We start from the raw sequence: 54,616 nt of genomic DNA on the forward strand, positions 1-54,616 counted from the left end.
GGGCGTGGTAGGTCGGCTTGCGTTTGTCGAGGAAGGCCGCGATGCCTTCACCGGCCTCGGGGCCGTACAGGCTCGCGACGAAGGCGTCGCGCTCGGCGTCGAGCTGGGCGCGGTGGCCCCGGCCTCTGGCGGCATGCACGAGCTGCTTGATGCGCTGCTGCGCCACGCGCGGGCCGGCAGCCAGGCGCTCGGCCCAGGCCAGCGCGGTGGCCACGGCCTGGCCTGGTGGCGCGATGCGGTTGACCAGGCCCAGCGCGTGCAGGCGCTGGGCTGTGGTCACGTCGCCATCGAGCAAGAGCTCCAGCGCCGCCTGTGGCGGCAGCGCGCGGGCGAGTGCGTCGGAGCCGCCGCCATCCGGCGACAGGCCGATGCGCACATACGACATCACGAAGCGCGCATCCTGCGCCGCGACGATCAGGTCGCAGCCCAGCGCCACCGAGAAGCCGCCGCCAGCGGCTGCGCCTTCGACCGCAGCGATGACCGGCACCGGGCAGGCGCGCATGGCCTCCACCCAGTCGTGCAGCGCGTCGAGGATCTGCAACTGACCGGCCTCGGCTTGCGTGCGCTGCTGCTGCAGCCGGCGCAGGTCGCCGCCACCGCAGAAGTGGGCGCCGTCGCCGCACAGCACGATGGCGCCCAGGCTGTCGTCCTCTACCGCAGCGCGGAAATGCTGCGTGGCCTCGGGGTACAGGCTGGGGTGCAGCGCATTGCGCAGCGCGGGCTGGCTGATGGTCAGCAGCAGCACGCGGCCACGGCGCTCGGACAGTAGTTGCGCCGCCATCAGTCCATCTTGATGTTGGCGGTCTTCACGACCTTGCCCCACTTCTCGATCTCGCTGCGCAGCATCTGCGCGAACTTCTCGGGCGTGGTGGGCATGGCCTCGGCGCCGGCGTCGAACAGGCGCTGCTTGACGTCGGGCTGGGTCATGACCTTCTGCAGGTCGGCGCTGATCTTGGCCACGATGTCGGGCGGCGTGCCCTTGGGCGCCACGAGGCCGGCCCAGGAATAGGCCTCGTAGCCCGGCACGCCCGATGCAGCGATGGTCGGCAGCTCGGGCAGCAGGGCCGAGCGCTGGGCGCTGGCCACGCCCAGCGCGCGCACCTTGCCGGCACGGATCTGCGGCAGCGCGGTCGGCGCGTCGGCGAACATCAGCTGCACCTGGCCGCCCAGCAGGTCGGTCATGGCCGGCGCGCTGCCCTTGTAGGGGATGTGCTGCAGCTGCACGCCGGCCTGCATGTTGAACAGCTCGCCGGCCAGGTGCGTGCCGCCGCCGTTGCCCGAGGAGCTGAAGGCGATCTTGCTGGGCTCCTTCTTGGCCAGCGCCACGAGCTCGGCCACGTTCTTGGCCGGCAGCGAGGGATGCGCGACCAGGATGATGGGAAACATCGCGCCGAAGCTCACGGGCACGAAGTCCTTCTCGATGTCGTACGTGAGGCCGGGCCTGAGGGCGGGCAGCACCGAGTGGTGGATCGCGCAGACGAACAGGTTGTAGCCGTCGGCCGGCTGCTTGGCTGCGATCTCCGCGCCCACGATGCCGCCGGCACCGGCGCGGTTGTCGACGATGCCGGGCTGGCCCCAGAGTTCGCCGAGCTTTTGCGCCATGGCGCGGGCCGTCACGTCGACCGGGCCGCCCGCCGGGAACGGCACGGTGAACTTGACGGGCCGGTTGGGGTAGCCGGCGCCTTGGGCGAACGCCGGCAGTGCGGCCAGCGCGCTGGTCGCCAGCACGATGCGGCGGCGGGTGGGGTGGGCCATGGGAGTCTCCTTCGTTGACTGGGATTCAGGCGGCCAGCAGGGCGCGGCCGGCGTCGAGCACGGTCACGCCGCGCTCCACGGCGATGGCACGGAACGCGACCTCGCCCGGCGCGGCGCCGCGGTACATCTCGAAGCGCAGCGTCTCGCCGGGATACACCGGCGAGGAGAACCGCGCGAACAGGCTCTCGAGGGCCTCGGGCCTGCCGCCGCCCCAGGCCATCAGCAGCGCGCGGCCGGCGATGCCGTAGGTGCACAGGCCGTGCAGGATGGGGCGCGCGAAGCCCGCGGCCTGGGCCGTGCTCGGGTCCGAGTGCAGCGGGTTGCGGTCGGCACAGAGCCGGTACAGCAGGGCCTGCTGCGCCAGCGTGCAGATCTCCAGCACCTGGTCCGGCGTGCCGGTGGGCGGCTTCGGCGGGGCGGGCGGCGCGCTGTCGGTCTTGCCGTTCCCGGCCGAGAAGCCGCCGTTGCCGCGCGCGAAGGTGGTGTGGCGCACGGTGGCGAGCAGCTGGCCGGAGGCGGCGTCGTACAGGGCCTTGTCGTAGGTCACGGTGGCGCCGCGGCCTTCGCCCTTGTCGACCACGGACACCACGCGGTGCTCTGCGCGCACGGTGCCCGCGGCCGGCAGCGGCGCGTGCAGCGTGACCTCTTCCTCGCCGTGGACGATCTTCGTGAAGTCGATGCCGGTGGCCGGGTCCTGCATCCACGAGCCGGGAAAGCCCAGCACCACGGCCATGGTGGGCAGGGCCAGCGGCTGGCCGGGGTTGGTGTCGTTGACGAACTGCAGCTGCAGCGGGTCGAGCGGATCGTCGCCCAGGCCCAGCGCGAGCGCGTAGCGCATGCTGTCGTCCGCGGTGTAGCGGTGTTCGATGGACGGGAAGGTCCAGTTCTTGAGGGTGTCGTAGTTGATCATGTTGGTAATGGAAGCGAGCGAAGCGGTGAGGCCGAGCACAGCGATGGCCCGAATTTGCCCCCGCTTCCACCCCTGTGCCTACGCCGAGGAGCGCAGTGGACTGGGCGGCGCGGGGAACCTCGCGCTTTGTGAACTGACTCATTGCACTTGTTCGAGCTGAGTGAACGCAGTGAACGGTGCGAGTTGTGCAATGCGCCCAGGCCGCGAGCACCGCAGGTTGCCCGGAGCGCCNTGCACTTGTTCGAGCTGAGTGAACGCAGTGAACGGTGCGAGTTGTGCAATGCGCCCAGGCCGCGAGCACCGCAGGTTGCCCGGAGCGCCAGCGGAGGGTCGTGGGCACCGGGGTCGCCTTCTCTTTGGTTACTTTCTCTTGGCGAAACAAGAGAAAGTGACTGCGCTGCCGGGCGCATATCCCGGCCTCTGGTGCTCGTAAAAACCACTACGGTTGATCGACGTGAGGAGGCGGGGATTTCGCCCCCGCACGACGACTGACTTTTCTTGTTTCGCCAAGAAAAGTAAGCAAAAGAAGGCGACCCCGGTGCCCCTGTCCCTGCGCTGGCGCTCCGGGCAACCTGCGGTGCTCGCACCATGGGCTGCATTGCGCAACTCGCACCGTTCGCTTCGCTCACTACGCTCGAACAAGCGCAATGAGTCAGTTCACGAAGCGCGAGGTTCCCCGCGCAGCCCATGGCACTGCGCTCCTCGGCAGGGGCACAGGGGGAAGTCCCAAGCGGGCCATCGCTCCGCTCGGCCTGGGATTCGGGCCTTTGCTTCGCTCGGCCGCGGGGTGTGGGGTTCATTCGATCGTGGCGCCCGACACCTGGACCACCTTGGCCCACTTGTCGATCTCGGCATGGATGAAGCCCGCGAAGGCTTCGGGCGTGGTCCAGGCAGCGGCGAAGCCCTGGGCCTCGAAGCGCTCGCGCACCTCGGGCTGTTCCATGGCGGTGCGCAGTTCGGCGCCGAGCCTGGCGACGATTTCGCGCGGGGTGCCGGCCGGGGCCAGCAGGCCGTTCCAGGCGATGGCCTCGAAGCCCGGCAGGGTCTCGGCCACGGTGGGCAGGTCGGGCGCGGCCGGCGAGCGCTGGGCGCCCGTGACGGCGATGGCGCGCAGCTTGCCGCCCTTCACATGCGGCATGGCCGACAGCATGGTGTCGAACATCAGCTGGGTCTGCCCGGCCATGGTGTCGGTGAGCGCGGGCGCGCTGCCCTTGTACGGCACGTGGCGGATCCGGGTGCCGGCGGTGGCGTTGAACAGTTCGCCGGCCAGGTGGGTGGATTGGCCGTTGCCGGACGATGCGAAGTTGAGGTCGCCCGGCCTGGCCTTGGCCAGCGCGATGAGTTCGGGGACGGTGCGCGCCGGCAACGCGGGGTTGACGACCACGACCAGCGGTCCGCTGGTGAGCTGCGTGATCGGCGCGAAGTCGCGGCCGAACTGGTAGCTCAGGTTTTTGAACAGCGAGGGGTTGATCGCATGCGCCGTGGTCGCCACCAGCAGCGTGTAGCCATCGGGGGCGGCCCGCGCCACGGCGGCCGCGCCGGTGTTGCCGCCGGCGCCCGCCAGGTTCTCGATGTCGAAGGGCTGGCCGGTCTGCGTCTGCAGGCGTTGCGCGATCACGCGCGCCACGATGTCGGTGGGTCCGCCGGGCGGGTAGGGCACGACGAGCTTGACGGGCTTGCTCGGGTAGGCCTGCGCCAGTGCGCCGCCGGCCACCAGTCCGGTGGCCAGTGCGCACAGGGCCGCGGCGAGGCGGCGTCGGGTCTTCTGCATGCTTCTTGTCTCCTCGTTCTCGCGCTGCTCAGGCCAGCGGCGCGAAGCGCAGCAGGCTGCGGCTTTCGTGCGGGAAGGTGCCGGCCCGCACGCGGTCGCCGATGCCGGTGCCGGGCAGTGCATGGCCGACCACGCGCGGGCCCTCGGCCAGCTCGACCAGCACCAGCGTGTAGGGCACGAGCGGGCGGAAGGTATCCGAAGGCGCGCGGTTGACCACGCTGGCGGCCAGCACGGTGCCGCGCCCGCTGGCTTCGCGCCAGGCCAGGCGCTGGCTGCCGCAGGCCGTGCAGGCCAGGCGCGAGAGCGTCTGCGGCGCACCGCAGTCCTCGCAGCATTGGTAGCGCAACTGGCCCTGGGCCAGGCCGTCGGTGAAGGGGTGCAGGGACTCGGTCATGGCGGTTCAGGTGGCAAGGATCAGGCTCACATGGGACGAGAGCACGCCGCCGTCGGCGTGCACGAAGGCGCGTTGCGGCACGCGGGCCAGTTGGCGCGCGCCGGCCTGGCCGCGCATCTGGCGCACGGCCTCGACCGCATGGCCCATGCCGCCGGCCACGCCGCAGTGGCCGAACGACAGCAGCCCGCCGTGGGTGTTGAGCGGCAACGCGCCGCCGGGCGCGAAGCTGCCGTCGCGCACGCGCGCGGCGGCCTGGCCGCGCGGCGCGAAGCCGGTCTCCTCCAGCAGCATGGCCAGCGTGATCGTGAAGGAGTCGTAGATGCCCAGGTAGTCGATGTCGGCGTTGGACAGGCCGGCCTCGGCGAAGGCACGGCCTGCCGCGGCCGAGGCGCCGGTGGCCAGCACATCGTCGATGGCCGACAGGTGCTGGTGCTGGTGCGCCTGGCCTGCGCCGACGATGGCGACCGGCGTGCCCGGGCCGGGCTCGGCGGACACCACGAGTGCCATGGCGCCGTCGGAAATCGGGCAGCAGTCCAGCAGGCGCAGCGGCGTAGCGATGGGCTTGGACGCGGCCACGTCGGCGGCCGTGATGGGCACGCGCAGGTGGGCGTCGGGGTGGCGCGCGGCGTTGTCGCGCATGAGCACGGCGAACTCCGCGAGGTCGTCCTGCGTCGTGCCGGTGGCATGCATGTAGCGCGAGGCCAGCAGCGCGTAGTAGGTCGGCACCGAGGCGCCGTTGGGCACCTCCATCTCGGCGTCGCCGACCTGGGCGAGCGTTTGGATCGCGCTGTCGCGCGCCTGGCCCGAGAGCCGGTTCTCGCCCGCGACCACCAGCACGCGCTTGCAGCGGCCCACGCGCACGAGGTCGCGGGCCAGCATCAGCATGGCCGCCCCCGTGGCGCCGCCCAGCGCCATGCCGTGGCCGTACTGCACCGACAGGCCGAAGCGTTCGGCGAACAACGTGGACAGCATCAGGTGCGGCAGCGTGGTGGCGTAGCCGCAGAGCAGGCCGTCGATGTCGCCGCGCTGCAGCCGGGCATCGGCCAGGGCCTGCGTGGCAGCCTGGCCCATCAGTTCGAGCGGCCCCTGGCCTTCCAGGCGGCCGAAGGCGGTGTTGCCGACGCCGGCGATGTGGGCGAGAGGGGAGGTGTTCATGTGTCGGTGTGGAGAAGGGCCTGGCACAGCGCGGCCTCGCGCTGCAGGCCGGCTGCGAGTTCGGCTTCGCGTTCGACGATGCGTTCGTTGAGCGCGGCGATGCTGAGCGCGGCCACGGGACGGCCGTCGGCGCCCAGGATGGGTGCGGCCATGCCGCCCATGCGCTCGACCACCACGTCCAGCAGCACGGCGTAGCCGCATGCGCGTGCCTGGGCGCAGCGTTCTGCCAGCAGTGCGCGGTCGATGCGTGGGTAGCGGCGCTCGCGTGCCAGCTGGGCGGCCACCACGTCGAGCGCGGCCTCCTGCTCGCGCGGCGGCAGCCAGGCCAGCAACGCGAGGCTGCCGGCGCCCACGCCGAGCAGGCGGCGGCTGCCGATTTCCAGGTAGTTGGCGCGGATCGGGTAGCGGCCCAGCTCGAGGTCCAGGCACAGCGACTCGGTGCCGCTGGGCACCGACAGGATGGCCGTGTCCTCGAACTGGCCGGCCAGGCGCAGCAGGCTGGGCCGGGCGATGGCGCGCGGGTCGCGCTGCGCGAGCGCGGCGGCGCCGGCCCGTTGCAGCTCGGGCCCGCCGCGGTAGAGCTTGCTGGCCTCGTCGCGGCGCACGAAGCCTTCGCGCGCCAGCATTTCCGCCAGGCGCAGCACGGTGGCCTTGTCCAGGCCCGTGGCCTGGGCGATGTCGGTCAGGCGCAGCGCGTCGCCGGCCGCCAGCGCGCGCAGGATGCGGCAGGCCTTGGCGACCGAGGAGGGCGCCTCGAGGGTGTCGGCGTGGGCCAGGACGGCCGAATCAGATTTCATTGAACGAAAGCCTAGGAGCGGCATGCATCCTAGGCTTTCGTTTGCTCAGGCGGGTCTAGGGTTTTCTCCAGTTTTGCCTGATGAACCCTAGCGTCGTGCGTGCGTCTTCAGAACGTCACGTTGGCCGAGATCCAGAAGGTGCGGCCCGGCATGGTGGTGCCCGACACCGACGAGCCGCCCTGGAAGTACTCGCTGACCCAGGTCGGCGTGCCGTTCAGCGGCACCTGTTGGTACTTGCGGAAGTCCTTGTCGAACAGGTTGAAGATGTTGGCGTTGAAGCTCACGCTCTTGTTCAGCTGGTAGGTGCCGCCCAGGTGGAACAGCTCGTAGGCCTTGAGGTCGCCCACGGCCTGGTAGATGGCCGCGTTGTTGCCGGTCAGGCGGGCCGGGTCGCCCGAGAAGCGCGGGCTCTTGCCACGGTACTCGCCGCGCAGCCACACGCGCAGCTGGTCGCTGGCGGTCCAGTCGAGCTGGGCGTGCGCGATGTGCCTGGCAGTATTGGCGAGCTGGCCGTTCTTGACGCCGCCTTCGATCACTTCGCTCTTGGTCCAGGTGTAGCCGGCCTTCAGGCCCCAGCGCGCGGCGAACTGCACGCGGCTGCTCAGTTCCAGGCCCCAGGTCTTGGCCTCGTCCACGTTGATCGAGTACTCGGCCACGGGGTTGGCTGCGCAGCTGGAGATGAACAGGCTGGCGCAATCGCCGCCGCTGCTGATCTTGTCCTTGACCTTGTTGTGGAACAGCGTGGCCGAGGCCGTGAGGCCCTGCTGGCTGTCGAACAGCGCGCCGAGTTCGGTGCTGGTGCTGGTCTCGGGCTTCAGATTCGGGTTGCCGATGTTGATGACCGTGCCCTGGCCGCTGACGCCGCTGACGCCGTCGATGAGCTGGTTCAGCCGCGGCGCGCGGAAGCCCTTGCTGACGCCGCCCTTGACGGTCCAGTGCTGCGTGGCGTCCCAGACCAGGTAGCCGCGCGGGCTGACCTGGCCACCGAAGGCGCTATGGTGGTCGTAGCGCGCGCCCACGGTGGCGGTGAGGCTTCGGGCCAGCCGCCATTCGTCCTCCGCGAACAGCGACCACATGGTCTGGTCGTGCTTGCGGGGCAGCAGGCCGTCGGTCAGCTTGGCGTCCCACCACTGGCCGCCCACGGTCAGCACATGGGCCTCGCCGAGCGGGGCGACGAGCTTGCTGTCCAGCACCGTGTTGGTGGTGCTGAGCTCGCGGTCGGTGCCGCGGCGCGGGTCGCCCACCGGCACAGCGGCGCCCGGGATGGTGCGGCCCAGCGTCTCGGTCACCGTGCGCATGAGGCTGGTGTCCACGGTGCCGAAGCCCAGGCGGCCGGTATGGCCGACGGCCACCTGGTCGCGGTTGAAGCGCATCGCGTCGCGGTAGCCGGGCGGGTTGTTCGGCGTGGCCGCATCGCGGTTGCCCAGGCGCCCGTCCTCGTTGTTGTACCAGGTGTGGCCCGTCTCGGCGTCCAGCCACAGGTCGTGCTGGCGGTTGGGCGTGAGCGACAGGCGCGCGCCCAGGTTGTGCTGGCGGCTCTCGGCCGGTGCCGGGTTGCGTGCGCCGGCGGGCTGCGTGGCGCCGGGCGCCAGCACCCAGTCGGAGGCATCGCGCTTGTAGAAGTCGCCGCGCACGGCCAGGCCCAGCAAATCCTCCTTGATCGGGCCGCTGGCGTAGACGTTGGTGCGGTATTGGTTGCCCCATTCGCTGTCCTGCGGCACGCCTGCCTGCAGCGAGACGCTGCCGCCCCACTGCCTGGCCACCTTGCGCGTGATGATGTTGACCACGCCGCCCATGGCGTCCGAGCCATACAGCGTGGACATGGGGCCGCGGATGACCTCGATGCGCTCGATCGCCGCGATCGGCGGCATGAAGCTGGTGTGGGCCGCGCCGAAGCCGTTGGGCGTCACGTCGCCGGCCACGTTCTGGCGGCGGCCGTCGACCAGGATCAGCGTGTACTCGCTGGGCATGCCGCGGATGCTGATGTCCAGGCCGCCGGTCTTGCCGGTGCTGCCGGCCACGTCGATGCCCTCGACGCCCTGCAGCGCCTCGGCCAGGTCGCGGAACTGGCGCGTCTGCAGTTCATCGCGCGTGATGACCGAGATCGAGGCCGGGGCCTGCTTGAGGTCCTGCTCGAAACCCGAGGCCGAGACCACGACCTCGTTCAGCGTGGCCTGCTGGGCATGCGCGCTGCCGAGTGCGCAGAGCGCGGCGACGACGAGGGACAAGGGAGAGGGGCGCAACGGGCAGGCGCCGCTGCGGGACGGAAACAGCATGGAAAACACTCCAGAAACGAAAGGACGGGTGGACCCGTGCGATGCGCTCTGTTGTGTGTTGTGATGCGGCAGCCGAGGGAGAAAACGGCGCGCAGTGTATCGCAAATGAAAACAGTTGTTATTCGCGTGAGCGCCGGCATCTGCCCCACTGGCGGGCGCTGGCTAAAATCCCGCGCCGATTCCAGCAAAGTTTCCGAAGGCCTGCGTGCGCGCAGCCTCCTGACCGCGCACCGGGACGCCGGGTGCCGCGTGGTGCGGACCGACCTTCGAGACCTCCTTTCGTAACCGATCGCCCCCATGAGCCCCAACGCCAAGCCGCCCGCCACCGTCGCCGAGATCCGCAAGTCCTTCCTGGATTTCTTCGCGTCCAAGGGCCACACCGTCGTCGCGTCCAGCCCGCTGGTGCCGGGCAACGACCCCACGCTGATGTTCACGAACTCCGGCATGGTGCAGTTCAAGGACGTGTTTCTGGGCAGCGACAAGCGCAACTACGTGCGCGCGGCTTCGGTGCAGGCCTGCCTGCGCGCGGGCGGCAAGCACAACGACCTGGAGAACGTGGGCTACACGGCGCGCCACCACACCTTCTTCGAGATGCTGGGCAACTGGAGCTTCGGCGACTACTTCAAGCGCGAGTCGCTCAAGTGGGGCTGGGAGCTGCTGACGCAGGTCTACAAGCTGCCGGCCGAGAAGCTGCTGGCCACCGTCTACATCGACGACGACGAGGCCTACGACATCTGGCACAAGGAGATCGGCCTGCCGGCCGAGCGCATCGTGCGCATCGGCGACAACAAGGGCGGCAAGTACAAGAGCGACAACTTCTGGATGATGGCCGACACCGGCCCCTGCGGCCCCTGCTCGGAGATCTTCTACGACCACGGCGCGCACATCCCCGGCGGCCCCCCGGGCAGCCCGGACGAGGACGGCGACCGCTTCATCGAGATCTGGAACCACGTGTTCATGCAGTTCGACATGCAGGAAGACGGCAGCCTGGTGAAGCTGCCCGCGCCCTGCGTGGACACCGGCATGGGCCTGGAGCGGCTGGCCGCGATCCTGCAGCACGTGCACAGCAACTACGAGATCGACATCTTCGACCGGCTGATCCAGGCCGCCGCGCAGGCCACCGGCACGACCGACCTGGCGAACCCCTCGCTCAAGGTCATCGCCGACCACGTGCGCGCCACGTCCTTCCTGGTCAGCGACGGCGTGATCCCGAGCAACGAGGGCCGCGGCTACGTGCAGCGCCGCATCATCCGCCGCGCCATCCGCCACGGCTACAAGCTGGGCAAGAAGACGCCGTTCTTCCACAAGCTCGTGCCCGAACTGGTGGTGCTGATGGGCGATGCCTATCCCAATCTCAAGGCTTCGGAGCAGCGCATCGTCGACGTGCTCAAGGCCGAGGAGGAGCGCTTCTTCGAGACGCTGGAGAACGGCATGGAGATCCTCGATGCCGCCCTGGCGGGCGATGCCAAGGTGCTGCCCGGCGAGGTGGCGTTCAAGCTGCACGACACCTTCGGCTTTCCGCTGGACCTGTCGAACGACGTGGCGCGCGAGCGCGGCGTGACGGTGGACGAGGCCGGCTTCAAGGCCGCGATGGAGCGGCAGAAGGCCGCCGGCCGCGCAGCCGGCAAGTTCAAGATGGACCGTGCGCTGGAGTACGGCGGCGCCGGCAACCTGTTCACGGGCTACGACAAGCTGGCCGAGCCGGCCAGGGTCGTGGCGCTGTACCACGAAGGCACGGCGGTGCAGCAGCTCGGCGAGGGCCACAGCGGCATCGTGGTGCTGGACACCACGCCCTTCTATTCGGAAAGCGGTGGCCAGGTGGGCGACAGTGGCATCCTGGCCGCCGAGGGTGTGCAGTTCGGCGTGGAGGACACGCAGAAGATCAAGTCCGATGTCTACGGCCACCACGGCGTGCTGACGCAGGGCGTGCTCAAGGTCGGCGACGCCGTCACGGCCCAGGTCGACGTGGCGCGCCGCCAGGCCACCATGCGCAACCACAGCGTGACCCACCTGATGCACAAGGCGCTGCGCGAGGTGCTGGGCGACCACGTGCAGCAAAAGGGCTCGCTGGTCGATGCCGACAAGACGCGCTTCGACTTCACGCACAACGCACCCATCACCGACGCCCAGGTCACCGAGATCGAGAAGCGCGTGAACGCCGAGATCCTGGCCAATGCGGAGACGCTGGCCCGCGTGATGGACATCGAGGCCGCCAAGGCCACGGGCGCCATGATGCTGTTCGGCGAGAAGTACGGCGACAGCGTGCGCGTGCTGGACATCGGCACCAGCCGCGAACTGTGCGGCGGCACGCACGTGGGCCGCACGGGCGACATCGGCCTGTTCAAGATCGTGTCCGAGAGCGGCGTCGCGGCCGGCATCCGCCGCGTCGAGGCGATCACGGGCGAGAACGCGCTGGCCTACCTGCAGCAGCTGGAAGCCAGCGTGCACCAGGCCGCCGCCAGCCTGAAGGTGCCCGTGGCGGAGTTGCAGACCCGCATCGCACAGACGCTGGAGCAGATCCGCGCGCTCGACAAGGAAGTCACCGCGCTCAAGGGCAAGCTGGCTTCCAGCCAGGGCGACGAACTGGTCGCCCAGGCCATCGACGTCAAGGGCCTGAAGGTGCTGGCCGCGCGGCTGGACGGTGCCGACGTCAAGACGTTGCGCGAGACCATGGACAAGCTCAAGGACAAGCTCAAGACCGGCGCCATCGTGCTGGCCGTGGTCGACGGTGCCAAGGTACAGCTGGCGGCCGGTGTCACGGCCGACAGCGTGGGCCGGCTCAAGGCGGGCGAGCTCGTGAACTTCGTGGCCCAGCAGGTCGGTGGCAAGGGCGGCGGCAAGCCGGACCTGGCCATGGCCGGCGGCACCGACGCGAGCGGCCTGGCCAAGGCGCTGGCATCGGTGCACGGCTGGGTGGCCGAGCGGGCCTGACCACGGCCGGGGCAGGCCGCCCGCTGCGCCGAAAAGGCGTCAGAGGGCGGACGCCGCCACCGCCTCGATGGCGCGCACCACGGCGTGGGGCGCGTCGTGCTGGATCTGGTGGCCGCTGTCCGGCACGCGCGCCAACGTGGCGCCGCTGCGGCGTAGCCAGTCCTGGCGCAGCCCCTCCAGCATGTCGCGCAGTCCCTCGCCCATGTAGACGGGCGTGAGGGTCGAGGCCAGCAGCACCGTGGGCGCCTTCAGCGCGGGCTGCTGCTCCACCTGTTGCAGGCAGTCGGCCTGGGCGTCGAATTCCTGCGCCATGGCCGGCGTGAACACGGTCTGGCGGGCCAGTTGCAGCAGCGCCGCGGCAACGGGCTGCGCCTGCTCCAGCGTGGCCTGCAGGCGCGGATGGGTGGGGTCCAGCAGCACCAGGCCGGCCACGTCCTGCGGGTACATGCGCGCATAGACGTACTGGTACAGGCCGCCGAGCGAGTGGCCGACCAGCACATAGGGCGGGCGCAGGCCCGCCTGGTGCAGCAGGGCGTGCTGTTCCTCGGCGATGCGGCAGGCGCTGCGGCTGCCGTCCCGGCCGGGGCTGTCGCCGTAGCCCGGCCGGTCCGCCACGATGGCCGCGTGCTGCGCCGGCAGCGCGTGCAGCACAGCGGACCAGCTCGCGTGGCCATCTCCCAGGCCGCTCTGGAACACCACCACCGGCCCGCGCGCCTGGGGCGCGGCCTGGTGCACGAAGCTGATCGGCGCGCCGGCGACCATGGCCACCGAGGGCGCAGGTGCCTGCACGTCCGCGCGCGGCGCGGTGCCGGAGCAGGCGGCCAGCGCCAGGCCGAGCAGGGCCAGGGTGGCGCGGCGCCACGGGGCAGCGGGGCGGTGGGCAATCGGGAGGCTGGAGTCGTGCGGCACCGCAGCATTCTCGAGCGCAGGGCGGCCGCAAACCGGACAAATCCTCCCCAGTTGCCGCCAGCGATCCGCGCGGCTGCCTGTCGGCCGCCGTCCGGTGGTGCGCCTCGGTCTGGCCGGGAACGGGGATGCAGGCTTTCAGTTCCGACAAGCTGTAAGCGCTGCAACACGCCGTCACGGCGGCATCCTCAATTGAGCGGAAAAAGCGCTGGCGCCGGTTGAAAACCAGCGCCCAGCGCGTGCCGGCGGACGGCTGTCGCTCCTAAACTGGTAGCGCTTCGGACCCGATCCACGCCATGCGGGACCAACCCCGATCAGGGCCAGGTGGAACCGGAGCGCACGACGGGCCGCGGCAGGCAGGTGTGCATCCGCGGCCCACTTCACCAGACGACACGGCCAGCGACGGACTCGCGTCCGGCGCGGCAGCGCCTTGTCCACTGATCTCGAAAGGTTCCAATGCGCTATTCCAAGACACACATCAGGGCATGGGGAGTGGGGCTGATGGTCTCGCTGTGCCTGGCGGCCTGCGGCGGCAGCGACGATGACGCCGCGACGCCGAACGAGCCGACCCAGCCGACGGGCCCGACCGCCACCATCGCCGGCAAGGCCGTCGACGGCCGGACCGGCCTGCCCATCGCAGGCGTGAGCGTGCGCGTGGGCACGGCGTCCACCAGCACCGCCGCCGATGGCAGCTTCACGCTGCCGGGCCTGGCGCCGGGGTCGCGGGTCCCGGTGGTGTTCGCGTCCTCCGGCTATGCCGAGAATGGCCGCATCGCCGACCTCGTGGGCAATGCCAGCACCGATGTGCAGGCGCGGCTGCTGCCCGTCGCCACGACCGCCGCCGTGCCCGTGGCGACGGGCGGCACCGTGGATTCCGGCACCGCCAGGGTCGTGCTGCCGGCCAACGGCGTGCAGCGTGCCGACGGCACCGCGCCCACCGGCGACATCACGGTGCAGCTCACGCCGATCGACTCGGCGCTGGACCCGCAGCTGATGCCCGGCGACTTCCGGACCGGGACCGCGGGCGGCACCACCTCGCCGATCGAGAGCTTCGGCGCGCTGAACGTCACGCTGACCGACAGCACCGGCGCGGCACTGAACCTGCGCAGCGGCCAGACCGCCACCATCCGCATCCCGGCGGTGTCGCGCGGCGCCACCCCGCCCGATTCGATCCCGCTGTACTACTACGACACCGCCACCGGCCTGTGGAAGCAGGAGGGCACGGCCACGCGCGTGGGTTCGGGCACCAGCGCGTACTACGAAGGCACGGTCACCCATTTCTCGACCTGGAATGCCGACCAGGTCTATACCACCGTGTTCGTGCGCGGCTGCGTGAAGGACGGCAGCGGCGCCGTGGTCGCCAACGCCTACGTGGGCAGCGATGGCATCGACTACGTCGGCACCAGCTACGCCTACACCGACGCCAGCGGCAACTTCAGCCTGCCGGTCCGCAAGGAAAGCCAGGCCGCCATCACGGCCGTGGCAGGCGGGCGCCTGACGAACACCGTGCGCAACCAGTCCAGCGCGGTCGACATCAACTGGACCGAATGCCTGACGCTGAGCCAGGCCGGCGCGGGCATCACCATGAAGCTGACCTGGGGCGCGCTGCCGACCGACCTGGACTCGCACCTCATGACGCCCAGCGGCGAAGAGGTGGACTTCAGCAACGACGGCTCGTTGACCGCCAAGCCGTTCGCCAACCTGGACGTGGACGACACCAGCAGCTACGGCCCCGAGGTCATCACCATCACCAAGCTGATGGTGGGCACCTACAAGTATTCGGTGCACCGCTATTCGAGCGGCGGGACGATCGCGCAGTCCGGTGCGCGCGTCGAAGTCAACATCCCCGGCCGTGCCGTGCAGCTGATCACCCCGCCGACCACCGGCGAGACCGGCAGCACGGACTACTGGAACCTGTTCGAGTTCGACGTCAGCGCCAACTGCACGATCACCGTGCGCCCGGTGCAGACCTACACCAGCACGGGCCTGACCGCGCCGACCACGTCGGAGCCGCAGTACTGCACGCCCTGAGCGGGCGCCGCCGGCCTCAGGCCGGCGCCGGCTCCAGCCGGCCCAGCGTGCGCTGGCTCTCGAAGCGGCGCCGCTGCCCCGTCACCGGATCGGTGAACGCGATGGCCTGCGCCAGCAGCTGCAGCGGCTGCGTGTGGTCGTCGGCCTCGTCGGGCCCGCGCAGCACCTCGGGGTAGAAGGCATCGCCGCGGATCGGGATGCCCAACGCCGCCATGTGCACGCGCAGCTGGTGGCGCTGGCCCGTGCGCGGCGCGAGCCTGTAGCGGCCCCAGCCGCCGGCCGACTCCACCAGCGCCAGCTGCGTGCTGGCGTTGGGCTCGCCATCCACCTCGCACTGCCGGAAGAAGGGCGTGCCCTGCACGATGCGGCTCTCGCGCGTGAGCGGCAAGGCCAGGGCCGCTCGCAGCGGCGCGATGGCCTCGTACACCTTGTCGACCGCACGCGCGCGGAACAGCGCGTGGTAGGCGTCGCGGTCCGCGCGCCGCAGGCTGAACAGCACCAGGCCCGCCGTCTCGCGGTCGATGCGGTGCAACGGCTGCAGCTCGGGCAGGCCGGTGGCGTGCCGCAGCCGCGCCAGCAGGGTCTCGTGCAGGTGGCGCCCGCCCGGCGTCACGGCCAGGAAGTGGGGCTTGTCGGCCACAAGCAGCTGCGCGTCGCGGTAGAGGATGGTGGCCTCGAACGGCACGCGCGGCTCGTCGTGCAGGCTGCGGTAGTACCAGGCCTTGCCGTGCGCGCGGTAGGCCGCGTCCGGCTGCAGCGGCAGGCCTTGCACATCGCACACCTGGCCGGCCTGCAGGCGGGCCAGCCATTCGGCGCGCGGAACGTGCGCGAAGCGCTCGGCGAAGAAGTCCAGCCAGGTGGCCCAGGGCCCGGCCGGCAGGCCGACGGCGCTGGCCGTCACGCCATCGCGCATGGGCAGGGCGGGAGGGCAGGCGGCGGGCATGCGCCAAATTGTCGCTGAGCTGTCATGTCCCTTGGTGGAAACCCTGGGCCGCTATCATCTGCCCGCCTTTTCACAGCCTGTACAACGCCCATGCCTTTGCTCCGTCCCGTATCGCCACCGGCCCCCGCAACCTTCCAGGGAGCCATGCGATGAGCTCGGTGGGCTGGGGCGAGGCCGCCGTCCTCGGCGTGATCCAGGGCCTCACCGAATTCCTGCCGGTGTCCTCCAGCGCGCACCTGCGCATCTTCGGCCCGCTGCTGCCTTCGGGCGGCGACCCGGGCGCGGCGTTCACGGCGATCAGCCAGATCGGCACCGAGGCCGCCGTGCTGCTGTTCTTCCGCCACGACATCGTGCGCATCTTCCTGGCCTGGTGGGCCTCGCTGGCGCAGCGCGGCCGCCCGCTGAGCCCGGATGCCCGCATGGGCTGGCTCGTGATCCTGGGCACGGCCCCCATCGCCGTGCTGGGCCTGCTGTTCAAGAACGCCATCGAAGGCTCGCTGCGCAACCTCTACATCACGGCCACCATGCTGATCGTGTTCGCGCTGGTGCTGGCCGCGGCCGACCGCATGGGCCGCAAGCAGCGCACGCTGGACCGCCTGACCTGGGGCCACGGCATCCTGTTCGGCTTCGCCCAGGCCATGGCGCTGATCCCGGGCGTCTCGCGCTCGGGCGGCACCATCACCATGGGCCTGATCCTGGGCTACACACGCGAGGCAGCGGCGCGCTACTCGTTCCTGCTGGCCATCCCGGCGGTGCTGCTGTCGGGCTTCTACCAGCTCTACAAGACCTGGGGCATGGAGAACACCGTGGGCGGCGGCCAGACCCTGCTGGCCACGGTCATTGCCTTCTTCGTCGGCTACGCGGTGATCGTGGGCTTCCTCAGGCTCGTGTCCACGCGCAGCTACATGCCCTTCGTCTACTACCGCGTGGTGTTGGGCATCGCGGTGTTGGCGCTGCTGGGCGCGGGCATCCTGCAGCCGCTCTGAGCTTCAGGCCCGGCGGAACACCAGGTCCCAGACGCCGTGGCCCAGCCGGATGCCGCGGCGCTCGAACTTGGTGTCGGGCCGGTAGTGCGGCCGCGGCGCGAAGTCCGCCGCCGTGTTGGCCAGCAGCGGCTCACCGGATAGCACCTGCAGCATCTGCTGCGCATAGGGCTCCCAGTCGGTCGCGCAGTGCAGGTAGCCGCCCGGCGCCAGGCGCTGCGCCAGCCGCGCCACGAAGGGCGGCTGGATCAACCGGCGCTTGTGGTGGCGCAGCTTGTGCCAGGGGTCGGGAAAGAAGATGTGGATGCCCGCCAGCCCCTGCGGGTGCTGCGCCGCATCCCAGGCCGGCAGCATGTGGTCCAGCACTTCGACCGCGTCGTGCGCGAGGATGCGGATGTTGGACAGCCCGCGCTCGCCGATCTGCTTGAGCAGCGCACCCACGCCGGGCTCGTGCACCTCGCAGCACAGGAAGTTGGTTTCGGGCAGCAGCTCGGCGATGTGCGCCGTGGCGTCGCCCATGCCGAAGCCGATCTCCAGCACCGTGGGCGCCTCGCGGCCGAAGGCCTGCGCAAGGTCCAGCGGCGCGGCCTGGTAGGGCAGCACGAAGCGCGGGCCCAGTTCGGCCATGGCCTTGGCCTGGCCCAGCGTGGTGCGGCCCGCGCGCTTGACGAAGCTGCGGATGGCGCGCGGGTGGGCAACGTCGGAGGGGGCAAGGCCTGCGGCCTGGTCCGGCGTTTCGCCGGTGGGGGAAGAGGGCGTGTTCACGCGGCGGGATTCTATGTGCGCACACCCAGCCGTCCGGCCAGCCATTGCAGCGCCGCCTCGGGCGATCCGGCAATGCCGACCGAGCGCGACAGCATCAGGTTCAGCGGTTGCCCCAGCCCCTCGACCATGGTCCCGTCGGCCACCTCGCGCAGCACGCCTTGGGCGTCGGGCGCGCAGGGGCGGGCCGCGCCCACGCGCGCGGCGTAGCTGCCTGGCGGCACGCCGTACGCCGCGACGGGCTTGCCCAGCGCGATGGCATAGCCGACCTCGAACACCGTGCCCGAATCGGGCTCCAGGCCACGGAAGTCGGCCAGGTTGGCCAGCACGCCGTCGGCGGCCTGGATGCGTGCCACGTTGCCTTCGTAGATGCGCTGGGCCAGCGCGTCGCCCTGCAGCGCGGCGTCGCCGGTGGGGCCGTCGTCCTCGGGCTCCAGGCCGGCCAGGCCCAGACGTTCGCAGCAGGCCTTGAGCCGCGCGAAGACCTCGGCGCTGTCGGGCCGGAACACGTCGGGGCCGGCGAGGTAGATGCGGGGAGGGCTGTCGACAGGCATGCGCGCATTGTCGCCGCGCGCACCGCGGCGCTCAGCCCGCGTCCAGCAGCCGTTCGACGCGCTGGCGGCCCAGGCCCCACAGCGCCGCGCCCAGCGAGGCCTGCATGCCGTAGCCGCCGCGCGTCGCGGTCTCGCCGCGCAGCTGCGCGGCGAACGCGTCGCCGAAGCGCGCGGCCCAGTCCGCATCGCGCGCGGGCCCCGCGCCGGCCAGGGCCGCGCGGTCGTCGTCGAGCACGGCGCGCACACCGTCGCGCGCCGCCTCGGTGCGCTGCAGCGCCGTGCCGACCTGCTGCAGGGCCTGGCGGGCGCCGCCCTCGTCCTGCAGGCTCCATTGCCGGGGCGTCAGCACGTCGGGCTGCGGATCGGCCGCGACGCGGTGCAGGCGGCCCGCCGCGAACTGCCGGCCTTCGCCCTGCAGGGCCAGGCCGTCGCGCACCTGCGGCCAGCGCGGTTCGGCAACCGAGAAGCGCAGGCCACCGGCCGCGTCGGCCTCGGCCTGCAGGCCCAGCGGCGCCAGCGCCTGGGCGAAGCCGTCGGCGCGGGCCTGCGGCGTGGCCTCGGGGTCCAGCAGCACACGCACGCCGGGGCGCGCGGCCGAGGGCAGGCCGACGGCCAGGGTCAGCGTCTCGCGGGCCTGGGGCGGCTGGTCCAGCCCGCGCACCGTGAAGCTGCGCCGGGCCGGCTGGTCGGCGCTGTAGTGCAGCTGCGGGTCCAGCGCGGTGCCGGCGGCGGTGCTGCGTTCGGTCCAGAGCTGGTCCAGCCGCGTGCGCTGGCTTTCCAGCCGCTCGGCCGGCACGGGCTGGCCGGCGGCCGCGCGGCCCAGGTCGGTCTGCAGGTTGCGCAGGCGCGGGGCCAGGCGGTCCAGGTAGTCCAGCGCCTGCTGCGCGCCGGCCACGCGCGTGTTGCGCTGCGCGTCCAGGCCGCGCAGGCCGGCATGCACCACGGGCAGCGCGGACGGGGCGGGCGCCGGCGCGGCGGCCTGTGCCTCGCCGGCTCGCGGCACCGCCGCCACGCTGTCGGACGCCTGCGGCCGGTCCAGCCCCAGGCCGCCGGGACGCAAGGGAGTGATCTGCATCGTGGTTCAGCCGGCTTTCAACCTAGAAACCGCAGTTGGCTGCGCCCGAGTGTGCCGTGATCGGCGTGCCAGGCAAGGCGTGACGACGCAGTGGGCTCCTGCCCACAAGGAGGAGCAACGCGGCATGGCGCGGCGAGCGCGGTGCAATCGGGTGCAGAGCGCTGTTCACCCAAGAGGTGAACGTGATCGACGGCAGAAAAGTCAATACGCACGCGGCTCTCCTGATGGATGCAAGCGGTCAACTGCGGTTTCTAGGTTCAATCCAGGTTCAGAGTTGCGAGAACAGCGACAGCCCGGCCACGCGCACATAGGCCTTCTGCGTGGCCTGCAGCGCCGTCTGGTAGCCGGTCAGGCGGATCGCGGCCTCGCCGTAGTCGAGTTGGCTCAGCGCGATCCGGGCCTGGTCGGCGGCCAGGCCGACGTTGCCGTGGGTGTCGTCCAGGGTGGACAGGATGTTCTGCGCGCCGCCCAGCCCGGCGATCTTGCCGCTGACCGAGGCCATGGCCTCGTCCGTGCCGGTCAAGGCGTCCTGCAGGATGGCGCGCACGCCCGCGTCGTTGTTGTCGATGCCGGGCGTCTGCAGCTGTTCCACCGCCCGGTCCAGCCGGTTCAGCAGCGCGGCCAGCTCGGGCAGGCTCACGTTGGCCGACTGGGTGATGTTGTTGCCCACCACCACCTGCTGCCTGGCGTCGTTGCCGGCGAAGCTGTAGCGGCTGCCGGCGGCCGCCGTGCCGTCCAGCGCGATGGTGGCGGTGGTGCTCAGCGTGCCCGAGAACAGGTAGCGGCCTTCCTGGTCGCGGCTGTTGGCCGTGTAGTACAGGCTGTCGCGCAGGCTCACGAGCGCGCCGGCCATGGCGTTCAGGTCCTCGGCGGTGTTGCCGCCGTCGCTGGCCCAGACCATCAGGTCGCGCACCTGCTGCATGTCCTGCAGGCTGCTGTCCAGCGCGGTCTCGTTCTGCGTGAGGCGCACCGACAGCGCGCCGATGTTGTCGCGGTACTGCGCCAGCGCCGCCTGCTCGCGGTCCATGCGCGACAGCCGCACCGCGGTGACGGGATCGTCGGACGGCAGCAACAGGCGCTGGCCGGTGGACATCTGCTGCATGACCTTCTCCAGCCGCGTCTGCGCGGCCGCCAGCGTCTGGCTCATGGTCATGTGGTATTGGCTGGTGGCGATGCGCATGGCTTACCTCAGGATGGCCAGGGTGGCTTCGAACAGCGTGTTGGCCGTGCTGAAGACCTTCATGTTGGCCTGGTACATCTGCTGGTACTGCACCAGGTTCACGGCTTCCTCGTCCTCGTTGACGCCGCTGGTCGAAGCCCAGTTGGCCTTGGCATACGAGCGCACCGTGTCGGCCACGCTCAGCGCCGCCTGGTTCTGCTGGCTCGTCGTGCCGATGTTGCTGACCAGCTGCGTGTACGCGTCGCCGAGCTGCACCGACCCGAGCGAGGCGATGTTCACCGACTGGTCCTTCAGGCCGATCAGCGCCAGCAGGTTGGCGCTGTCGCCGGGCAGCGCGGCGTCGCTGGAAAAGCCCAGGTCCTGCGCGGTCAGGCCGGGCGTGATGGTCAGCAGCGCCGAGACGCTGGAGGTGTCGAGCTGGAACAGCGGCTTGCCGGCCGTGCCGTCCAGCGCGTAGCCTGCCGCCAGCTGCGTGTTGAACAGCGTGGCGAGGCCGGTCGCCATGTCGCTGATCGACTGCGTGAGCGGCTGCAGCGTCTTGGCCTGGTAGTCGTCCAGGCCGCCGAGCTGGCCGCCCATGTTGCGGCTGGCCAGCGTGAAGACCTCCTTGGCGAAGCGCACCGTTAGCGCGGGCGTGCCGTCGGCCAGCGGCGCCGCCGCCTCCAGCCGGCCCACCGTGGTGCCCACCACCAGCGGCGTGCCGTTCTTGAGTGCCACGCTGCGCGCACCGTCGGGCTGGTCGACCACGTTGACGCCGACCAGCGCGGCCAGTGCGTCGATGCGGTTGTCGCGCTCGTCGACCAGCGCCGAAGGGTTGGTGCCGCTGGCGCCGGCGGCGGCGATCTTGCCGTTCAGCGTGGCGACCTCGGCCGACAGCACGTTGACCTGGTCCAGCACCGAAGCGCGCTGCTGCGTGATGGCGGTGCGCTGGTTGGCCAGCACCTGGTTCATGCTGTTGAAGCGCACCGTCAGCGATTCGGCCGAGGCGATCGCCTGCTGGCGCAGCGGCGCCGAGGTGGGCTCCACGCTGGCCGCGTTCAGCGCCGCGTAGAAGCCGTCCAGCCCGGCGTTGATGGTCGAGACATCGTCGCCCATCACCTGCTCGAGCTGCGTCAGGTAACCCTGCACCGCCGAGTGCCGGCCCTGGGTGGAGGCCGATTCCCACAGCTGCTGGCTCTTGTAGGCGTCGGCGAAGCGGATCAGCTGCGGCGTCTGCACGCCGTTGCCGGGCGAGGTGCCGCTGTGGCCCGTGGGCGCGGCGGCGCGCAGCAAGATGCCCTGGCGCGTGTAGCCCTGGGTCTGCAGGTTGGCGATGTTCTGGCTCGTCACGGCCAGCGCGGCCTGGGCCGCCATCGCGCCCGACAGCGCGTTGTTGATCATGCTCATGGGGTCGGCTCCGGCGGATTTGTCTGCGGCATCTGCTGAGACAAGGCGGCGCCATCGGCCGCCGGCTTAAGCGCCGCGGCGGGCGCGGCGCTGGGATAGAGCTGGCGCAGCAGCATGTCGGCAATGCCGAAGGCGCGCTGGCCGGCCAGCTGGTCGGCCATGAGCTGGTCCGCGAAACCCAGCAGCGGGTCGTCCGGGTCCTGGCGCAGAAAGCCGTCCGCGCCGGCCAGCGCACCATTGCCCTGGCGCATGGTCTTGAGCATCTGCTGGATGAACATGCCCTCGAACTTGAGCGCGGCGTCCTCGATGCGGGCGCGCACGGCATCGTTGGGCGTGGTGCCGGTCGCCAGCGAAGAGACGGGCCTGGTCTCCATCAGATCACCACCAGTTCGCCGTCGATGGCGCCGGCCTGGTCGAGCGCCTGCAGGATGGCCATGATGTCGTCCGGCGTGGCGCCGATGCTGTTGACGGTGTCGATGATGGTCTGCAGCTTGGCGCCGGCCGGCCAGGCGAACATGCGGCCGTTGCCTTGCTCGACCTGCACCTGCGACTGCGGCGTGACCACGGTCTGGCCCTGGGCGAAGGGCTGGGGCTGGCTCACGCGCGGGTTCTCGCTGATGACCACCTTGAGCGCGCCGTGCGAGACGGCCGCCGGCCGCACCGTCACGCCCTCGGCGATCACCACCGTGCCGGTGCGCGAGTTGAACACCACGCGCGGCGTCTCCAGGCCCACGTCCACGCGCAGCGCCTGCAGCTGGGCCACGAAGGCCACGCGCCGGGTCGGGTCCAGGGGCGCCTGCACCTCCACCGTGGTCGCGTCGCGCGTGCTGGCCACGCTGCCGAAGCTGCGGTTGATGGTGTTGACGATGTTGGTGGCGGTCTCGAAGTTGGGCCGGCGCAGCGACAGCCGCACATGGGGCGCGGTGTCGAAGTCGGTCTCGATCTCGCGCTCGATGCTGGCGCCGTTGGGAATGCGCCCGCCGGTGGGGGTGTTCACGGTCACGCTCGATCCGCTGGCGCCCTGGGCCGACAGGCCGCCGATCACCACGTTGCCCTGGGCCAGCGCATAGACCTCGCCGTTGGCCGCGCGCAGCGGCGTCAGCAGCAGCGTGCCCCCGCGCAGGCTCTTGGCATCGCCCAGCGAGGACACCGTGATGTTGATGGTCTGGCCCTTGCGGTAGCCGGGCGGAAAGCTCGCGCTGACCATCACGGTGGCGGTGTTCTTGCTCTTGGCCTCGACGCGCTCGGGCATCTTGAGGTCGAACTGCTTGAGCATGTTGTTGATCGACTGCCCGGCCGACTTGACCTGCGTGCTGTCGCCCGAGCCGTGCAGGCCGACCACCAGGCCATAGCCGATCAGCTGGTTCTCGCGCACGCCCTCCACGTGGGCCAGGTTGCGCAGCGCCTGGGCGGCGGCGAGGGCCGGGGCGGGCAGGGCGCCCAGCAACAGGGCCGCGGCAGCGCAGAAGGAGATGGAAAGCTGGCGCATGGCGGCGTCCTCAGAAAGGCATCCAGGGGCTGTTGAAGAAGGCCGTGAGCCAGCCCTGGCGCTGGCTCTCGGCCAGCGTGCCGCGGCCCGAATAGGTGATGCGCGCATTGGCGATGCGCTGCGACGAGAGCCGGTTGTCGGTGTCGATGTCGGACACGCGCGCATAGCCCGTCACGCGGATGAATTCCTCGCCCAGGTTCAGCGTGAGGCTCTTCTCGCCGCGGATGGCCAAGAGGCCGTTGGGCAGCACCTCGTGCACGACCACCGTGATGGCGCCCTGCAGCGCGTTCTGCTGGGTGGCGGTGTTGGCCGCGTCCGAACTGCGCGCCGCGTCCACGCCGAGGTCGGTCTTCAGGCTCTTGCCGCGGAACAGGAACGGCGTGATCGAGGTGCTGCTGTTCTTGTCGCTGGTCACGCCGCTGCGCTTGCTGGCCTGCGTGGTCTCCTGCAGCACCACGGTCAGCACGTCGCCGGGGCGGAAGGCGCGGCTGTCGGCCGTGAGCGAGGTGACCGTGTCCATCGGCAGCACGCCGCCCGACACGCCGCGGCGCGGGTTGCTGACGATGATCAGCGGCTCCTCGGGCTGCGCGGCGGCCTTGGGGATGGGCGGCAGGGTCTCGCAGCCGGCCAGCAGCAGCGCGGCCAGCGCGAGGGGAAGGGGCCTGGGCGACTTGTTCATGGCATGCCTGTCGGTGTCGGCGCTGCGCCTACCTCGCCACCTGCGCCAGGTTCTGCAGCATGTTGTCGGCAGCGGCCAGCACCTTGGTGTTCATCTCGTAGGTGCGCTGCGCCGCGATCATGTCCACCATCTCCTCGGCCACCTGCACGTTGGAGCCCTCCAGCGCCCCCTGCTTGAGCTTGCCGCGGCCGTCCTCGCCCGGGTTGCCCTCGGCCGGCTCGCCGCTGGACTGGGTCTGCTGGTACAGGTTGTCGCCGATGGCGAGCAGGCCCGTCGGGTTGACGAAGGTGGCCATGGTCAACTGGCCCAGCTCGGTCGGCGTGGTGGCGTTGCCCACCGTGGCCGAGACCATGCCGTTCTCGCCGATGGTGATGCCCGTGGCGTTGGCCGGGATCGTGATCTGCGGATTGATCGGCAGGCCCTGGGCGTTGGTCAACCGGCCTTCCAGCGACAGGCCGAGCTGCCCGGCGCGCGTGTAGGCGGTCTCGCCGCTGGGCAGTTCCACCTGCAGGAAGCCGTTGCCGATGACGGCCACGTCCAGCTCGCGCCCGGTGGTCTGCAGGCTGCCCGAGGTGAACACCTTCTGCGTGCCGGCCACGCGCGTGCCGTTGCCCAGTTGCACGCCGCCGTTGGCGTTGCGGTTGGCCGCCATCTGCGCGCCGGGCTGCTGCTCCACCGTGTAGAACAGGTCCTCGAACACCACGCGGTCGCGCTTGAAGCCCACGGTGTTCACGTTGGCCAGGTTGTTGGCGATGGCCTGCAGCTTGGCGTCCTGGGCTTGCACGCCGGTCTTGCTGACCCACAGGGCTGGATTCATGTCGTTTCTCCTTGTCGTTTCAGGTGCCGCGCGTCACTCGCGCAGCAGCCGGTTGCCGTTGGCGGCCATTTCGTCGGCGGCCTTGAACAGCTTCATCTGCAGTTCGAAGTCGCGGTTGAGCTGCAGCGTCGCCACCATCTCCTCGATGGGCGCGACGTTGCTGCCTTCCAGGTAGCCGCCGCGCACCTGCACCTCTTCGCTGGTCGGCAGCGGCCCGCCCTCGCGGCCGACCAGCAGGCCGACCTCGTTCTTGCGCAGCGCGCCGGGCTCGGGCTTGACCAGCTTGAGCTTGTCGATGACCTGCATCTCCTGCGTGCCCTCGGGCAGCACCAGCACCGTGCCGTCGGCCGCGATCTCGATGCGGTTGGTGGCCGGCAGCACGATGGGGCCGCCTTCGCCCAGCACGGCGCGGCCGTCCAGCTGCAGCTGGCCTTCGGCGTCGAGCGTGAAGGCGCCCGCGCGCGTGTAGGCCTCGCCGTCGCCGTAGGCCACCGCGAACAGGCCTTCGCCGACGATGGCCGCGTCGAGTTCGCGGCCGGTCGGGCTCAGAGTGCCGCTGCGCGTCTGCACGGCATCGCCCTGCAGGCGCGCCATGTGGCGTGCGTCGTAGCCGTAGCCTTCCACGGCCTGGTGCGCGGCGGTCTCCATGTCGGCGCGAAAGCCCGTCGTGCCGGCGTTGGCCAGGTTGTTGGCGCGCACCTGCTGGGCCTTGAGCACGCGCTCGGCCCCGGCCATGGCGGAATAGATCAATGCATCCATGTCAGCTCCTCAAGGCCCGGCGCGCCACTCGCGGAGTGCAGAGCACGGTGCGCCAGCCGCTGCTCGAGAGGCCGCGGAGCAGGCCATGCCAGCGGACGCCGCGGAACTGGCTCTGCCAGGCCGCAGGCGTCGCCCCCTTGAGGGGGTTGGCGGAGCGCGCGGCGCGGAGACTGGGGGTGGTCCATCACACCGCCTGCATCAGCGACTGCATCATGTCGTCGGCGGTCGAGATCACCTTGGTGTTGGCCTGGTAGTTGCGCTGCGAGGTCATCAGGTTCACGAGCTCGGAGGTCATGTCCACGTTGGACTGCTCGATCGCGCCCACGGTCAGCTGGCCGGCCATGCCGGTGCCGGGCGTGGCGTACAGCGGCGTGCCCGACGTGGAGGTGGTGGTCCAGCTGGTGTCGCTGATGGCCTGCAGGGCCTGCTCGTTCGGGAAGGTGGCCAGCGCCACGGTGCCGACCTTCTGCTTCTGGCCGTTGCTGTACTCGGCGATGACCGAGCCGTCCTCGGACAGCGTCACGTTCACGCGTGTGCCCGATGCATAGCCGTTGGGCGCGTTGACCGAGGGGCGCGACTCGCCCGCGTACTGCGTGGTGCCGGTGTAGTCCAGCGCGATGGTCAGCGCGTCGGCACCGGCCGGCGTGGCCGCCAGCGTGATGGCGGGCACGGTGGCCAGCTTGCCGTCGGTGCCGAAGTTCAGCGCCTGCGGCGTGCCGATGGCGGCGCCGTCGAAGGTGTAGTGCACCGTCACCTGGTTGGAGGCGGTCTTCACGAAGTACTGCGTCACGGTGTGCTGGCTGCCCAGCGAGTCATACACCACCGACACATCCGAGCTGTTGTAGGTCAGCGGGTTGCTGGTGTCGAAGGCGGCCGTGGGCGCGACCCAGTCGGACGACAGGTTGCTCACGTACTGCAGGCGCGAGCTGGCCTGCGCCGCCACCTGGCCGCTGGGCACCTGCACGTCGCCCATGGCGCCCAGGCCGGCACCGTCCACCGGCACGCCGGCGGCGTCGCGCGTCACGGCGTAGCCCTGCACGCGGCGGTTGGAGGCGTCCACGAGGAAGCCGTCCTGGTCGGTGCCGAAGATGCCCACGCGGGTGTAGACCTCCACGCCGCTCGCATCCTTGGCGACGAAGAAGCCGCGGCCCTGGACCATGGCGTCCAGCCCGCGGCCGGTGGTCAGCGCGCCACCGCCGATGTCGATGCTCTGCGTCAGCGAGTTGATCTGCGCGCCGGCCGGCTGGCTGCCCGCGTAGAGCGAGGCGAAGTTGGCGCGCGTGGACTTGAAGCCGTAGGTGCCGGCGTTGGCGATGTTGTTGCTGATGGAGTCCAGCGAGGTGTTGATGGCATTGATGCCGGACAGCGCGATTTCGAAGCTCATGGCGTTCTCCTGTGGACTTCAGTTGACGGTGGTGGGGCGGCCGTGGAAGCCGACGAGGGACGAGGCGGGAACCTGGCCGACACCGGCGACCAGCACCATGGCGGCGCCGTTGCTGCCGATCTGCACGTTGCCCAGCAGGCCGGTGACGCTGGTGGTCGGCGCCTCCTGGGTGCTGGTCTCCACGCCCAGCGTGTAGCTGCCGGGCGCCAGGCCCAGCGCGGCCGGATCGACGGCAGTGGAGACGGTGCCGATCGGCTTGGTGCCCAGCTCGATGCGGTGCTTGACGCCGCCCGAGCCGGTCAGCACCAGCGTGGTCTTGGTGCTGGGGCTGGAGAGCGTGAAGTCAACCTGCACGGGTTCGGTGTCCAGCTGCACCTGGCCGGTCTGTACCGTGACATCGGTGCCGACCTGCGATCCGAGCGTGATCACCTGCATGCTGGCCATGGCGCTGGCGCTGGCCGTGCCCTGGTCGGCCAGGAGGCGCAGCGCCTCGACCTGGCTCAGCTGCGAGAGCTGGCCCACGAAGGCTGCCGGGTCGGTCGGCTCCAGCGGGTTCTGGTTCTTGATCTGCGCGACCAGCAGCTTGACGAACAGGTCGGAGATGTCGCCGCCCAGCGCGGAGGCGATGCCGGGCAGGCCGGCGCTCGCCGATGCGCCGCTGGTGGTCTGGTGGGTGACGGTGGTGGCCATGGGGTTCAGCTTTCTCCGAGGCGCAGCAAGGAGGCCTGCATCGACTTGACGCGGCCCAGCACCTCGACATTGGTCTCGAAGGCGCGCGAGGCCGACAGCATGTCGGTCATCTCGGCCACCGAGTTGACGTTGGAATAGAAGACGTTGCCCTCGGCGTTGGCCAGCGGGTGGCCGGGCTCGTGCACGCGGCGCAGCGGCTCGGGGCTCTGCACCACGTCCAGCACCTGCACGCGGCTGCCGGCCGACTGGGTGCCCTGGCCTGGCTGGGCGATGGCCGCGAACACCGGCTTGCGCGCGCGGTAGCCGTCGGTCTCGGTGCCGGCGGCGCTCTGCGCGTTGGCCAGGTTGCTGGAGATGGTGTTCAGCCGCACGGTCTGCGCCGACATGGCGGAGCCGGCGATCTGGGCGATGGCGCGGAAACTCATGGCTGCCTCACTGTCCTGAAATGGCCTTGGCCAGGCCCTTGAGCTTCATGTCCACGAAGCGCAGGCTGGTCGCGAAATCGGCCGCGTTCTGCGAGAACGCGGCCTGCTCGACGCCGAGCTCCACCGTGTTGCCGTCCTGCGATGCGTGCTGCGGCAGCCGGTACATCAGGTCCGGCGCGCCGCTGTCCAGCACCGCGAACGGATCGTCGCCGCCGGCGCGGCGCAGCGCCTGCGCGAAGTCGACATCGCGCGCCTGGTAGCCCGGCGTACTTTCGTTGGCCAGGTTGGACGCGAGGACCTTGGTACGATCCGCGCGTAGCCGCAAGGCGTCCGCATGCAGGCCCAGGGCCTTGTCGAATTGAAGTCCCATCACATTCCCTTTCGTCGGTCGTTCTGGTCGTGCGTCTTGGCCGTGGCCGTGCCGCTGGTGGCGCTGGCCACGGTGCCGGCGCGTGTCGAAGACATGGTCGAGCGGGCCGCGCGCGACTGGCTGGCCGGGCAGGCCGATGCCCGCGGCCTGGCCGAGCCCGTGTTCGAGGTCAAGGCCGTGGCACAGCTGCCCCAGCCCCTGCCGCCGTGCGCCGAGGCGCTCACGGTGGACGCGCTGGAAACCCGCTCGGCCGCGCGCATGCGCTTCGCCGTGGTCTGTCCCGGCACCGACGGCTGGCAGCGCGAGTGGACCGTGCGCGCCGCGGTCTCGGCGCTGGTCGTGGTGGCCGCGCGCGACGTGCCGGCCAACCGCGCGCTGCAGGCCGAGGACCTGGCCGTCGAGCGGCGCAGGCTGACCGACCTGGCCGGTGCCGTCACGCTGCCGGAGGACGCCATCGCGCAGTCCAGCAACCGCGTGCTCCGCACCGGGCAGGCGCTGCATGCGCGCTGGCTGTCGGCGCCGGTGCTGGTCAAGCGCGGCGACAGCGTCACCATCCGCGCGCGCAACGGCGGTGTCGAGGTCAGCGCGGCCGGCGAGGCGCTGGAGAACGGACGGCCACGCCAGGTCGTGCGCGTGCGCAACACCACCACCGGCAAGGTGATCCGTGCCAGGGTGCTGCAGGAAGGTCTGGTCGAGCCGGAGAGCATGGGCGGTTCCTGATGCGGCGGGTTCATTCGGCCGCGCCGCGGGCCTGCACCTGGCGCACCACGCGCGCCAGCTTCGCCGCGTAGTCCGGGTCGGTGGCATAGCCGCCGCGCGCCAGGCCCTGGGCGAAGGCCGCGGCGTCGCTGCCGGTGTTCAGCGCTTCCTGGTAGCGCGGGCTGCCTTGCAGCAGCTGGGCGTAGTCGCGGAAGGCGCTGGCATGGTCGGGGTAGGCGCGGAAGGCCTCGGTGGTCTTCTGCGCTGCGCCGTCTTCGTACTCGGTGGTCAGCGCCTGCACGCTGGCGCCGCGCCAGTTGCCGCTGGCCTTGATGCCGAACAGGTTGTGGCTGTCGCCGCCGTCGGCGCCACGCAGCGGGCGCCGGCCCCAGCCTGATTCCAGCGCGGCGTGCGCGGCCACGAGCTCGGGCGCCACGCCCAGCGCTGCACCGGCCTCGCGCGCCCACGGTGTGATGGCCTGCAGGAAATCGCGCTGCGCCGCGGCGGGCACGGCCTGGCCGGGCGCCAGCGCGGCGGTGCCGGTGCCGATCCCCGTGCCGGCCCGGCTGGCGGTGCGGGCCAGTGCCGGGGTCGGCAGCGGCAGCGCATCGCCCGGCGCGCCGTCCACGGCGGCCGCCTGCAGCGCGGCCGCGCGGCGCAGCAGGCCCTCGGTGCCCAGCGCAGGCAGATCGCCCTGGCCCCAGCCGTTGCGCACCAGGTCGGTGATCTCGGCCTGGGCGCTGCGCATGGCATTGGCGAAGCTTTTGGCCTGCGCCGCACTGCCGCTGGCGGCCAGCGGCAGCGTGGGCGCCGACGGGCCGAGTGCCCGCGGGAAGGTGGATTCAGGCGTCCGCATACAGCGTGTCCTCCGGGCCGTGCAGCACGCGCGCGAGCAGTGCGTTCTGTTCGGTCAGCAGGCGGGCGTTGCGCAGGTTGCGGGCCTTGCAGTCCTGCACGGCCTGCTCCAGCCGGTCCCACAGTGCCTGCACGGCCGCGCGCCGCGCGGCGGGCCACTGCGCCACCAGGGCCGGCACGCTGGGCGTGGCGCCACCGGTGAGACGCGCGAGCAGGCCGACGCGGAACTGGCGCCGCGCGTCGAGCTGGTCCACCACGGCCACGATGCGCCCGGCCAGCGACTCCATCGCCTGCGCGTCGTGGCGCAGCGCGCCGGCGAATTGCGCGTCCAGCAGGTCGTTCAGTCCGGCGTAGTCGGCCAGGTCGGCCTGCACGTCGCGCAGCAACCGCTCCATGGCCGCGCGCGGCATGGCAGGCGCCGCGCCGGAATGCGCGGGACGGGTGTCGGTGGCGGCACCGGGCAGGCTCATCCGTGGCTCCCGTGGTAGCGCTCGATGAGCCGGGCCAGCTTGCCGGCGTCGAAGCCGATCTCGCCCCGCTCCAGCGCGGCGCGGATCTCGGCCACGCGGGCGGCATCGACCTCGGGCATCTGCTGCAGCTGCGCGCGCGCGCTGGCGAGCAGCGCGCCGGCAGCCGAAGCGCCGCTGCTGGCGGTGCCGGCGGCCGGTGCGGCCGCCGCGGCAGAGGGCGCGGCGGCCGCCGCGGGCGGGGTGGCAGGGGTGCCGGTGCTGGTGATCTTCATGCGCAATCCTCTTGTTCTGGTGTCCATGGCGGCCCTCAGCGTGCCACCAGGCGGTCGCGCAGCGCCTGCAGCGCGCTGCGTTCGGGAAGCACGGCGTCGGCGCCCGGCACGAACTGCGCGCTGCTCGCGGGCGGGCCGAACATGGCGCGGATGGCCTGGGCGTGCTCGCTGGTCAGCACCAGCAGTTCGATGCGGCGGTTCACGTCGGCGTCGGAGCGGCTGAGGTCCAGCGGCGCGCGGTCGGCCATGCCCACCACCTGCAGCACGCTGGTGCCGGGCATGCCGCCGGCCATCATCTGGAAGCGCGCGGCCATGGCGCGGTTGTTGGCCAGCGACCAGTTCGACACCGCGCCGGGGTAGGTCTCCACGCCCGCGAACGGCGTAGAATCGGTGTGGCCCACGATCAGCACCTGGTTCTCGGCCTGCGCGAACACCGGGCCGAGCTGGCGCAGCAGCTTGCGGAACCGCTCGGTCGGGTAGGCATTGCCGCGCTCGAACATGCCGAAGCGGTCGGTGTCGTGCAGCAGCACGCGCAGGCCGTAGGGCGTGATGATGTTCTGCAGGTTGCTTGCCAGGCCGGTGTCTTCGGCCATGCGCGTGATCATCACGGCCAGCTCGCGCAGGTCGGCGGCACTTTCGTAACGGCGCGCGGGCGGCTGGTCGGGCTGGGTCTTGTTCGGCTGCCCGGGCTTGCTGGTGTCGCCGTTGGCGTAGGCGCGGCGCGGCTGCAACGTGTCGCTCTGCGCCGGCACCGGCTCGCGCGGGATCATGCTGCCGCGCTGCTGGTCGAGCTTGGAGATCATGCTGCCGCCGTCCTCGAACAGCTTGCCGCCCTGGGTGCGGCGCAGGTCGGCCACGGCTTCCTCGGAACTGCGCGCGGCCAGGATCCACAGCACCAGGAACAGGCACATCAGCGCCAGCACGAAATCGGCGAACGCCACCTTCCAGGCGCCGCCATGGGCCTCGTCGTGCCCCTTCTTGGACACCTTCTTGATGATGGTGGCATGGCCCTTGTCGGCCTTGGCGGCGGTGTTCATGTCAGGCTCTGTCGCCAGCGCGCCGCGCCGGCTCGGGTTCGCCGCCGCCGGCCAGCGCATTGATCCAGCCCTCCAGCTTGGCGAAGCTGGGCTTGGTGTTGAGCTGCACCAGGCGCCGGCCCGCGTCGATGGCCAAAAGCGGCGGCTTGCCGGCCACGTGCGTGACGATGACGACCTTGACGATCTCCAGCATGGACTGCTCCTCGGCCACCAGCTGCTTCATCATGTTGCACATCGGGTCGAGCAGGCAGTAGCACATGAAGATGCCGATGAAGGTGCCGACCATCGCCGCGCCCACGCGCGAGGCGACCTCGGCCGAGCCGGCGCCCTCGCCGATCGCGTTCATGGTCATCACGATGCCCAGCACGGCGGCCACGATGCCGAAGCCGGGCATGGCCTCGGCGATCTTCTGCAGCGACTTGCCGGGCTGGCTCAGTTCCTCGTGGATGGCCTCGATCTCGTGGTCGAGCACGCCTTCCAGTTCATGCGCGTTGATCTTGCCCATCGCCATCAGGCGGAAGTTGTCGACGATGAAGGCCAGCAGCTTGGGGTCGGCCAGCACCAGCGGGTAGCGCTTGAACATCTCGCTTTCCTGCGGCGCCTCGACGTGCGCGTCCAGCGCCTTCAGGCCGCCGGCGGCGGTCTGCAGCAGCTCGTACATCAGGAGCAGCAGCTGGCGGTGGAACTCGTTGCCGTCGCGCCGCTTTCCGAGGCTGTGCTTGACCTGCAGCCACAGTTCGCTGAGCACGTGCTTGGGGTTGCCGATCACGAGCGCGCCGGCACCGGCGCCGCAGATGATGACGATCTCCACCGGTTGCCAGATGGCGCCCATCTGGCCGCCGTGGAACATGTAGCCCCCGAACACGGTGACCGCGATGATGAGCAGGCCGACGAAGAATTGCATGGTGGTGGTCTCTGTCAGGCTTCCTTGAGGAAGTCCTTCATCTTGCGCAGCGCGCCCTTGTTGATCTGGCACACGCGGGCATCGGTCAGGCCCAGCACCGCGGCGATTTCCTTGAGGCTCAGGTCGAACTCGTAGTACAGCTGCACCACGCGCTGCTCGCGCGCGTCCAGCACCGCGAGCGCCTGCTCGATGCTGCGCCGGGTCATCAGCGCGGCCTCGGGCGACTGGCCCTGCGAGGGCAGGCGGTGCAGCTCCTCGACGATCTCGTCGAAGCTGACCAAGAGCTCGGCGTTCTCGGCCAGCCGGTGTTCCTGCAGTTCGTCGGCACTGATCTGCAGCTCGGACTGCAGCTCGGCCTCGCTGGGCGCATGGCCCAGCCTGCGCGTGAGCGCGCGTTCGGCGTCGCGCAGCCTGTGGCTGTCCTGGCGCACGCTGCGCGGGCGCCAGTCCTGGCGGCGCAGTTCGTCCAGGATGCTTCCGCGCACGCGCAGCGCGGCGAAGGCGGCGAACTTGGCGTCCGGCTCGCCGTAGCGGCGCAGCGCCTCCAGCAGGCCCATCAGGCCGATCTGCTCCATGTCCTCGCGGTCGATGGCGCCGCCGATCTGCGAGGACAGCTGGCGCGTGATGCGCTTGACCAGCGGCAGCCACTCGAGCAGCTGTTTCTGCTCGAGCGCGGCTGCGCCGCGGTCTGCGGCCCCCTTGAGTTCGGCGTATCCGTCGCGCAGGTCCATGGCTTCACTCGATGATCAGCTTGCTGATCAGGGCCTCGGCGAAGGGTTGCTCGATGCTGTCGGCGCTGTAGCGCGCCTTGTAGGCGGTGTTGACCTCGCTGGTCAGCTGCTCGATGGTGAGCGCGCCGGCCTTGTCCAGCGTGAACTCCGAGAGCGCCTTCACGGTCACGCTGCGCAGCAGCGGCAGCTGGTCCTTGACGGCCTTTTCCTTGACCGCGTCCTCGGCCTTGAACACCACGTCCACGGCCATGTAGTGCGCCAGCGGGTCGCCCGACTGGCTGCGCAGCATCACGATGACCTTGTCCATCGAGACGTAGCGGAAGGTCGACGGCTTGGGTGGCGGCGGGGCCTTGGCCTCGGTGCTGTGCCCGCGCTGCCACCACCAGAAGCCGCCACCGGCGGCCCCCGCGGTCAGCAGCACGGCGCCGGCGATGATGGCGATGAGCTTGCCTCGGGTCATGGGCGGTCCGCCGCGAGTGCGAAGCGTTGGCCGGCTTCGGGCTGTTCATCGAGCGCGCGGCCGGGCTGCTGCTGGCGCTGCTCGCCCTGGCGCTGGCGGCCGTCGGCGTCGCCGCGGGCCTGCTGCTGCGCGACCTGCACGCTGACATCGCAGCCGTGGCGCTGCGCGAGTTCCTGGCGCAGGCCGTCGCCGATGGCCTGCAGCTGGCGCACCACGTCGCCGTGGCTGGCGCTGAGCTGCACCTGGGTGGCGCCGCTGGCGTCCTGGCGGATGTGGATCTCGATCTGGCCGCGGTGCGGCGGGTCCAGCCGGATCACCACGCGCTCGCTGCCGCGTTCGATCTGCACGGCAATGCGCTCGCCCAGCTGCTGCAGCAGCGAGGGCGCGCGGCCCTGCGGCGCGGCCTCGGCGCTGCTCGCCTGCACGGTGTCGTCGCGCGTGGCGGCGGGTGCCGGCGCCAGGCCGGCGGTGAGGTTGCTGCGGTCCTGCGGCAGCGCCGCGGCGGCGGTGTCGGCCGGCGCGGCCTGGGGGGCTGCCGCCGGCAGCGCGGGCACGGGGGCGGGCGCTGCCGACTTGGGGGCGCCGGCCGTGGCCGTCGCGGTGGCGGGCAGTGCCGGGGCCGCGCCGGTGGCGGCCTGCACGGCCACCGCGGCGGCGGCGGGGGCCGGGCGCAGCGGTGCCTCGGCCAGCGCGCCGGCGCTGGCCGGCAGCGGTACGGCGATGGCGGGCGGCGGCTGCAGGCTGGCCAGCGCGGGATCGAACTGCAGCGCGGTGTCGGTGTCGGCGTCTTCCTGTGCGGGCGCGGCGGGTGCCAGCGCGGGCGTGGCGCTGCCCGGCGTCGGCAGCGCCGCGGCGCCGTCCAGCAGCAGCTGCAGCGTGCGGTCGAAGCTGGCGGGCGGGGCCGCCAGCGGCGCTGCGCCGGCCATGGGCGCCAGCACGGCCAGCAGCGCTGGCGGCAGGGCGGTGCCGGCCGCGGCGCCTTGCTGCGGCAACAGGGCTTGCAGGGGCAGGGCGTTCATGGGCGGGCCCCGAAGGAGGATGCGTTGTCCTGCAGCGCGTAGGCGAGCCAGCCGTCGCGGCCCTCGCGCATCTGGGCGATGTGCTGCTCCAGCGCCTCGCTGGCGTCGCGGCACAGGCCGCGCGCCATGGCATGGGCCGTGCCGAGCCGCTCCAGCGCCTCGAGCTCGGCGCCGGTCCAGGGGCCTTGCGCGGCCAGCCGCGGCAGATCGCGCGCGAGTTCGCGGTCGGCCTGCTGCACGGCCTGCCAGTCCTGCGCGCGGGCCGCGCCCAGCACCTGGGCCGCCAGCTGGGCGAGCTGCTGCTGCCTAGACATGGGCGGCCCCCACGGCGTTGCCGCTGCGGCGCAGGTCCTGCGCCTGCACGTCCTGCCAGCCGCCGCGCAGCGTGCGCAGCAGGCCGGCGACCTCGTCGACCATGGCCGGATCGAGGTCGCCGCCCGCGCGGTAGAGCCGCCAGCTGCAGTAGTCGTACAGCCGCGCCAGGTTGTCGACGACCTCGCCGCCCCGCTCGGCGTCCAGCGCGCTGGACAGGCCGTTCAGGATGTCCACGCACTTGTCCAGGCTCCGGGCCTTCTCGGTGAAACGGCGCGCGGCGATGTGGGCGCGCGTGCGCGCCAGCTCCTCGAGCAGCCCGTCCAGCAGGATCAGCACCAGCTGGACCGGCGAGGCATTGGCCGTCTGCGCGTGCAGGTTCACGGCGTGGTAGTGGTGGTAGGCGTCGTGGTCCAAGGCGTGGGTCCCGTCGGTATCAGGTGGTGGTCGAGAGCGCGCTGAACAGGCTGGAGGTCTCGCTCATCTGCGACTGCAGGTTCTGCAGCTGCGTGAACTGGGCCAGGTAGCGCTGGTAGGCGTTCTCGTACTGCAGCTCCAGGCGGTCCTGGCCCTGCGTGATGCGTTTCTGCGTGACCTGCACGCTGTCCTGGCGGCGCTTGATCTGGCCGGTGGTGCTGTCGGTCCAGCTGTCGGCCACCGACTGCAGTGCGCCCAGCACGCCGGAGGAGGTGGTCAGGCCGGTGTTGCCGAACAGCGCGTCGAGCTTGTCGGGGTTGGCGGCCAGGGCCTTGTCGAGCTTGGCGGTGTCCAGCGAGATGCTGCCGTCGCGGCTGCTCTTGATGCCGAAGTCCGCCAGCCGCACGCCGTCCACCTCCATGCGCAGGGCGTTGTTCAGGCGGTTGCGCAGGTTGCGCACGCCGGCATCGGAGGCGAACGCGGCCGAGGCGCTGCCGTCCTTGCCGTAGGCGGTGAGCTCGTCCAGTGCCTTCTCCAGCGCGTTGAAGGCGGTCACGAAACCCTGCAGCCTGGCGGTGGTGGCGGTGTTGTCGTTGGCCACCGCCACGGTGGCCGGCGCGCTGCCGCTGGCCATGGGCTGGGCCAGCGTGAGCGTCAGGCCCTCGATGGCCGTGAAGGTGTTGGAAGCCTGCTGCACCCGGATGCCGGTGCCCTGCGCGCCGAGCCACACCACGGCGTCCTGCGCCGCCACCAGTTCGCGGCCGTTGCCCAGTGCCGTCTTCAGCGCGCTGTCGGGCAGGGCGCTGGCGTCCAGCGCGATCGCGCCGTCCGCGCCGCTGGCACCGGCGCTGAGCACCAGGTGCGTCTGGCCGCCGCTGGTGACGGTGCTGGCCACGGCCTTGCCGGCGTTGTGCTCGGCCAGGTTGATGGCGCGCGCGATCTCGGCCTGCGAGATGGTGCCGTCGCTGTTCTGGTCGGCCGCCGTGAGATCGACCGAGAAGCTGCTGCCGTCGCCCAGCTGCACCACCAGCGGGCCGCCCAGCGAGACCGGCACCGCCGGCAGGTCTTCGAAGGCGACCTGGTGCACGGTCGCGACCTTCTCGACGAAGACCTGGTGCGTGGCCGCGGCGGCCGCGCCGCTGGCGCTGGCGGCGGTGATGGCCGTGCCAGCGCCGCTGAGCGTGGCGCTGCGCTGCACCACGCCGGCGCTGCGCGTGGTCAGGCCGCTGACGGCGGTGTCGAACGCGCCGAGCGCCGACTGCAGCTTGGTCAGCGCGGTCGACGTGCTCTGGGCCTTCTGGCTCTGCGTGGTCAGCTGCTTCTGGGCGCTGGCGACGTACAGGTTGGCCAGCTGGGTGGCCATGGATGTTGGGTCGATTTCGGCCATCTCAAACTCCTATGCGGGGGTTACCCGAGGAGAAGGCGACCGTTGCCGGCCGGCCATGAAGTGCGGGGGCGAGGCTCATGGCGCCCTCCGCTGCCAGCTCTGCCGGGCGATCTCGTCCTGGCGCTTCTGCTCGGCGCTGCGCTGGGCACGCGCGTGTTCCTGCAGCCGCTGCACCAGCACCTGGTCGATGGCGCCGTGGCGGCGCGTGGCGGCCAGCAGCGCCAGCCGGGCGCGGTCGACGGCCTGCTCCTGGCGCGACAGGTCGCCGCGGTGGCGTTCGGCCAGCTCCATCACGTTCTGCTTGTAGTTGGCGCAGTTCAGCGAGGCCAGGGGCAGCAGGCCGCTGGTGGTGCTGGTGCGCCACAGGCCGTCCAGCCGCTCCTGGTTGCGGCGGCGCCGTTCGGCGTCGGCCAGCTGCTGCGCCAGCTCGGTCTGGCGGCGCTCGACCTCGCGCTCGCGCAGTTCGGCCAGGCGGCCCAGGGACGGGGCAGGGTGGTGCGGGTTCATTGGACGAGGCCTTCCAGTTGCGCCAGCGTGGCCGCCATGGGCGCGGCGTCGTGCGTGCCCTGCTGCAGGAAGGCTTCCATGCGCGGGAAGGCGGCCACGGCCCGGTCGGTCGCCGGGTCGGCGCCGGCCACGTAGGCGCCCAGCGGCAGCAACTCGCGCACCTGGGCGTAGCGGCCCAGCAGTTCCTTGACCTGCAGCGCCGCTCGCTGCTGGGCGGGGCTGGCGACCAGCGACATGCAGCGGCTGATGGACGCGCCGATGTCGATGGCGGGGTAGTGGCCGCGCTCGGCCAGCGCGCGCGACAGCACGATGTGGCCGTCCAGCACGGCGCGCGCGGTGTCGACCACCGGGTCCTGCTGGTCGTCGCCCTCGGCCAGCACGGTGTAGATGGCGCTCATGCTGCCCTCGGCCAGCTCGCCGTTGCCGGCGCTTTCCACCAGCTGCGGCAGCTGGCTGAACACCGAGGGCGGGTAGCCGCGCGTGGCCGGCGGCTCGCCCAGGGCCAGCGCCACCTCGCGCTTGGCCATGGCGTAGCGGGTCAGCGAATCGACGAGCAGCAGCACATGCTGGCCCTGGTCGCGGTAGTGGGCGGCCACGGCGTGCGCCAGCTCGGTGGCGCGCAGGCGCATCAGCGGCGATTCGTCGGCCGGCGCCACCACGAGCACGGCGCGCGCCAGCCCGGCCGGGCCGAGCGAGCGCTCGATGAACTCGCGCACCTCGCGGCCGCGCTCGCCGATCAGGCCCACCACCACCACGTCGGCCACGGTCTGGCGCGTGATCAGGCCCAGCAGCACGCTCTTGCCCACGCCGCTGCCGGCCATCAGGCCCACGCGCTGGCCCTTGCCCAGCGTGAGCAGGCCGTTGATGGCGCGCACGCCCACGTCCAGCGGCTCGTGCACGGGTTGCTTGCGCAGCGGGTGCACGCGCGGCGGCTGGGCAGCCAGCGGGTGTTCGCCTGACAGCGGGCCGCGGCCGTCCATGGGCTCGCCCAGCCCGTCGACGATGCGGCCCAGCCAGCCCGGGCCGATCAGCGGCTGGCGGCGCTCGGCCAGCGGCAGCACGCGCGCGCCGGTGGCCAGGCCCTCGATCGCGCGGAACGGCATCAGGTAGGCAATCTCTTCGCGGAAACCGACGACCTGGGCCTCCACCCATTCGCCGGCCGCCGTCTCGACGCGGCAGCGCTGGCCGGTGTGCAGCGTGCAGCCCGCGCTTTCCAGCAGCAGGCCGGAGGCGCCGACCAGCCGGCCGGTGGGCCGCGCCACGGGCACCTGGCCGAGCTCGACATCGCGCAGGGCGGCACGCAGGGTCATCGCACCACCTGCAGGGCCGGCGCGGCCGGCAGTTCGTCTTCGTCCTCGCCCAGGTCGGGCGCGGCGCCGGGCCGGCCCTTGCCCTTGAGCTGGGTGCGCACCTGCTCCATCACGGCGGCCTGGCGCTGGCGGCAGCCGGCATCGGCCTCGTGGCGGCCGGCGCGCACATGGCATTCGCCGGGCTCGAGCCGCGTGTCGGGCAGGAGCTTCCACTTCTTCGCGCGTTCCGGGTCCAGGTCGGTGATGCGCTGCAGGTCTTCGGGGTGCAGGAACACCTCGACCTCGCGGGCCCGCACGCGCGGCAGCGTGGCCAGCGTCTCGTCCACCATGGTCAGCAGCTGCAGCGGCTGCAGCGCGAGTTCGCAGCGGATCACCTGGCGCGCCACCTTGCCGACCAGCTCGACCACCTCGTCGCGCAGCGCTTCCTGGTAGTCGGCCTGCAGCTTGTGAAGCGCCTCCAGGATGGCGTCGACCGGGCCGGCCTTCTCGTCGAAGCTGTCCAGGATCTCGCGGCGCGCCTGCTCGGCGCCCTGGCGCAGGCCTTCGGCATGGCCGCTCTTGTGGCCCAGCGCCTCGCCGGCCTCCTTGCCGCTGCGCAGGCCTTCGGCATAGCCCTGGTCCATGGCCTGCTGGAAGGCCTGGCTCGCGTCGCCGCCGTCGGGCCCGCCCACGCGGGCCTGCACCTGCGCCAGGGGCGGGAAGCGGTGGGGGCGGGCGTTGCGCAGCGTGGGGGCCATGGTCATTCGACAGTCGCCTCGGCGAACAGCTGGATCTCGATCTCGCCGGCATCGGCCAGCGCCTTGACCTGGGCCATGATCTCCTTGCGCGTCTGCTCCACGCGCGACATCGGCACCGGGCCGGCGCGGCGCAGGATGTCCTGGAAGCTCTGCGCCTGGCGCTTGGGCATGGTCTGCAGGATGGCGTCGCGGATGCTGGGCTCGGCGCCCTTGAGCGCGATGGCCCACTGCTCCAGCGGCACTTCCTCCAGCAGCCGGCTGAGCACCGTCTCGGTCTGGTTGGAGAGGATGAAGAAGTCGTACATGCTGGCCTCGATCTTGGAGACCAGCTCGGCGTCGTGCACGCGCAGCGACTCGATCATCTGGCGCTTGTCGCCCGGCAGGCGGTTCAGGATCTCGGCCACCTGGCGCGTGCCCTCGACGGCGGCGCTCTGCGTGCCCATCTCGTCCAGGCAGCGGCTGACGATCTCGTCCAGTTCGGTCAAGAGCTCGCTGTCGATCTCCTGCAGCCGGGCCATGGCGATCAACAGGTGGTCGCGGTCCTGTGCGGGCAGGTTCTCGATCACGCTGCCGGCCTGCGGCGGCGGCAGGAACGACAGGAACACGGCCTGCATGCGCACGTGCTCGTGCGCGATGCGCTCGGCCAGCCACTTGGGCGCGGCCCACTGCAGGCGCAGCATCTTGGGCCGGATGGCGTCGCCATAGATGCTGTTGAGCACGCTGCCGGCGATCTGGGTGCCCAGGGCCAGGTCGAGCGAGCGCTTGAGGTAGCTGCGCGAGGCGCCGTGCACGCCGCTCTGCTCGCGGTAGTTGTCGAAGAAGCGCGTCATGGCGTGCTTGACCGCCTCGACCTTGATGCCCGACAGGCGCGACATCACCTGCGTGACCTCCAGCAGCTCCTCGCGCGAGAGGTGGCGCAGCACGGCCGCGGCCGGCTCCTCGCCCATGCACAGCAGCACGATGGCGGCCTGCTCGATGGGGCTGGCGGCGGCAGGCGCCGGCACTTCGGCCAGCGCAGTGGATTCATTCGGCTCGGCCATGCTTTTGCACCCACTGTTTGACGACTTCGGCGACGCGTTCGGGCTCCTTGGCGGCCAGCACGCGCAGGTGGTTGACCATCACGTCCACGGGCGAGCCGGGCGGCGGCAGGTCGTAGTCCTCCAGCAGCGGCACCACCGGGATCTGGGCGCCCGCGGCCGGCGGCAGCGCCGCCACGGCGGCGGGGGCGGGCTGCGGGCCGGCCAGCGCCGCCAGGGGCGGCGTGTCGGCGTCCTCGCTGCGCCGGCGCGGCGTGGCCGGCTGCGGCGCCAGGTGCTGCTGCACGCTGCGCAGCAGCGGGCGCGCGAGCAGGAAGTAGGCGAGCACGGCGCCCAGCAGCCACAGCACGGGCGTGGCGTATTCGTAGATGCGGTCGGGCTGCTTCCACCACGGCGCCATCTCGGGTGGCGCGGTGAAGGCCAGCGCCGAGACGGCGAGCTTGTCGCCGCGCTCGGCGTTGATGCCAAGGCCGTTGCGCAGCACGCCCTCGATGCGCGTGAGGTCTTCGGCGGCCCAGCCGTTGCCGCCGGGCGCGGCGGCGTTGTTCAGCACCACCGCCACGTTCAGGCGCGCCAGCTGGCCGCGCGCGTGGCGGATCTGGCGGATCTGGCGGTCGTAGGCGTACTGGCGCGTGGTGGCGTTGCGGCGCGCGGTGGCGTCGTTGCCGGCGTTCTGGGCGTTGCCCTGCGCCTGCGCATTCGGGTTGGCGGGCGGGGGCGGGCGGTTCGACAGCGAGCCCGGCACGCCGAGTGCGGACTGCGAACGGTCCTGCTCGTCGCGCACCGCCTCGGAGGTGATGCGCGGCGTCTCGCCGAGCTTCTCCACGGTCTCGTCGATGCGGTCTTCGCTGACCTCGGCCGTCACGCTGGCCTTGAAGTTGTCCACGCCGACCACGGGCGCCAGCAGCTCGCGCACGTTGGCCAGCGTGGCCTCCTGGTGGCGGCGCGCGGCATCGCCTCCGCCCACCGCGTCGAAGCCCTGGCTCAGGTCCACGCGCGAGGACAGCAGGTTGCCGGCCTGGTCGACCAGGCTCACGCGCTGCACGTCCAGGCTGGAGACGCTGCCGGCCACCATGTTGACGATGGCGGCAATCTGCTCGGGCGCCAGCTTGCGGCCGGCCTTCAGCGCCAGCACCACCGAGGCCGAGGCCTTCTCGCCGTCGCCCAGCACGAACGAGGTCGAGCGCGGGATCGACAGGTGCACGCGGGCCGATTCCACCGCGTCCAGCGTGCGGATGCTCTGCGACAGTTCGCCCTCCAGGCCGCGGCGAAAGCGCACGTCCTGCACGAACTGGCTGACACCGAGCGGGTCGCTCTTGTCCATCAGTTCCAGCCCGGCCGGCAGCTGGGCGGTGACGCCCTTAGCCGCCAGCAGCATGCGCACGCGGCCGAGCTGGCTGCCCGGCACGAGCACCTGGCCGCTGTCGGGGTGCAGGCGGTAGGGCACGCCCTCGGCATCGAGCACGGCCATCATGTCGGAGGCGGCGATGCGCTCGCGCGCGCCGAACACGGGCTTGTAGCCGGCCTCGTCGCGCCACAGCAGCATCATCACCACGGCGGTCAGGCCGACGGCCAGCAGCAGGATGGGCACGAGCGAGCGGGACAGCCCCGCAGGCAGCGCCGGCATGCCGGCGCTGCGCAGGTTCTGGACTCCGGCCTTCAGGGTGGCGATCACGTGGTCGTCCCGGGGTTCAGATCGGCAGCTTGACCAGGTCCTCGACCGCGGTCACGACCTTGTTGCGCACCTGCATGAGCATGGAGAACGACAGGCTCGCCTGCTGGCTGGACAGCATGGCGCCGACCAGGTCGTCGCTCTGGCCGCTGTCCACGGCGGCCATCTGCTGGCCGGCGGCGTGGTCCTGCGCGTTCACGCTGTCCACGGCATCGCGCATGCGCTGGGCAAAGCCGCCCTGGGCCGACGCCGGCTCGGGGCCGTCGTAGGCGGCCTGCGGCAGGATGGTGTGGAGGTTTGCTGCCTGCGCCTGGATCTGTGCCAAATTCGCAGCAATTGCGTTTCCCATGTGGTTTTCCATGACGCATTCCCTCACTGTTGCGTTGGACTCAATGCGTTAGTGTTGAGTATTTCGCACCATGATAAGTCCAATTTGCTCAATTTCGTGAATTTTGCGCATCTCAATTTGGAAAGTAGACCTATGCGCCGCACTGCGGTGAAGAAATTCAGACACTTACGGCCGTTTGTTGAAGCGGCGGTAGGATCGCGGCCTTGTCGCGTTCCATGAGGTCCGGTGGATCTGCGCGCCACAAACAGGGGGTCGGGTCTTGGACTGGAGCAAATGGATGGGGGGCGCGCTGCTGGTCGCGGCGGCCGCGGTGCTGCTGGTGATCGCCGTGCTGCGCGTGCGCGAGGCCCGCAAGGCGCTGCAGGAGGCGCGCTCGGCGCTGACGGCGCGCAACCAGTTCCTGGGCATGATGGCCCACGAGATGCTGACGCCGCTGCAGACCATCGTGAGCTCGGTCGAGCTGATCGAGCTCGGCGGCAAGGTTCCGCACGGCGACGAGACCTTCCGCCGGCTGCGCCGCAGCGCACAGCAGCTGGAAGCTCAGATGAACGACACGGTGGAGTTCGCGCGGCTGTCGGGCGGGCGGCTCAAGGTCTCGCCCACGCTGTTCCAGCCCGACCTCATGATGGAACTCATCGCCGCCGAGTTCGACGAGGCCGCGCGCGAACGCGGCGTGGTGCTGCGCGTGCAGATCGATCCGCAGCCCTGCCCGCGCGTGGTGACCGACCCGGCGCGGCTGCGCCAGATCGTGGCCAACCTGGTCTCCAACGCCGTCAAGTACGCCAGCCCGGGCGAGGTGGTCTGCTCGATCCAGGTGCGCGAGGCCCAGCGCGAGGTGACGGTGGCCGTGATCGACCAGGGCCCGGGCTTCGACACCTCGGTCGACATCTGGGAGCCTTTCACGCGCGGGCGCGACCACGTGCAGATGGGCAGCGGCCTGGGGCTGGCGGTGGTCAAGCTGATGGCCGAGCTGCTGGGGGGGCGCGCCTACGCGGTCAGCCGCCCGGGCGAGGGCTCGGTCTTCACGGTGCGGGTGCATGCCGAGGTGGAGGCGATCCAGCGCAGTGCGGTGGCGCAGGGCGCGGACCGGCACCTGCGCGTGCTGGTGGTGGAGGACGACCCCGACGTGCGGGCCAGCCTGCACGCCATGCTGCTGGCGCTTGGCGCCCAGGCCGACCTGGCCGACTCGGTGCGCGAGGCGCGCCTGCTGCTGGACACCGACCGCTACGACGGCGTGCTGCTGGACCTGCGCTTGCCCGACGGCTCGGGCTACACCGTGGCCGAGCATGCGCGCAAGCCGGGCGCCCTGAACCTGGAGACGCCGCTGGTGGCGCTGTCGGCCTACCACGAGGCCGATGCGACGGCCGATGCGCTGTTCGCCGCCAAGTTCGACAAGCCGATCAGCGCGGGCCGCCTGCGTTCGGCACTGGCCCTGTTCGGCGGCGGCGCGGCGACTAGCGGATGGCCTGGGCTTGCTCCAGCAACTGGCGCAGCTGGGAAATCACGAGCGCCAGGCGGAAAGGCTTCTCGATGACGGGGATGCGCAGCGCCGTGGCCACCTGCACGATGTCGGCCTCGCCGGCGTAACCGGCGGCGATGGCGCCGGTGGTCAGGATCATTGGCACCGAGGGCTGGGCCCGGCGGATCGATTGCAGCACCTGGTTGGCGGTCTGGCCGTTGAGCCACCAGTCCATCAGGTAACCGTCGAACGGGGCTGCGCTGGCGCGTTCGGCCAGCTCGGCGGCCGAGCCGAACAGTTCCACACGGTAGCCGGACGCCTCGAAGGCGTCCTTCATGTTGGCGGCCAGGTCGCGCGAGTCTTCCAGCACCGCGATGCGCGGCAGTGCTCGCTGCGAGGGCGTCACCACCAGCTGCAGCACGCGGCGCCGCGGCCCCTGGCTGGTCTCCGCGCCAAACGGCTGGACCAGCCATTCGGTGCCTTGCTGGGTCGCCACCAGTTCGCAGTGCTCGCCGCTTTGCAGCGGCGCCCCCAGCGTGGCCTTGCAGCTCAGCGCCAGGATGCCGATCAGCACGCGCGCGTCGTGCACCTCGCCGTCGATGCGCGGGGCCGCCAACGCGGGCTCGGCGCTCAGCAGGGCGCTGATGTCCACCTGGAAGTGCTGCGCCAGCGTCTGCAGGTCGCTGGCCGAGAACGATGCGTCCTGGAACTTGCGGAACGCGCCCGAACGCGACAGGCCCAGGATCACCGCCAACTGCGACGCGTGCTTGTGCCGCGGCAGGCCATGGTCCGAGAAGAAATCGTGCAGCCGGCGCGCCACCACGCTGTCTTCGCCGTCATCGGCGATGTCGTCTTCTGGCGCGAGGGCGATGCTGGGCAAGGTCTTGCTCACTTGCATGGTGTGGCGACGAAGGGGATCGTGGTTGGTTTAAGCGGCGGAAACGCGCGTCAAATTAATGTGCCACGAAAAGTGACTAGAAATAGTGGACAATTTCCCTGACGATGGTAAAAAATGTGAGAAAAGCGCATCTAAGTTGTCTCGTCTGCAGCAACAGCAGAACGAGCCCATGCCATTCCGGGCCTGTTTGGGGCTTGCCGATTGTGCACATGGTTGCATCCGATCTACGTGGGAACTTGAGCCATGTCCGTGTCAGACGCTAGTCCAACCCAGGTGCCGCGCGTGCTGGATCCGCGCACGCTGGGCCGGCCCATGCACCTGCTGGGCGCGTTTGCCGAGCGCTTCGGTGCCGATGTTTCCGAGCTGTTGCGCCAGGGGCTCAACCGGCGCTACGCCATTGGCCTGCAGGTGGACGGCACCGGCATGCGCCAGCGCCAGCACAACCAAGACCCGGTGCGCTGGAACGTCTACATGGGCCCGGCCGGCCGCATCGGCATGGCCGTGCCGCGCGCGCTGGTGCTCAAGCTGCTGCTGTACCGCTATGGCGGCGGCGACGCGGCCCCGGTGGAGCCGGGCGCGGTGGCGGTGACGGCCAGCGAGGAGCGCCTGTCGGCCAAGCTCGGCCAGCAGCTGGCCCTGGCGCTGGCGCGGCGCATCGATGCCGGCCTGCCGCCCGTGGGCGTGGCCGCCGATGCCGCGCCGGCCGACCCGGCCGTGCCCTTCCATTCCGAATCCGCGCTGCCGACCGGCCTGTGGCAGCTGAGCCTGACGCTGGTCGAGGCCGACGGCGGGCAGCGCCACGAGCTGCGCTTCAGCCTGGACGACGGCTGCATGCACCAGCTGCTGGACCGGCTGGGCCGCGGCCGCCTGCCGGCGCGCGACGGGGCCTCTGTGGCGGCGCTGCCGCTGTCCTCGCGCCTCAAGCTGCGCCTGACGGCGCGCCTGGTGCAGCAACGGCTGCCGCTGGGCGCCATCCTGGACCTGCAGCCCGGCAGCGTGCTGCCGATTCCGCAACCCACCGCGGTGGTGCTGGTCAAGGATTCGCCCTTGTTCAGCGCCAGCGTGGCCGAACACAAGGGGCGCCTGTGGCTGACCGCATTCCAGGACCTGTGAACACCATGACCGACAAGCAGCACACCAACGACGTCGACGCCCTGATGGACGACCTGACGGTCGACGCCGGCGCCGCCGAAGCCCCCGCCAAGCCGCGCCGCGACCTCTCGCTGATGCTGCGCAAGATCCCCGTCACGCTGACGCTGGAGGTCGGCTCGGCCGATGTCTCGCTGGACCAGCTCATGGGCCTGGAGCACGGCAGCGTGGTCGAGCTCGATGCGCTGGCCGGCGCGCCGCTGGTGATCAAGGTCAACGGCACCGCCATCGGCCGCGCCGAGGTGGTGGTCTCGGGCGAGAACTACGGCCTGAAGGTGCTGGAACTGTCGGACCTGGACCTGCTGTCGCTGGACACGCCCTGAAGCGCAGGGAACACACCATGAAGATGCCGAGCGCGTGGCGCACCCTTGCGCTTGCGCCGGTGCTGCTGCCCCTGGCCGGCGCCGCGGCCGAGATCCCGCTGCTGTCCGCCGTGACGGGCAACGCCCAGACCGACTACACGGTCAAGATGCAGGTGCTGGTCATCATGACCCTGCTCGGGCTGCTGCCCGTGCTGGTGCTCATGTGCACGAGCTTCGTGCGCTTCGTCATCGTGCTGTCGCTGCTGCGCCAGGCGCTGGGCCTGCAGCAGGGCCTGCCCAACCGCATCGTGACCGGCGTGGCGCTGATCCTGACCATCCTGGTGATGCGGCCCGTCGGCGAGCAACTGTGGGAGCGCGCCTTCGTGCCCTACGACGAAGACCGCATCGGCCTGCAGCAGGCGCTGGTGGAGGCCAAGGAGCCGCTGTCGCGCTTCATGCTGGCGCAGACCAGCAAGGCGGCGCTGCAGCAGGTCAGCCAGCTGGCGCGCGAGCCGGCCGTGGCCGAGCCGGCGCAGCACGCCTTCGCGGTGCAGCTGGCGGCCTTCGTGCTGTCCGAGCTCAAGACCGCTTTCCAGATCGGCTGCATGCTGTTCATCCCGTTCATGGTGATCGACCTGGTGGTGTCCTCGGTGCTGATGGCCATGGGCATGATGATGCTGTCGCCGCTGGTGATCTCGCTGCCGCTCAAGCTGCTGCTGTTCGTGCTGGTGGACGGGTGGACGCTGACCGTCAACACGCTGGTGACCAGCGTCCGGGCCTTCTAGGAGGACCGCCATGCTGACCCCTGACATCGCCGTCGATCTCGTCAGCGCCAGCTTGAAGCTGGTGATGCTGCTGGTGTCCGTGCTGGTGCTGCCTGGGCTCATCGTGGGCTTCATCGTCGGCATCTTCCAGGCCGCCACGCAGATCAACGAGCAGACCCTGAGCTTCCTGCCGCGCCTCCTGGTCACGCTCTTGGCCATCATCCTGACGGGCGGCTGGATGGCCGCGCAGCTCATGGATTTCTGCGTCGAGGTGTTCCGCCGGGCGGCGGCGCTCGTGGGGTAGCCGTGGAAGGCATCTTCACGACGCTGCTGGCCGAGTTGTCGGCGCTGTGGTGGCCCTTCGTGCGGGTGCTGGCCATGCTCAGCGCCGCGCCCATCGTGGGCGACACCTCGGTGCCGCTCACCGTGCGCGTGCTGCTGTCCATGGTGCTGGCCGTGGTGCTGCTGCCGATGGCAGCGCCGGCCGTGCCCATCGCCGCGTTCTCGCTGCACGCGCTGGCGGCCACGGCCGAGCAGGTGGCCGTCGGCGTGGTGCTGGGGCTGGCGCTGCACTTCGTGATGGCGGTGCTGCTGGTGCTGGGCTACATGGTGTCGTCGCAGATGGGGCTGGCCATGGCGCTCATGAACGATCCGCTGTCGGGTGTCTCGTCCGACGTGGTGTCCAGCCTGCTGTCCATCCTGGGCATCCTGGTGTTCTTCTCGATCGACGGCCACCTGGTGCTGGTGCAGGTGATCGGCCAGAGCTTCACGCTGTGGCCGGTGGGCAGCGGGCTGCGCATGGGCGCGCTGCAGGCCGTGGCCTTCAATGTCTCGTGGGTGTTCTCTGCCGCGCTGCTGCTGGCGCTGCCCATCGTGTTCGCCACCATGGTGGTGCAGCTGGGCTTCGGCTTCCTCGCGCGCGTGGCGCCGCAGCTGAACCTGTTCGCGCTGGGCTTCTCCGTCATCACCATCTTCGGCCTGTTCATGCTGGCGATGCTGGTGCGCTTCATCCCCGAGCACTACCTGCGCATGACGCGGCAGGTTCTCCAGATGCTCGAGCAGACCTTCGGAGCGCGCTGATGGAGCAGGGAAGTTCGTCCGCCGACAAGAGCGAGAAGGCCACGCCGCACAAGCTGCGCAAGGTGCGCCAGCAGGGCCAGGCCGCGCGCTCCAAGGACGCGGTGATGGCCGTGGGCATCGTGGCCAGCCTGGCGCTGGCGTACTGGCTGGCGCCGGGCTGGCTGCAGGACATGCGCCGGCTGTTCAGCGGGGGGCTGGCAGACCTGGCCGGCAACGGCGCACTGGAAGACACCTGGTCCACGCTGTTCCGCGACGCCGCCTGGCTCACGGTGCGCATGGTCTCGCCGCTGCTGCTGGTGCCGCTGTCGCTGCTGCTGGCCTCGCTGCTGCCGGGCGGCTGGGCCTTGTCGGTGGAGAACCTGCAGCCCAAGCTGGAGCGGCTGAACCCCATCAGCAACCTGGGCCGGCTGTTCTCGGGCAAGCACCTGGCGGGCGTGGCCGCCTCCATTGCCAAGGCGGTGCTGCTGTGCGTGGTGCTGTGGTTCCTGTGCACGGGCAGCGCGCAGCAGTTCCTGCGGCTACAGGGCCTGCCGCTGCCCGAGGCCATCGCCCAGGGCGTCGGCCTGCTGATCTCGGGCGTGGTGGCCATGGTGCTGGTGTTCGTGCTGTTCGCGTTCATCGACCTGCCGGTGCAGGTGTTCTTTTTCCTGCGCGGCCAGCGCATGAGCAAGCAGGACGTGAAGGAAGAGCACAAGAGCACCGAGGGCCGGCCCGAGGTGAAGAGCCGCATCCGCCAGCTGCAGCTGCAGATGTCGCGCCGCAGCCTGAACAAGACCGTGCCGCAGGCCGACGTGGTGATCGTTAACCCCGAGCACTACGCCGTGGCGCTGAAGTACGACGGCCACCGCGCGCAGGCCCCGTTCGTGCTGGCCAAGGGCGTGGACGAGATGGCGCTGTACATCCGCCAGCTGGCGCGCACCCACCAGGTGGAGGTGGTGAGCCAGCCGCCGCTGGCGCGCGCCATCTACAAGACCAGCCAGGTGCAGCAGCAGATTCCCGTGGCGCTGTACGGGGCCGTGGCCCTGGTGCTGAACTACGTGCTGCAGCTCAAGGCCTTCCAGGCCGGCCGGCGCCCGCATCCTCCAGGGCTGCCACAGCAGTTGCCCGTTCCTGAATCCCTGTCAAACCCATGAAGCCCGCACGCCCATCGCTACGCGTATCGCCGCCCCCCAAGGGGGCGCTGTCGTGGCTTCGGGCGGCCGGGCGGTCACGACCATGAAACTGACCCTCGCCGACCTGCTGGCCGCGCTGCGCCGCACCCGTGCCATGGCACCCGTGCTGGTGCTGGCCCTGCTGGCCATGATCATCCTGCCGATGCCGCCGCTGGCGCTGGATGTGCTGTTCACGTTCAACATCGTGTTGTCGGTGATCGTGATCCTGGTGGCCGTGTCGGTGCAGCGGCCACTGGATTTCTCGAGCTTCCCGACCATCATCCTGGCCACCACGCTGCTGCGGCTGGCGCTGAACGTGGCCTCCACGCGCGTGGTGCTGCTGCACGGGCACGAGGGCACGCATGCGGCCGGCCAGGTGATCGAGTCCTTCGGCAACGTGGTGATCGGCGGCAACTTCGTCGTCGGCCTGGTGGTGTTCGTGATCCTCATGATCATCAACTTCATCGTGGTGACCAAGGGCGCCGAGCGCATCTCCGAGGTCTCGGCCCGCTTCACGCTGGACGCGCTGCCCGGCAAGCAGATGGCCATCGACGCCGACCTCAACGCCGGCCTCATCAACCAGGAAAAGGCGCAGCTGCGCCGGCGCGAGGTGGCTTCGGAGGCCGACTTCTACGGCGCCATGGACGGTGCCAGCAAGTTCGTGCGTGGCGACGCCATCGCCGGCATCCTGATCCTGCTCATCAACATGATCGGCGGCGTGGCCATCGGCGCACTCATGCACGACCTGAGCTTCGGCGAGGCCTTCCGCACCTACGCGCTGCTGACCATCGGCGACGGCCTGGTGGCGCAGATCCCGGCGCTGCTGCTGTCCTCGGCGGCCGCCATCGTCGTCACGCGCGTGAGCGACGCGGGCGACCTGCAGACCCAGATCGGCCAGCAGCTGCTGGCCTCGCCGCAGGCCTTGTACAGCGCCGCGGCGCTGATGCTGGTGCTGGGCCTGATCCCGGGCATGCCCTGGGCCAGCTTCATCGGCTTTGCCGCGGTGCTGACCTATGTGGCCTGGCGCATGGCCAAACGCCAGACCCAGCCCCAGGCGGGGCTTGAGGCGGGCGCGCTGGGCGCCGCGCTGCTGACGGCCGAACCGCCGGCCGAGCTGGACTGGCGCAGCCTGCCGCGCGTGGATGCGCTGACCGTGGCGCTGGGCTACCGGCTGGTGGCCATGATGGACCAGGGGCAGGGCGCGCCGCTGGTCAAGCGGCTGCAGGGCCTGCGCCAGAGCATGAGCGAGAACCTGGGCGTGCTGCTGCCCCAGGTCGGCGTGCGCGACGACCTGGGCCTCAAGCCCACGCAGTACACGGTGCTGCTGCGCGGCAGCGTGCTGGCCCGCGCCGAGCTGCAGGCCGACCGGCTCATGGCCGTGCCTTCGCCGCAGCTGTACGGCCAGGTGGACGGCGCCCCCGGCGTGGACCCGGCTTACGGCCTGGCGGTGGTATGGATCGAGCCCGACCAGAAGGCCCACGCGCTGGGCCTGGGCTACCAGGTGGTGGACGGCCCCAGCGTGATCGCCACGCACGTGAGCAAGCTGCTGCGCGAGAACCTGCCCGAGCTCTTCAACCACGAGGATGCCGGCGAGATCATGGAACGCCTGGCCGGCCAGGCCCCGCGCCTGGCCGAGGCGCTGGGCAAGGCCATGACGCATGTGCAACTGCTCAAGGTGTTCCGCACGCTGCTGGCCGAGAACGTCTCGCTCAAGGACATCGTGCCGATTGCGACCAGCCTGCTGGAGACGGCGGAGACCACCAAGGACCCGATCCTGCTGGCGGCCGAGGTGCGCTGCGCGGTGCGCCGCCAGATCGTCGAGCAATTGGCCGGGCAGCGGAGCGAGCTGCAGGTGTTCAGCCTCACGGGCGATCTGGAGAACATGCTGCTGGGGGCCTTGAACCAGGCCAGGCAGGGCGGGGCGAAGGTGGCGCTGGACAACTTTCCGGTGGACCCGAATCTGCTGTCGCAGCTGCAGACGCACATGCCGCTGGCCAGGGATCAGATGAAGCAGCAGGCGACGCCGCCGCTGTTGCTGGTGATGCCGCAGATCCGGCCGCTGCTGGCGCGTTATGCGCGGCTGTTTGCGCCGGGGCTGGCGGTGCTCTCGTACAACGAGATTCCGGAGCAGCGGGAGGTGAGCATTGTGGGGACGGTGGGGTAGGGGGCACTCCACTGCAGGCATCCACACAATTGAGGAAATTGGGATGGCGGAATTTGTAACCAGCGCGGTTTTTGTCGGATTTTTTAGTAGGGTTGCCGTTCCGCATCGAGACGAAAATCGTCAGAAAATCAACTATTTATGTGCTGAGCCGACGGCCTGATAACACGACAGTAGTTGTGATACCTCGCGCTGGCTTGCGTGATACATCAAGTTAGGCATCACGATGGGCTATGACATCCACCTTACGCGTCGAGAACATTGGTTTGACGAGAACGAACCCGAGATTTCGCTGCAGCAGTGGCTTGAGTACGTGGCGACCGATTCAGAGATTCAACCCGATCCGGAGAACCCTGATCCCGAGAACTTTGTGGTGACGCTAGACGGAGTGGTGTGGCCGCTCTGGTGGGACAGGGGCGAAGTGACCACGAAGAATCCACATGAGCGAGTGATCATTAAGCTTGTGAAGGTTGCGCAGGTCCTCAAAGCTCGCGTTCTAGGTGACGACGATGAGATTTACGGTAGCGATCCTGGCAATCCCCTCTCGGTCGAACGCCGGTGATGCCTAACCCTGCAATGGATCGGACATCCAAGCATTGGCCGCGCTGCTGCCCCTGGTTATTTTTGCCTTCGCGCGGCCAATGCTTGGCTGCCGCTCATTTGGAACGTTAGCCAGCATGAAATTCCTCCTCGCAAGTGCTGAACTTCGAGCCATGTTCGAAGTGGCGAATCGGTACGCAGCAGGGGCGTCGTCGGTGCATGAACTGAACGGCGCCATCTGCAACGCACGAGACATGGCTACCGCCGCTGACGCTGATGCAGCTGTAATCTCGTTACTCGACGATTGGCGCCGCATGGTTAATCGCCGCTGGAATGAATGGGGACTCGAAAAGCAGCCAATCTCCGAGGAAGAATTTCAGGCATGGCTCCGGGAACAACTCGTCAACCCCGAGCATGCTGGCTAACCTTTCAATCAGCCGGACATGGTCCGGCAAGCCGGCCCATGCCGGTTATTTTAAACGTTAGGCATCACGTATGACGCCAGCGCAGATTCGGGAGGGCGTAGACAAGTTGCAGGCGAAAACTGTCAACGGGGAGGAGGAAGCATGGGCTGTCCTAAAGCCTCTTGGAATTGAAGTTGTGCCGTATCTTTTGGAAGCCTTTCCTCGCTTTCGAAGGTGGCAGGCTCGTACTTCCCTGATGTATCACGCAATTCGATATGCCCGCCGAAGCAATGAGGCATTCCAATTGGGATTGTTAGGGACGAAAGATAAATCGACCTTGGTCCGATATCGCGCGTGTGGCCTGTTGGCATATTCACTTCGAAAGGATGCCTTAACGAGCCTGCAACAACTGCTGACCCATTCCGACCAGCGGACAGTGCAAGACGCGGTGGCCGCAATTGATGCGATCGAACGGCAGAACCATCATCTGTTCATTGACCGCAATCACTCCGGTCAATCTCTTTGGGTCGTTAGCGACGAGGATGGCGATGCCTAACAAGTCGCTCCATCGGACGGCTTCGCCGCCCGCTGAGCTTGCGCGTTAGCCAAGGGGAACTCGTGCTGCTTGCTGACAAGATCAATCTCGCTATGGCGATTGCGACCGGACTGTCCGTGATCGTGTCCGCTGCCATGGCGGTTCTGACCTATGCGGTGCTTAAAGCCAATCGGGCAACGGTCGAGGCAATGCAAGCTCAAATCGAAGCCGCATCTCGACCCTACATTCAAATAGCACCGATAGCTCGCGCAATGACAACGGCCATCGAACTGCATATCAAGAACATAGGTAGTACCTCGGCAGTTCGACTTCGCTTGTCTCTTGATCAAGACTACCACTTCAATGCAGAAGAAGGTGAGCATAACAACATCAGAAATTATTCTGCCTTCTCCAAAGAGATTCAGATGCTGGCACCTGGCTCTGAGCTGCGATTTCTCCTGGGAGTCGGCCATAAGATCTTGAGAAACCCCAAGCTTTGTCCAATGCAGTTTTCTGTCGATGCGAAGTATGAATTCGAAGAAAAGAGGGTCGTAGAAAAAACTACGATTGATTTGGCACCCTTCGGAAAGTCCGTTCAGCCCACCGACCCAATAGCTGAGCGCCTTGATAAGCTTGCTGTCGAATTAAAGTCAATTCGTGGGGCATTGCAAAATGCAGCAGGCTAACAAACCGCTGCATCGGACCGCCTGCGGCGTCCGCTGAGCTAAATCGTTAACCACCCAAATGACGTTCAGCCTGTTCAAGAAACGAGGCGCTGCAGCTTGCGTTTGCGAGCCGGGTGATCGCCCACCTAAAGCGTCGCCTTTTGAGAAGACGGAGAGTCTCACTGGTCGGTATGAGCATGAGAACGTCGCATTGGCCCGTTGTCGAAAGTGCGGCAAGGTGGCGCTCTATTACTCGGCAGATGTTTACGACGATTTTTGGCAGTACTGGTGTCTCATCAATGACTCGGAACGTGCTTTGCTAATGGCTCCAGACGAAGGCGAAGAGCCCGAGCGTCCCTCACGCGCGCGTGGAATTCTTGGGCATCGCCCGACTCTTATCAACGGTCCGGTGCATGGCTTCGAATGGGCTCATTCCGGTGCGAACGTGGTACAGGGGCCGCCATGGTAAGTGCAGCCGTGGTTAACCTCTCATTCGAGCGGACCGCCTACGGCGTCCGCTCACTTTCACGTTATCCATGAAGGGCATCCGTGTCTGACGGAAAAGTAGAAAATAAGAGCTTCGAGGCGTATGGACTGTTTCTCAGGGAAAACCATCGGCCACCGAGTAGAGGTGGGAATACGAAGGCGCTTCACTCTCATGTCTTAACTATCGAAGGCGAGCGGTACAGCTTTCTTGCACTTGGTTCTCAGCAATGGGCTCACAGGAGCGATACGGTATCTTTCGAGTACGAGGTTAACGATGGCTACAAAAATGTGGTCAAAGAGACTTTCAAAGCAGTTTCGAAATCAGGAGAAGCCGTGGTTCGCGGGAATCGTGGCTTCAAAACAAAACTGCGAACCGCAGTATCCAGACTTCCAGCTAGCCGCCGCGAGCAACGGGATTGATGGAT

General features: G+C 69.9%; 58 protein-coding genes (1 of these 58 only partly in view). 16 read left to right on the forward strand and 42 right to left on the reverse strand.

Going from position 1 to position 54,616, the window contains the following annotated elements; genetic code table 11:
* The 8 genes from ASF44_RS24915 to ASF44_RS24950 form a co-directional block, all read right to left on the reverse strand.
* On the reverse strand, nt 1-781 hold the 5' portion of the coding sequence (locus ASF44_RS24915; protein ID WP_056901940.1) for an oxepin-CoA hydrolase, alternative type. 5 nt of this gene lie to the left of the window's left edge; only the first 781 of its 786 coding nucleotides appear in the window; its start codon is at nt 779-781; the stop codon falls past the left edge of the window.
* Nucleotides 781-1,755, reverse strand: coding sequence for a tripartite tricarboxylate transporter substrate binding protein (locus ASF44_RS24920; RefSeq protein ID WP_056901941.1), 975 nt, complete (start codon nt 1,753-1,755; stop codon nt 781-783). The genes ASF44_RS24915 and ASF44_RS24920 overlap by 1 nt, the downstream gene beginning before the upstream one ends.
* A gap of 25 nt (nt 1,756-1,780) precedes the next feature.
* A complete protein-coding gene (locus ASF44_RS24925; RefSeq protein WP_056901942.1) occupies nt 1,781-2,665 on the reverse strand; it encodes a MaoC/PaaZ C-terminal domain-containing protein in 885 nt (294 codons plus the stop codon).
* A 796-nt stretch (nt 2,666-3,461) separates the two neighbouring features.
* Nucleotides 3,462-4,436, reverse strand: coding sequence for a tripartite tricarboxylate transporter substrate binding protein (locus ASF44_RS24930; protein ID WP_056901943.1), 975 nt, complete (start codon nt 4,434-4,436; stop codon nt 3,462-3,464).
* Between the two features lie 28 nt (nt 4,437-4,464).
* Complete coding sequence (locus ASF44_RS24935) at nt 4,465-4,830, reverse strand: Zn-ribbon domain-containing OB-fold protein (protein WP_056901944.1); 366 nt, start codon at nt 4,828-4,830, stop codon at nt 4,465-4,467.
* A 6-nt stretch (nt 4,831-4,836) separates the two neighbouring features.
* Entirely contained in the window at nt 4,837-5,985 is a 1,149-nt protein-coding gene (locus ASF44_RS24940) for a thiolase family protein (RefSeq protein WP_056901945.1), read from the reverse strand.
* On the reverse strand, nt 5,982-6,782 hold the full coding sequence (locus ASF44_RS24945) for an IclR family transcriptional regulator (RefSeq protein ID WP_082525029.1): 801 nt from the start codon (nt 6,780-6,782) through the stop codon (nt 5,982-5,984). Before ASF44_RS24945 ends, ASF44_RS24940 begins: the two co-directional genes overlap by 4 nt.
* A 107-nt stretch (nt 6,783-6,889) precedes the next feature.
* Complete coding sequence (locus tag ASF44_RS24950) at nt 6,890-9,058, reverse strand: TonB-dependent receptor domain-containing protein (protein ID WP_056901946.1); 2,169 nt, start codon at nt 9,056-9,058, stop codon at nt 6,890-6,892.
* Nucleotides 9,059-9,355: 297 nt separating this feature from the next.
* Here ASF44_RS24950 and alaS point away from each other — a divergent pair, with 297 nt between their 5' ends.
* Nucleotides 9,356-11,989: an alanine--tRNA ligase gene (gene alaS, locus ASF44_RS24955; RefSeq protein WP_056901947.1), complete on the forward strand. Its 2,634-nt coding sequence runs from the start codon at nt 9,356-9,358 to the stop codon at nt 11,987-11,989.
* 39 nt (nt 11,990-12,028) lie between these two features.
* Here alaS and ASF44_RS24960 read toward each other — a convergent pair whose 3' ends face one another.
* Nucleotides 12,029-12,898 (reverse strand): alpha/beta fold hydrolase, encoded by an 870-nt coding sequence (locus ASF44_RS24960; protein ID WP_056901948.1) that lies wholly within the window; start codon nt 12,896-12,898, stop codon nt 12,029-12,031.
* A gap of 498 nt (nt 12,899-13,396) precedes the next feature.
* Between ASF44_RS24960 and ASF44_RS24965 the strand changes: the two genes are divergently transcribed.
* Nucleotides 13,397-14,926 carry a hypothetical protein gene (locus ASF44_RS24965; protein ID WP_162243868.1) on the forward strand — a complete coding sequence of 510 codons (1,530 nt, stop codon included), beginning with the start codon at nt 13,397-13,399 and terminating at the stop codon, nt 14,924-14,926.
* 16 nt (nt 14,927-14,942) lie between these two features.
* Here ASF44_RS24965 and ASF44_RS24970 read toward each other — a convergent pair whose 3' ends face one another.
* The gene (locus ASF44_RS24970; protein WP_235579345.1) at nt 14,943-15,869 is read right to left on the reverse strand and encodes a pseudouridine synthase; all 927 of its coding nucleotides are present in this window, start codon (nt 15,867-15,869) and stop codon (nt 14,943-14,945) included.
* Nucleotides 15,870-16,018: 149 nt separating this feature from the next.
* On the opposite strand from ASF44_RS24970, the gene ASF44_RS24975 reads away from it, so the two are divergent.
* Entirely contained in the window at nt 16,019-16,855 is an 837-nt protein-coding gene (locus tag ASF44_RS24975; protein ID WP_056901951.1) for an undecaprenyl-diphosphate phosphatase, read from the forward strand.
* 3 nt (nt 16,856-16,858) lie between these two features.
* Here the strand turns inward: ASF44_RS24975 and trmB are convergent, their stop codons facing one another.
* From trmB to flgB, 14 genes are all read right to left on the reverse strand, one after another.
* Complete coding sequence (trmB, locus tag ASF44_RS24980; RefSeq protein WP_056901952.1) at nt 16,859-17,662, reverse strand: tRNA (guanosine(46)-N7)-methyltransferase TrmB; 804 nt, start codon at nt 17,660-17,662, stop codon at nt 16,859-16,861.
* Nucleotides 17,629-18,168, reverse strand: a complete 540-nt coding sequence (locus ASF44_RS24985) for a nucleoside 2-deoxyribosyltransferase (protein ID WP_056901953.1) — start codon at nt 18,166-18,168, stop codon at nt 17,629-17,631. Before ASF44_RS24985 ends, trmB begins: the two co-directional genes overlap by 34 nt.
* Nucleotides 18,169-18,199: 31 nt before the next feature.
* Nucleotides 18,200-19,243 (reverse strand): hypothetical protein, encoded by a 1,044-nt coding sequence (locus tag ASF44_RS24990; RefSeq protein ID WP_056901954.1) that lies wholly within the window; start codon nt 19,241-19,243, stop codon nt 18,200-18,202.
* A 268-nt stretch (nt 19,244-19,511) separates the two neighbouring features.
* Complete coding sequence (flgL, locus tag ASF44_RS24995; protein ID WP_056901955.1) at nt 19,512-20,423, reverse strand: flagellar hook-associated protein FlgL; 912 nt, start codon at nt 20,421-20,423, stop codon at nt 19,512-19,514.
* Between the two features lie 3 nt (nt 20,424-20,426).
* A complete protein-coding gene (gene flgK, locus ASF44_RS25000; RefSeq protein ID WP_056901956.1) occupies nt 20,427-21,809 on the reverse strand; it encodes a flagellar hook-associated protein FlgK in 1,383 nt (460 codons plus the stop codon).
* Nucleotides 21,806-22,183: a hypothetical protein gene (locus tag ASF44_RS25005; RefSeq protein ID WP_056901957.1), complete on the reverse strand. Its 378-nt coding sequence runs from the start codon at nt 22,181-22,183 to the stop codon at nt 21,806-21,808. Before ASF44_RS25005 ends, flgK begins: the two co-directional genes overlap by 4 nt.
* Entirely contained in the window at nt 22,183-23,298 is a 1,116-nt protein-coding gene (locus ASF44_RS25010) for a flagellar basal body P-ring protein FlgI (RefSeq protein WP_056901958.1), read from the reverse strand. The genes ASF44_RS25005 and ASF44_RS25010 overlap by 1 nt, the downstream gene beginning before the upstream one ends.
* A gap of 10 nt (nt 23,299-23,308) precedes the next feature.
* Nucleotides 23,309-23,977: a flagellar basal body L-ring protein FlgH gene (locus ASF44_RS25015; protein ID WP_056901959.1), complete on the reverse strand. Its 669-nt coding sequence runs from the start codon at nt 23,975-23,977 to the stop codon at nt 23,309-23,311.
* Nucleotides 23,978-24,005: 28 nt separating this feature from the next.
* A complete protein-coding gene (gene flgG, locus ASF44_RS25020; protein WP_056901960.1) occupies nt 24,006-24,794 on the reverse strand; it encodes a flagellar basal-body rod protein FlgG in 789 nt (262 codons plus the stop codon).
* A gap of 33 nt (nt 24,795-24,827) precedes the next feature.
* Nucleotides 24,828-25,553, reverse strand: a complete 726-nt coding sequence (locus ASF44_RS25025) for a flagellar basal body rod protein FlgF (RefSeq protein ID WP_056901961.1) — start codon at nt 25,551-25,553, stop codon at nt 24,828-24,830.
* 184 nt (nt 25,554-25,737) lie between these two features.
* On the reverse strand, nt 25,738-26,937 hold the full coding sequence (locus ASF44_RS25030; protein WP_056901962.1) for a flagellar hook protein FlgE: 1,200 nt from the start codon (nt 26,935-26,937) through the stop codon (nt 25,738-25,740).
* An 18-nt stretch (nt 26,938-26,955) separates the two neighbouring features.
* On the reverse strand, nt 26,956-27,627 hold the full coding sequence (locus ASF44_RS25035) for a flagellar hook capping FlgD N-terminal domain-containing protein (RefSeq protein WP_056901963.1): 672 nt from the start codon (nt 27,625-27,627) through the stop codon (nt 26,956-26,958).
* Nucleotides 27,628-27,632: 5 nt separating this feature from the next.
* A complete protein-coding gene (gene flgC, locus ASF44_RS25040; protein ID WP_056901964.1) occupies nt 27,633-28,052 on the reverse strand; it encodes a flagellar basal body rod protein FlgC in 420 nt (139 codons plus the stop codon).
* A 7-nt stretch (nt 28,053-28,059) separates the two neighbouring features.
* Nucleotides 28,060-28,422 carry a flagellar basal body rod protein FlgB gene (gene flgB / locus ASF44_RS25045; RefSeq protein ID WP_056901965.1) on the reverse strand — a complete coding sequence of 121 codons (363 nt, stop codon included), beginning with the start codon at nt 28,420-28,422 and terminating at the stop codon, nt 28,060-28,062.
* Nucleotides 28,423-28,464: 42 nt separating this feature from the next.
* On the opposite strand from flgB, the gene flgA reads away from it, so the two are divergent.
* Entirely contained in the window at nt 28,465-29,142 is a 678-nt protein-coding gene (gene flgA / locus ASF44_RS25050) for a flagellar basal body P-ring formation chaperone FlgA (protein ID WP_235579347.1), read from the forward strand.
* A 10-nt stretch (nt 29,143-29,152) separates the two neighbouring features.
* On the opposite strand, the gene flgJ is transcribed toward flgA, so the two are convergent.
* The 17 genes from flgJ to ASF44_RS25135 form a co-directional block, all read right to left on the reverse strand.
* Nucleotides 29,153-29,977 carry a flagellar assembly peptidoglycan hydrolase FlgJ gene (flgJ, locus tag ASF44_RS25055; protein ID WP_056901967.1) on the reverse strand — a complete coding sequence of 275 codons (825 nt, stop codon included), beginning with the start codon at nt 29,975-29,977 and terminating at the stop codon, nt 29,153-29,155.
* On the reverse strand, nt 29,964-30,446 hold the full coding sequence (gene flgN / locus ASF44_RS25060) for a flagellar export chaperone FlgN (protein ID WP_056901968.1): 483 nt from the start codon (nt 30,444-30,446) through the stop codon (nt 29,964-29,966). The genes flgJ and flgN overlap by 14 nt, the downstream gene beginning before the upstream one ends.
* Nucleotides 30,443-30,718 (reverse strand): flagellar biosynthesis anti-sigma factor FlgM, encoded by a 276-nt coding sequence (gene flgM / locus ASF44_RS25065; protein WP_056901969.1) that lies wholly within the window; start codon nt 30,716-30,718, stop codon nt 30,443-30,445. Before flgM ends, flgN begins: the two co-directional genes overlap by 4 nt.
* A 35-nt stretch (nt 30,719-30,753) precedes the next feature.
* Entirely contained in the window at nt 30,754-31,755 is a 1,002-nt protein-coding gene (locus ASF44_RS25070) for a flagellar motor protein MotB (RefSeq protein ID WP_056902054.1), read from the reverse strand.
* Between the two features lies 1 nt (nt 31,756).
* Nucleotides 31,757-32,659, reverse strand: coding sequence for a flagellar motor stator protein MotA (motA, locus tag ASF44_RS25075; protein WP_056901970.1), 903 nt, complete (start codon nt 32,657-32,659; stop codon nt 31,757-31,759).
* A gap of 14 nt (nt 32,660-32,673) precedes the next feature.
* Nucleotides 32,674-33,390 (reverse strand): FliA/WhiG family RNA polymerase sigma factor, encoded by a 717-nt coding sequence (locus ASF44_RS25080; RefSeq protein ID WP_056901971.1) that lies wholly within the window; start codon nt 33,388-33,390, stop codon nt 32,674-32,676.
* 4 nt (nt 33,391-33,394) lie between these two features.
* A complete protein-coding gene (gene fliL / locus ASF44_RS25085; protein ID WP_056901972.1) occupies nt 33,395-33,850 on the reverse strand; it encodes a flagellar basal body-associated protein FliL in 456 nt (151 codons plus the stop codon).
* Nucleotides 33,847-34,869 carry a flagellar hook-length control protein FliK gene (locus ASF44_RS25090; RefSeq protein ID WP_056901973.1) on the reverse strand — a complete coding sequence of 341 codons (1,023 nt, stop codon included), beginning with the start codon at nt 34,867-34,869 and terminating at the stop codon, nt 33,847-33,849. Before ASF44_RS25090 ends, fliL begins: the two co-directional genes overlap by 4 nt.
* Nucleotides 34,866-35,183, reverse strand: coding sequence for a hypothetical protein (locus ASF44_RS25095; RefSeq protein ID WP_056901974.1), 318 nt, complete (start codon nt 35,181-35,183; stop codon nt 34,866-34,868). The genes ASF44_RS25090 and ASF44_RS25095 overlap by 4 nt, the downstream gene beginning before the upstream one ends.
* The gene (fliS, locus tag ASF44_RS25100) at nt 35,176-35,598 is read right to left on the reverse strand and encodes a flagellar export chaperone FliS (protein ID WP_056901975.1); all 423 of its coding nucleotides are present in this window, start codon (nt 35,596-35,598) and stop codon (nt 35,176-35,178) included. The genes ASF44_RS25095 and fliS overlap by 8 nt, the downstream gene beginning before the upstream one ends.
* A gap of 19 nt (nt 35,599-35,617) precedes the next feature.
* Nucleotides 35,618-36,985, reverse strand: coding sequence for a flagellar filament capping protein FliD (fliD, locus tag ASF44_RS25105; protein ID WP_056901976.1), 1,368 nt, complete (start codon nt 36,983-36,985; stop codon nt 35,618-35,620).
* A 75-nt stretch (nt 36,986-37,060) separates the two neighbouring features.
* Complete coding sequence (locus tag ASF44_RS25110; protein WP_056901977.1) at nt 37,061-37,492, reverse strand: flagellar FliJ family protein; 432 nt, start codon at nt 37,490-37,492, stop codon at nt 37,061-37,063.
* Nucleotides 37,489-38,802: a flagellar protein export ATPase FliI gene (gene fliI, locus ASF44_RS25115; RefSeq protein ID WP_056901978.1), complete on the reverse strand. Its 1,314-nt coding sequence runs from the start codon at nt 38,800-38,802 to the stop codon at nt 37,489-37,491. The genes ASF44_RS25110 and fliI overlap by 4 nt, the downstream gene beginning before the upstream one ends.
* Nucleotides 38,799-39,545 carry a flagellar assembly protein FliH gene (fliH, locus tag ASF44_RS25120; RefSeq protein ID WP_235579349.1) on the reverse strand — a complete coding sequence of 249 codons (747 nt, stop codon included), beginning with the start codon at nt 39,543-39,545 and terminating at the stop codon, nt 38,799-38,801. Before fliH ends, fliI begins: the two co-directional genes overlap by 4 nt.
* Entirely contained in the window at nt 39,542-40,579 is a 1,038-nt protein-coding gene (locus ASF44_RS25125) for a FliG C-terminal domain-containing protein (RefSeq protein WP_056901980.1), read from the reverse strand. The genes fliH and ASF44_RS25125 overlap by 4 nt, the downstream gene beginning before the upstream one ends.
* Entirely contained in the window at nt 40,563-42,251 is a 1,689-nt protein-coding gene (gene fliF / locus ASF44_RS25130; protein ID WP_056901981.1) for a flagellar basal-body MS-ring/collar protein FliF, read from the reverse strand. The genes ASF44_RS25125 and fliF overlap by 17 nt, the downstream gene beginning before the upstream one ends.
* Before the next feature lie 16 nt (nt 42,252-42,267).
* The gene (locus tag ASF44_RS25135) at nt 42,268-42,597 is read right to left on the reverse strand and encodes a flagellar hook-basal body complex protein FliE (protein WP_235579350.1); all 330 of its coding nucleotides are present in this window, start codon (nt 42,595-42,597) and stop codon (nt 42,268-42,270) included.
* Between the two features lie 259 nt (nt 42,598-42,856).
* Between ASF44_RS25135 and ASF44_RS25140 the strand changes: the two genes are divergently transcribed.
* A complete protein-coding gene (locus ASF44_RS25140) occupies nt 42,857-44,131 on the forward strand; it encodes a hybrid sensor histidine kinase/response regulator (RefSeq protein ID WP_156374669.1) in 1,275 nt (424 codons plus the stop codon).
* Here ASF44_RS25140 and ASF44_RS25145 read toward each other — a convergent pair.
* Entirely contained in the window at nt 44,052-44,954 is a 903-nt protein-coding gene (locus ASF44_RS25145; protein WP_082525030.1) for a helix-turn-helix domain-containing protein, read from the reverse strand. The two genes, ASF44_RS25140 and ASF44_RS25145, sit on opposite strands and share 80 nt — an antisense overlap.
* Nucleotides 44,955-45,197: 243 nt before the next feature.
* Between ASF44_RS25145 and ASF44_RS25150 the strand changes: the two genes are divergently transcribed.
* The 11 genes from ASF44_RS25150 to ASF44_RS32095 all read left to right on the forward strand — a co-directional run bounded on the left by ASF44_RS25150 (nt 45,198) and on the right by ASF44_RS32095 (nt 53,726).
* On the forward strand, nt 45,198-46,067 hold the full coding sequence (locus ASF44_RS25150) for a FliM/FliN family flagellar motor switch protein (protein ID WP_156374670.1): 870 nt from the start codon (nt 45,198-45,200) through the stop codon (nt 46,065-46,067).
* Nucleotides 46,068-46,072: 5 nt separating this feature from the next.
* A complete protein-coding gene (locus ASF44_RS25155; RefSeq protein ID WP_056902055.1) occupies nt 46,073-46,426 on the forward strand; it encodes a FliM/FliN family flagellar motor switch protein in 354 nt (117 codons plus the stop codon).
* Between the two features lie 17 nt (nt 46,427-46,443).
* Nucleotides 46,444-47,190: a flagellar type III secretion system pore protein FliP gene (fliP, locus tag ASF44_RS25160; protein WP_056901986.1), complete on the forward strand. Its 747-nt coding sequence runs from the start codon at nt 46,444-46,446 to the stop codon at nt 47,188-47,190.
* 10 nt (nt 47,191-47,200) lie between these two features.
* Nucleotides 47,201-47,473, forward strand: coding sequence for a flagellar biosynthesis protein FliQ (gene fliQ / locus ASF44_RS25165; protein ID WP_056901987.1), 273 nt, complete (start codon nt 47,201-47,203; stop codon nt 47,471-47,473).
* Nucleotides 47,474-47,475: 2 nt separating this feature from the next.
* Nucleotides 47,476-48,249 (forward strand): flagellar biosynthetic protein FliR, encoded by a 774-nt coding sequence (gene fliR, locus ASF44_RS25170; protein ID WP_056901988.1) that lies wholly within the window; start codon nt 47,476-47,478, stop codon nt 48,247-48,249.
* Nucleotides 48,249-49,382, forward strand: a complete 1,134-nt coding sequence (flhB, locus tag ASF44_RS25175) for a flagellar type III secretion system protein FlhB (RefSeq protein ID WP_056901989.1) — start codon at nt 48,249-48,251, stop codon at nt 49,380-49,382. Before fliR ends, flhB begins: the two co-directional genes overlap by 1 nt.
* A gap of 133 nt (nt 49,383-49,515) precedes the next feature.
* Nucleotides 49,516-51,564, forward strand: coding sequence for a flagellar biosynthesis protein FlhA (locus ASF44_RS25180; protein ID WP_369820958.1), 2,049 nt, complete (start codon nt 49,516-49,518; stop codon nt 51,562-51,564).
* 223 nt (nt 51,565-51,787) lie between these two features.
* On the forward strand, nt 51,788-52,123 hold the full coding sequence (locus ASF44_RS32080; RefSeq protein WP_156374671.1) for a hypothetical protein: 336 nt from the start codon (nt 51,788-51,790) through the stop codon (nt 52,121-52,123).
* A gap of 34 nt (nt 52,124-52,157) precedes the next feature.
* Nucleotides 52,158-52,526, forward strand: a complete 369-nt coding sequence (locus ASF44_RS32085; protein ID WP_156374672.1) for a hypothetical protein — start codon at nt 52,158-52,160, stop codon at nt 52,524-52,526.
* Nucleotides 52,527-52,596: 70 nt separating this feature from the next.
* Nucleotides 52,597-53,061: a hypothetical protein gene (locus tag ASF44_RS32090; protein ID WP_156374673.1), complete on the forward strand. Its 465-nt coding sequence runs from the start codon at nt 52,597-52,599 to the stop codon at nt 53,059-53,061.
* Between the two features lie 62 nt (nt 53,062-53,123).
* Nucleotides 53,124-53,726, forward strand: a complete 603-nt coding sequence (locus tag ASF44_RS32095) for a hypothetical protein (protein ID WP_156374674.1) — start codon at nt 53,124-53,126, stop codon at nt 53,724-53,726.
* The last annotated feature ends 890 nt before the right edge of the window (nt 53,727-54,616 follow it).

This window comes from Pseudorhodoferax sp. Leaf274 (assembly GCF_001422445.1).
Classification (GTDB): domain Bacteria; phylum Pseudomonadota; class Gammaproteobacteria; order Burkholderiales; family Burkholderiaceae_C; genus Pseudorhodoferax.

Coding starts and splice junctions, on each gene's coding strand:
- ASF44_RS24920 (WP_056901941.1), bottom strand. CDS start 1,755: ATGGCCCACCCCACCCGCCGCCGCATCGTGCTGGCGACCAGCGCGCTG.
- ASF44_RS24925 (WP_056901942.1), bottom strand. CDS start 2,665: ATGATCAACTACGACACCCTCAAGAACTGGACCTTCCCGTCCATCGAA.
- ASF44_RS24930 (WP_056901943.1), bottom strand. CDS start 4,436: ATGCAGAAGACCCGACGCCGCCTCGCCGCGGCCCTGTGCGCACTGGCC.
- ASF44_RS24935 (WP_056901944.1), bottom strand. CDS start 4,830: ATGACCGAGTCCCTGCACCCCTTCACCGACGGCCTGGCCCAGGGCCAG.
- ASF44_RS24940 (WP_056901945.1), bottom strand. CDS start 5,985: ATGAACACCTCCCCTCTCGCCCACATCGCCGGCGTCGGCAACACCGCC.
- ASF44_RS24945 (WP_082525029.1), bottom strand. CDS start 6,782: ATGAAATCTGATTCGGCCGTCCTGGCCCACGCCGACACCCTCGAGGCG.
- ASF44_RS24950 (WP_056901946.1), bottom strand. CDS start 9,058: ATGCTGTTTCCGTCCCGCAGCGGCGCCTGCCCGTTGCGCCCCTCTCCC.
- alaS (WP_056901947.1), top strand. CDS start 9,356: ATGAGCCCCAACGCCAAGCCGCCCGCCACCGTCGCCGAGATCCGCAAG.
- ASF44_RS24965 (WP_162243868.1), top strand. CDS start 13,397: ATGGTCTCGCTGTGCCTGGCGGCCTGCGGCGGCAGCGACGATGACGCC.
- ASF44_RS24970 (WP_235579345.1), bottom strand. CDS start 15,869: ATGCCCGCCGCCTGCCCTCCCGCCCTGCCCATGCGCGATGGCGTGACG.
- ASF44_RS24975 (WP_056901951.1), top strand. CDS start 16,019: ATGAGCTCGGTGGGCTGGGGCGAGGCCGCCGTCCTCGGCGTGATCCAG.
- trmB (WP_056901952.1), bottom strand. CDS start 17,662: ATGGCTGGCCGGACGGCTGGGTGTGCGCACATAGAATCCCGCCGCGTG.
- ASF44_RS24985 (WP_056901953.1), bottom strand. CDS start 18,168: ATGCCTGTCGACAGCCCTCCCCGCATCTACCTCGCCGGCCCCGACGTG.
- ASF44_RS24990 (WP_056901954.1), bottom strand. CDS start 19,243: ATGCAGATCACTCCCTTGCGTCCCGGCGGCCTGGGGCTGGACCGGCCG.
- flgL (WP_056901955.1), bottom strand. CDS start 20,423: ATGCGCATCGCCACCAGCCAATACCACATGACCATGAGCCAGACGCTG.
- flgK (WP_056901956.1), bottom strand. CDS start 21,809: ATGAGCATGATCAACAACGCGCTGTCGGGCGCGATGGCGGCCCAGGCC.
- ASF44_RS25005 (WP_056901957.1), bottom strand. CDS start 22,183: ATGGAGACCAGGCCCGTCTCTTCGCTGGCGACCGGCACCACGCCCAAC.
- ASF44_RS25010 (WP_056901958.1), bottom strand. CDS start 23,298: ATGCGCCAGCTTTCCATCTCCTTCTGCGCTGCCGCGGCCCTGTTGCTG.
- ASF44_RS25015 (WP_056901959.1), bottom strand. CDS start 23,977: ATGAACAAGTCGCCCAGGCCCCTTCCCCTCGCGCTGGCCGCGCTGCTG.
- flgG (WP_056901960.1), bottom strand. CDS start 24,794: ATGAATCCAGCCCTGTGGGTCAGCAAGACCGGCGTGCAAGCCCAGGAC.
- ASF44_RS25025 (WP_056901961.1), bottom strand. CDS start 25,553: ATGGATGCATTGATCTATTCCGCCATGGCCGGGGCCGAGCGCGTGCTC.
- ASF44_RS25030 (WP_056901962.1), bottom strand. CDS start 26,937: ATGAGCTTCGAAATCGCGCTGTCCGGCATCAATGCCATCAACACCTCG.
- ASF44_RS25035 (WP_056901963.1), bottom strand. CDS start 27,627: ATGGCCACCACCGTCACCCACCAGACCACCAGCGGCGCATCGGCGAGC.
- flgC (WP_056901964.1), bottom strand. CDS start 28,052: ATGAGTTTCCGCGCCATCGCCCAGATCGCCGGCTCCGCCATGTCGGCG.
- flgB (WP_056901965.1), bottom strand. CDS start 28,422: ATGGGACTTCAATTCGACAAGGCCCTGGGCCTGCATGCGGACGCCTTG.
- flgJ (WP_056901967.1), bottom strand. CDS start 29,977: ATGCGGACGCCTGAATCCACCTTCCCGCGGGCACTCGGCCCGTCGGCG.
- flgN (WP_056901968.1), bottom strand. CDS start 30,446: ATGAGCCTGCCCGGTGCCGCCACCGACACCCGTCCCGCGCATTCCGGC.
- flgM (WP_056901969.1), bottom strand. CDS start 30,718: ATGAAGATCACCAGCACCGGCACCCCTGCCACCCCGCCCGCGGCGGCC.
- ASF44_RS25070 (WP_056902054.1), bottom strand. CDS start 31,755: ATGAACACCGCCGCCAAGGCCGACAAGGGCCATGCCACCATCATCAAG.
- motA (WP_056901970.1), bottom strand. CDS start 32,659: ATGCAATTCTTCGTCGGCCTGCTCATCATCGCGGTCACCGTGTTCGGG.
- ASF44_RS25080 (WP_056901971.1), bottom strand. CDS start 33,390: ATGGACCTGCGCGACGGATACGCCGAACTCAAGGGGGCCGCAGACCGC.
- fliL (WP_056901972.1), bottom strand. CDS start 33,850: ATGACCCGAGGCAAGCTCATCGCCATCATCGCCGGCGCCGTGCTGCTG.
- ASF44_RS25090 (WP_056901973.1), bottom strand. CDS start 34,869: ATGAACGCCCTGCCCCTGCAAGCCCTGTTGCCGCAGCAAGGCGCCGCG.
- ASF44_RS25095 (WP_056901974.1), bottom strand. CDS start 35,183: ATGTCTAGGCAGCAGCAGCTCGCCCAGCTGGCGGCCCAGGTGCTGGGC.
- fliD (WP_056901976.1), bottom strand. CDS start 36,985: ATGGCCGAAATCGACCCAACATCCATGGCCACCCAGCTGGCCAACCTG.
- ASF44_RS25110 (WP_056901977.1), bottom strand. CDS start 37,492: ATGAACCCGCACCACCCTGCCCCGTCCCTGGGCCGCCTGGCCGAACTG.
- fliI (WP_056901978.1), bottom strand. CDS start 38,802: ATGACCCTGCGTGCCGCCCTGCGCGATGTCGAGCTCGGCCAGGTGCCC.
- fliH (WP_235579349.1), bottom strand. CDS start 39,545: ATGACCATGGCCCCCACGCTGCGCAACGCCCGCCCCCACCGCTTCCCG.
- ASF44_RS25125 (WP_056901980.1), bottom strand. CDS start 40,579: ATGGCCGAGCCGAATGAATCCACTGCGCTGGCCGAAGTGCCGGCGCCT.
- ASF44_RS25135 (WP_235579350.1), bottom strand. CDS start 42,597: ATGGGAAACGCAATTGCTGCGAATTTGGCACAGATCCAGGCGCAGGCA.
- ASF44_RS25145 (WP_082525030.1), bottom strand. CDS start 44,954: ATGCAAGTGAGCAAGACCTTGCCCAGCATCGCCCTCGCGCCAGAAGAC.
- ASF44_RS25150 (WP_156374670.1), top strand. CDS start 45,198: ATGTCCGTGTCAGACGCTAGTCCAACCCAGGTGCCGCGCGTGCTGGAT.
- ASF44_RS25155 (WP_056902055.1), top strand. CDS start 46,073: ATGACCGACAAGCAGCACACCAACGACGTCGACGCCCTGATGGACGAC.
- fliP (WP_056901986.1), top strand. CDS start 46,444: ATGAAGATGCCGAGCGCGTGGCGCACCCTTGCGCTTGCGCCGGTGCTG.
- fliQ (WP_056901987.1), top strand. CDS start 47,201: ATGCTGACCCCTGACATCGCCGTCGATCTCGTCAGCGCCAGCTTGAAG.
- flhB (WP_056901989.1), top strand. CDS start 48,249: ATGGAGCAGGGAAGTTCGTCCGCCGACAAGAGCGAGAAGGCCACGCCG.
- ASF44_RS25180 (WP_369820958.1), top strand. CDS start 49,516: ATGGCACCCGTGCTGGTGCTGGCCCTGCTGGCCATGATCATCCTGCCG.
- ASF44_RS32080 (WP_156374671.1), top strand. CDS start 51,788: ATGGGCTATGACATCCACCTTACGCGTCGAGAACATTGGTTTGACGAG.
- ASF44_RS32090 (WP_156374673.1), top strand. CDS start 52,597: ATGACGCCAGCGCAGATTCGGGAGGGCGTAGACAAGTTGCAGGCGAAA.